The organism is Corynebacterium sp. HMSC036E10, from assembly GCF_001836265.1.
Classification (GTDB): Bacteria; Actinomycetota; Actinomycetes; order Mycobacteriales; family Mycobacteriaceae; genus Corynebacterium; species Corynebacterium coyleae.
This window is the reverse complement of the sequence record NZ_KV827978.1, coordinates 1-47,595: the sequence shown is the minus strand read 5'-3', so window position 1 is coordinate 47,595 and position 47,595 is coordinate 1. Positions and strand designations below refer to the sequence as shown.

Below are 47,595 nucleotides of genomic sequence, written 5' to 3'. Positions count from 1 at the left end.
GCGGATGAACCCGACAGCGTTTTCCACATTGCCTGGGCTGTGTCAAATTTTGTGGACGGGTAAACCCGTTGTGTTTGGTTGTGGGGGTTAGGCTGCGGCGGCGTGTGTGTCGGCGCAGCGGGTTTTGAATTGGCGCATTGCTTCGGCGGGGATCAGCCCGGTGGTGGAGTGGATGCGGCGGCGGTTGTAGTACGCCTCGATCCAGTGTCCGACTTCGTAGCGGGCGTCGAACTTCGACGCGAACTGCTTCTTTTCGTACAGCAGATGCAGCTTCAACGTGGAAAACATCGACTCCGCAACCGCGTTGTCCCAGCACACACCGACCGCGCCGGTGCTTAAACGCACATCGAGTTTCTTGGCTGTTTGCGCGAACTGCTTCGAGGTGTATTGCGAGCCGCGGTCGGAGTGAAACACCGCGTTGCCCGCGACGAAACCGGCCGCGTGCGCCATGGTCAGCGCGTCGACGACAAGTTGCGCACTCATCCGGTCTGCGATCTGCCACCCGACAACCATCCGTGTGCTCAGATCGATCACGACGGCCAGATACATCCATCCCTGCGCGGTGCGCAGGTAGGTGATGTCGCCGCACAGATAGGTTGTCGGCATCGCGGGGTAGAAACGGCGCCGAAGCAGATCAGCTCGTGCGCTCGCCTGCGGGTCTTGGATCGTGGTGCGTTTAAACGCGCGACGGTACTTGGTGTGCAGCGTGTTGTCAGCCATGATCTTTCGCACCGTATACAGCGTGGTTGCAACGTTTTGGGCCTGAAGCTGCCGGTAGATAGTGCGCGCCCCGGCAAAACCGTTGTGCTCGTTGAAGATCTCGATAACCAGATCGGTAATCGCCGCGCGTTTCGCCCGCGGTGTGCCACCGGCCGGCGGAGTATCTCTACGCTTGCACCAGGCGTAATAGCCGGAGCTAGATACTTCCAACACACGACACATCATTGACACTGGGTAGCGGGGGCAGGGGTTGCCTTCTTCGTGGAAGTGGGCAATTACCGCGAAGAGGTCCTCGTGGTGTGCTCCGTGGCGAAGAAGGCGGCCGCTTTTTTTAAAAACTCGTTTTCACGCTCGAGCTCTTTGATCCGCTTTGCCATCTCTGCCGGGTCCTGCGACGCGGCATCAGCAGCGCGCATGTGGCTGCCGGAACCAGTGCCCAAGGTGCCTTCGGCTTTGGCCACCCAGCGTCCCAACGACGAGGACGACACCCCGTACTCCTGGGCCACGGCACCACGAGTCTTGCCGAACATCAACACCTCATCAATGCACTGCTGACGAAACTGATCCGAATACTTACGCGGCATGATTCAGTCCTTCCAGATCGGTGGGTTTCACCGTCCACCGGAATCATGACACCCCAGACCGCGGCACCATCGAAGTACGGTGCCGCCAACATCAACTATGAAAGAAACCCCCTCGCAGTACCGGGTACGCGGAACACCGGTACCAACTACGCGGACTCGCGGTACCAACTACCCCAAATCGACACCAGCAACGTTCTACCGCTTCCAGGCCCGTGGTTTCGGGCCCACCCCTGCCGAGCTGGATGAGGCTTACACCGCGCACCGGCTCTTTGAGCTGTGGCAGGCCAATCGGCGGGTCTACGGGCGACGAAAACTATGGAAAGCCGCCCACCGGGCAGGCTGGAACATCGGCCGTGACCAGGTGCAACGCCTCATGAATATCCTTGGAATCGCGGGTGTACTCCGGCGCAAGACCACACGCACCACCGTTGCTGATCCCTCCGCCGAGCGTTTCCCGGATCGTATTCAACGGGCCTGGTCGCAGGCTCCGCGATCCACCACTGATCGGCGGATAGAGGCCGGACGGGCTGAGCAGAGGCACGTTTGGTTTATTGGTGATGTGATTCCAGTAGGTATCTAGGCATTTTGTGTAGCGAGAGTTATTTTGAGTCCCAGGGCTTTCATGATTTTCGTGATAGCCGCAAAGGACGGGTTACCGTCTTTTGATAGTGACTTGTAGAGGGATTCACGGTTGAGTTGAGTCTCTTTAGCGAGCTGGCTCATGCCGTGTGCCCTTGCAATGTCACGCAAAACCACCTGAACGGTTTTCGTATCGCCGTCTTCGAGTGCGATAGCCAGGTAATCGTTCACTGCTTCTTGGCTATCGAGATATTTGCTTGCATCGAACGCTGAAAATGTTACTTCCTTCACGACTGTTCCTCCCTTACCTGTTGTGCGAGCTTTTGAGCGGTTCGAATATCTTTATCCTGGCTGGATTTATCTCCTCCGGCCAGCAGGAAAACCGTTATTGCGCCTAGTCGGGTGTAGTACACCCGATAGCCGGGCCCGAAATGAAATCTCATCTCGCTAACCTTCTCGCCAACGGGTTTGATGTCTCCAATCATTCTTCCGTGTGCTTCGCATCGGGCTATTGCATACAAAATGCGTCGCTGAGCATGTTTGTCTTTTAGCTCACCTAACCAGGCGTCAAACAAGCTGCTGGAAATGATCTCCACACGCCCAAGTGTAGCCTAAAAGCTACATGGCTCAAGTGGGGAATACGCCTCTCATGGCTGACTCCTCTTTCGGTTTGAAGATTGGTGATGACGCCAGGAAAGCGTCTAAAGACGCTAAAGACGCATGCAGACTTGAGGGTGCGGTTGATGAGTTGAGGTCGAGGTGGATGACACGTCCGCTATGGCCCGGATCTTCGGTGAGGTGTTCAAGGTCAACCTGGCGGCTGAGGGGCCACCGCACCGCTTTTCGATCATCCGCGATGAAGCCACGCTCTCGAGCCTCAACTGGCAATGAACCGAACGGCGTTATTCTCGCAGCCCCTCCACGATCCGTACCGTCTCCACCGCAACCCGGGTCACCTTGCCAATCAGATCCACGATGTAGCGCGGGTTGCCAACCTCATCGGCCCAATCGTTCGGGTCGTTGACAATCCCAGACGCCTTGTCCTTCTTCACCTGGTAGCGATCAATCAGCCACGCCAACGCGGAACGCGACCCCAGCATGTACTCATCAGCCTCAGCCGGGATACCCGCGATGGTGACCCGCTTGTTGTAAATCAACTTGGTCACGTCGTTGACGTTCTTGTCGGTCTCTGGGTCCTTCTTACGTGCCCACTTCATCTTCAACACACGCCAGGTCTCCGGGTCGGACTCGTCGCCCTTGACCGCGATATCCAGCGGGTACGGCTGCACATCCTCGTACCCGACGTGCAGGTCCATCAGTTCCTTGCCGGAACGCGCCAACTTGTCGAACTCTTCACGCGAACCCGGCGTTTCAATGTGCGGCAGCATCTTCTTCAAATCCGCCGCGTACGCCTCCCGATAGTTCGGGTCGTGCAGCTTGCCGTACACGAAGTGGAAAATGTCGTCCCCAGAGACATCCCCGCCCAGCGCGCCCCGGTAGAGCGCCTTGATCTCGTCGGTGATGTTGTCCTTGCGCACATAACCCGCAACGACCTCTCCGACCTGTCCATACATCGAGGACTCGCCTTCGCTTATCGACGCCCCTTCGCCGAACAGCCCACCATCTTCAGCGTCCACGGGCTCCCAGGTGAAACGGGGGAAGAACTGGGAAGATGCGATCGTGTGCAGATCAGGAAGGACATTCATCGCCAGAGCGGAGAGTGACACAGTCTCGCCGGGACTGGTGATGACAAATCCGATGTTGTTGTGCTGAAGCGTAGGAAACATCGTTGGCAATTGCGCCTGACGATGGTTCCACATGGGGTCAAAATAGACATGCTGTTTACTGAACGGCCGATAAAGTGAACTTCTGAGTCCGTCTCGCTCAAATTTCGTTTCTTTGTAGCGTCCGAGCTGGGGCACCAAACTTGAAGACCACTTGATCTTTCTAGCATCGCTATGTTCGGGGAAAGCCTCCAAGAAAGCTTGGGCATCTCCTTCAAAAGAGCTGAATTCGTTCAAAGCTTCGTTGTAACGGTGAATGGTCAACTGCATGTTTTCACAAAGTCCAGTAAACGAATAGTTGTATGCCCAAGCATCGCGGTTCGTGCCGAGTCCTAGGGAATGGGCTTCAAAAAATCTCAGACCGTTTGTCTTCTTTTCGCCGATCACCGGCCAGGTGGCGAACTCGTCGCTGCGCTGATTCAGCCAGTCCCCGTGCTGGTTCGGCACAACTGGTTGCCATTCAACATTCTCAATTGTCGAAGTATCGACAATCGCGAGCTTTTCCTTTGCAGATAGGTAGTCTCCAATATCTCGGTAGTGCAGATCGAACCCAGCTTTATTCGGGTCCTTGATTCCGATCAAGATTGATACGGACGCTCGAGAACCGGAACCAAACACCTTGCCGCCCTCTTTGCGGGATTGCTCGCCAGCGGTGCGCTGGTTGCCCCTCAAATTGAACAAATACACGTCGCTAAAATCTTCGGCTAGCGAAAGCCGTACTCCATCACCAGTGTTGGCGTCCACCCAACCGCCGTTAGAGACAAATGCAACAACTCCCTGGTTGCCAATCCGGTCGGTTGCCCATCGGAACGCGCGCAAGTAAGCATCGTAAAGAGTTCGTTGTGAAGTAGCTGTCGATTTAGCCCCGTAGGTTTCACGGATCCTTGCGTCCAGCGTCGGGTACTTCAGGTTCGCGTTGTTGTCATTAGCGCTTGTCTGACCTACCGAGTACGGCGGATTGCCCACGATCACGTTGATCGGTGCTTCCTTCTGCCGGACGATGCGCTCGTTGTTGTTCTTGAACACCGTCAGATCCAGGATGTCGCCGTCCTCGTGGATCTGGAAGGTATCGGCAAGCGCAATGCCCTCAAACGGCACATACTCCGGCTCGGGCAGGCCCTCGCGCTGCGCGGCCTCGGCCTGCAACGCGTTAAACGTCGTCTCGATATTCACCGCAGCCACGTAATACGCCAGTAGCATGATCTCAGTGGCGTGCAACTCGTTGGCGTACTTTCGGGCCAGGTCCTTCGGGTCGATCAACCCGGACTGCAACAGTCGAACCATAAAGGTGCCGGTGCCCGTAAACGGATCCAGGATGTGCACGCTCTCGTCCGTAAGCCCGCGGCCGAAGTGCTTCTCCGACACGTCATTGGCAGCGCGCAGGATAAAGTCCACGATCTCGACTGGGGTGTACACAATGCCCAGTTTTTCGGCGTCGCGCTTGAATGCCTTTTGGAAGAAACGCTCGTAGAGCTCCTTGATCACCTGCTGCTTACCGGAAGCACTTGTGACTTCAGAGGCGCGCACCCGCACCGAGGCATAGAACTTCTCAAGCGAATCAGTCTCAGCATCCAGGTCACTATCGTCGAGGGCGTCAACCATGCGCTGCATGACCTGGGAGACCGGATTATGGGCGGCGAAATCGTGATCGCTGAACAGCGCGTCAAATACCGGGGCGGTAATCAGGTGCTGGGAGAGCATGCTGATCGCCTCGTTCTCGGAGATCGAGTCGTTGAGATTGCCGCGCAGGCCATCGACGAAGCGATCGAACTCGCGCTGCAACTTCGGGCTCGCGTGTTCCAGCAGCTTGTGAATACGGGTGATTTGGTTTTCAGCGATTACCGCGACATCGTCGGCCCAGTCTTCCCAGTAGGTTCGGGTGCCGACCTTGTCCACGAGTTTGGTGTAGATCGCCTCCTGCCACTTCTCTAGGGAGAACAGTGCGACCTGCTCGGAGGTGAGCTCTGAAGTTTCGTACCCAGGGGTCGAGTCGTTCTTATCCAGCTCTGCTTTTGCTTTTTCGACTTCGACATGAGTGACATCGATCGGAAGCTCATCAGGCTTGTCGCCGTTCAAACCAATCGAGTTCACCTTGGCGTTAAAGCGGTCATCATGAGCACGCAGCGCGTTGAGAATCTGCCAGACCACCTTGAAACGAACGTTGTCGTTCAGTGCTTCGGATGGCGACTTCCCAGGAGGAACCGCGACGGGGAGGATGATGTAGCCGTAGTCCTTGCCTTCGGACTTACGCATCACACGGCCGACAGACTGAACTACGTCGACCATGGAATTGCGTGGGTTGAAGAAGATCACCGAGTCCAAACCAGGCACGTCAACGCCCTCAGAGAGGCATCGCGCGTTGGTAAGGATGCGAGTTTCGTCCGGTTCCATGGATGCCTCGAGCCACGCGATCTTGTTGCCACGTTCCATCGCGTTCATGCTGCCGTCGACATGCTGTACCGCTACGGACAAGTCCACGTTGTGAAGAGAAACATCGTTGGTCGCAGCATGCTCACGAAGCGTTTGTTGGTGGCTTGCGATGAGTCCGGGGTAGGTCTCCGCAATGAGCTTCGAAGTCTTAATGTCCTTCGCAAACGCCACGGTGCGTTGCATCGGTGCGGCGTTTTCTTCGAACCCGCCCTTCTCGCCTTGCAATTTGCCGGAACGTTTTGCGAGTGCGTTCCACGCACCGATCATCGCTGACGCGGTGGTGAGGTTCATGCCTTCCTGCGTGTGTCGAGCCAATGCTTCGGCAGCGACATCCTCGTCCACGGTCATCACCAAGACGCGGTAGTCGGTGAGTAGGCCCTTATCCACCGCTTCACCAAATCCGAGTCGGTGAAACTCTGGACCGTAGATGGCCTCGTCGTCCATGGACGCTAGTTCGGCTGAGTGTTCTTCGGCTTTGGTTTTGACGGAGTCGTCGAAAAGCCGTGGCGTCGCTGTCATGTATAAGCGACGAGCAGCCTTGATGTAGTCGGCATCGTGGATACGAACGAAGTTGGATTCATCCGCGCCAGCGAGTGTGACACCGGTGGTGCGGTGGGCCTCGTCGCAGATAACGAGGTCGAAATCGTCCAGCCCTTTCGCCTGAGCATCATGCACTGCGGGTAAGGACTGGTAGGTGGAAAAGACGACGTGCAGACCACTGGCGCGCTTACCTTGCGAGAAAAGGGAAGCGATGTCGTCACCATCAGTGGAGACAGGAACCTCGAGGTCGTACGAAGCGATGTCCTCGGCCTGGCGGCTGGCTTTGTTATCGGAGCAAACCGCGAAGCTCTTCAGATCTAGACGTGCCTGCGCAGTCCACTCGCGAAGTGTTTGTGCGAGCAGTGCGATGGAAGAACGAGGAAGAGGACGCGAGCCCTCCCCCCCCCCTTATCCTTTGCAACTTGTTCAGCTAAGCGGAGGGCTGTGAACGTCTTTCCGGTTCCGCAGGCCATGATGAGCTTGCCTCGGTCGTGCGTATTGAACCCGGCCATAACGTTTTCGATCGCCTGCTGCTGGTGCGGACGCGGCTCGAATGTTTCGCGTCGGGTGAGACGAACCTGCATCTCAGATCCAGGGAACACGACATCCCAGTTCACCGGTGATTCTGCGATCTGATTGAAGCCGATACGGCTGGTGGGAATCTGCTGGTTTTCCAGAGTGTCCTCCGCATTTTTCGACCACTTATCAGTCGTCGAAATGATGTAGCGGTGAACGAAGTGTTCGACGCTCGACTCAGTCTCAAACGAGCGACCGGAGGCTTCGAAGAACGAATCGATGTGCTGCTTTTGGATGCTCGTGGTCGGCTTGTAGAACTTGGCCTGGATTGCCACCCATTTACCGTCGTCCTTACGGCGTGCGACCAGGTCAATGCCTGTATCGGCTTTGCCACCGTTATAGCGCCACTTATCCCAGCGCTGAACCTCGTCGAACTGCGCAGAGAGTACGGGATCGGTTTTGAAGAAGTTGACCATCAACTTCTCAAACGCGAGCCCGTACTTGCCCTGGGGCTGGTTCTCACGGAGCTGATCGAGGACTTCGCTGAATGACGACATGTGCATCATTTTGCCCCTAAGGTGCAATTCTTACGCTTTAGGGGGTGTTTATTTTCCCAGATCACATCGATCAAGGCCGTTACACTCGAGATCGCCACGGTATCGAGGCGGGGACGCCGGTGCTCGGGTGTGCGGTCTGCAGGTGCATCGTCGCTCCTTGGGGGCAGGGCGCAGCGGGGTTCGTCGATAAGTGATGGCGCTATGGAGCCGCTACAACCGCCAGTCCTCTATTTGTAGCAATGGGACACGGGAGAACTCCCGGGTGTTGGCGGTAACGAGAACGCAGTCGTTTGCCCGTGCCTGAGCTGCTATCCACAAATCGTTGGGACCGATTGGCTGTCCGATCGCCTCTAGCTCCAAACGGATGTCAGCGTAAAGAGCTGCCTCGGACGCTCCGGTTCCGACTACCTGGTACGCCTGCTCGAGTTGCTTGACAGCATCGGTCCGACGAATCGACGTTGACTTACCCGCACCAACCCGCAGCTCTCCAAGGACAATGGAAGACAGCACGATGTCGTCGGCTCGAGTTACGCGCATGCGTTCGAGGACATTGGCGTTACTGCGACGAAGGGCATCGATCCACACATTTGTGTCTAGGAGGAAGCGCATCATTCATCCCACGTTGGGATCGGATCTAGGGGGAGATCAGAGGGTTCTTCGAACTCGTCCGCCCACCCATCCGGTAAATCGGCAGTGATCACATCGAGCACATCGAGAGCCGAGAGCGGCTCAGGAGAGACGTAAAGCTTGCCCCCAATCTTTTTCAGCCAAACCGTTTCAGAATCGAAACGAAAGTCCTTGGGAATTCGGATTGCTTGACTGTTGCCCGACATGAAGACCGTGGTTTCGACGGAGTCTGCTGCAGCCTCAGTCATGAACACCTCCTCGTATATATGACGTAATATATACGGTTTGGGACGTCAGGACGAGCACTCTGGCTAGAACAGCTCCCGCACCGCAGCCCGGTCGACCCTGCCCAGGCCCAACTGCGACAGCGCCGGCAGGATTTTTGATGAGTCATCGATTACACGGGGTCTGTGCAACTCCGTGCGGTATTCATTGCCGTGGTCCTACTCTTGGCGGAGATTCCTTCGAGTAGAGCCTCATTCGCTGAAACTGACCGGATACGTCGATTAGTATGCTTTGCCTGCAGTTACCTCGAGGAAGAACCATCGACGCGCGCAATTTGTCATCTTTGGGTCGCGGTTCCACGATGTACAGCCGGTTCCACGACAACAAGCTTGCCGACCTTCTGCTCGCCGAGGCTGTTACCTGGGAACGATAAGGGGGCAGCGTGGACTCCTTTAATTCCGGAACTTGCCAATCAGTGTCATCGCGCCAGAAATTGCAGCGGTCAGCCCTCCCATGAGGAATCCCATAGCGAACACACCGGCGATGAAGGACTCGGCTTCTGGGTCGAAGGTTTCCAAGCACAGACCGAACAGGAAGAAGCACAGCACGCCGATGCCCGCAGACCACTTGAACACCGTGGATGGGTTCGGGCGCTTCCTCGGTGGGGTGGCGGGTTCCATTGGGGCGACGTTGTACTGCGTCGGAGTGGTGAGAACCGGCGTGTAGCGCGGGGCATGCGCTGCGGCAAGCAGTTCTTCTGGGGACAGTTCGGTAGGGTCTTGCTGCGATTCCGGCGCGTACTGCGGCTCCGGGGAGGTTTGCGGTCTCGGCTCCTGCGCTGGTGCGGTTTGAGGCGTCGGGGGAGTAGCAAGCTGTGGCGCTGGCGCGGACGCAGGTTCTTCAACGCCGTCGGCGGCGAGATCCACAACCATTTCCACGAGTTGGCTGCGGCGCTTCGGGCCGACGCCGGGCAGGTCCAGCAGGTCGTTGGCGCTGACACTCAGCATCTCTGGGTGCTCGAGGCTCCACACGGCGAGGTAGCGGTCGATGCCCGCGCCGGTTGCCTCTGGGACGTGGTGGGGTTTGAGGTTGTCGGCGAGTTCGTGAAGCGGACGGTCCGGGTGCAGCGCAATCCAGGCGGCGGCGATGCGTGCGCTCGACGCGCCGGTGGTGCGGACCTGGTCTGGGGTGAGCCAGGAGAACTGCTCTGGTGCCTCGGCAGCGACGGAGGCAGTGGCAACAGGCGCAGCGGCAACGGCAGCGTCGCCGGAACCCGCAGGCGCAGCGGCTTCGGCGGTGTCGTCCATGGCTTTGAGCAGTTGGGCGAAGCGGGTTTCGCCGATGATGGGCACACCGTTCTCGCGCGCTTTTTGTGCCTTGCCGCTCATGGAATCCGGGTTGGCTGCGACGAGAACGGCGCAGGTCTTGGTCACGCCGCCGACATCCAGTCCGGCAGCGGCGGCACGCTCGGTCCAGGTATCGCGTGGGATGGTCAGGGCGCCGGTGAAGGCGACGCGATCGCCGGGGTGCAGGGTGAAGGTGGAAGGGGTTGGGCCGGTGAGGGGGTCGTCGAGAAGCGAATGCACGAGAGCGGGATCAACGCCGAGCGCTTCTGCAATGCTGAGCAGGGTTGCGCGTTCCTCGTCGGTGATTATGCCGTCTGACCAGGCTTCGACGGCAAGTTGGCGGGTGAACTCCTCGTTGATCGCCTCGACATCATCGGCGCTTAGGCCTGCGGCGATGGCGGTGGACTCGAGTTGGCGCATTTCGGTGCGGGAAATCTCGCGGTCTACAAGCGCGCGAGTCAGTTCGGCACGGTAGGTGGCTTCATCCTTGGTGCCGGCCTCAGGCAATGTGCGCGAAAGCTGGCCCGCCCAGGAGGGGGCGCCGCCGCGGGGAAGCGTGCGGACCTCGGGCGCGGGAGTGGTGAACAGCGCAGACGGATAGTGAGCGATATCCGCGCGGTGGTTCGCGTGCAGGTACGCGAGGAGATCGGCGGTGGCCTGGGCATCCGCAAGCGCAGAGTGCGCCAAACGGTTGTGGATCTGTGCGATGGCAAGCGCCTCGCTGAGTTTGCCCACGCCAAGGTGCTGCTTGGTCAGGCGCATCGTGTCCAACCACTCACACATGCCATCCTCAGTGCCGGCGCGCGCGAACTCGTTGGCCAGGAAGCGGCGCTCAAACGACGCATTATGCGCCACCAACGTGCGGCCGTTCAGCAGCGCACCAAGATACGCGGCAACATCGCCGAACACCGGCGCATCCACGACGTCCGTCGCCGTGATCTTATGAATGTAACTGTTCGGAATGTCACGCTCCGGCTGGATCAACGTCTCCCACGTGCCTTCCACCGTGAGGTCGGGACGCAGCAGCACCACGCCGATCTCCACAATGCGATCGAGGTTGCTCAACCCCGTCGTCTCCAGATCGACCACCGCAAACCCGTGCTGTCGGTCCATTCCTGCTCCTTATATCCGAACTGTGTAAGCGCGATTTTCGACGCCACCATCAACCTAAAGCACGTGCCGACGCGGTCAGGTGGGTTGTCGGTCGGGTGTTCGGATGCAAGGAGCTCGGCGTGGTCTCTCAAACCCAGAACCTAGAGCTGGCTGAGGCAGAGGTACGCGAAGCAATTGCGTTTCAGTCCGGACTTCGTGCCGACGAATTTGAGGTTGAGGTGGCTGCGATGGAACCGTAGGTGGCTTCGCCCCGTCTAACTCAATATGAAGAACTCGATTTACTTACCGTGGCTGCTTACAGGGCTGGCTGTTGCCACGTCAGTGGGATACGCAATTGTGCTTGCCCTGGGGCCACCAAATATGACCGTGCCTGTACTGGACTTTTCTGCAAAGATCATCGGACCGGTTGGCGCGGCACTCATTGCATGGGCAGGCGTTTCCCACACAGTGATGAACACGCGTGTGCAGGACACAGCCAAGGAATGGCATCACGACCTGAGGTGGGCATCAGAGCTGTGTGTTTCGGAGAAGCCACTAGAGGTAGCGATTGGCACGTCGGTGCTTGATGAGCTCAGCGAGCATAGGTTTCTCAATTCGGAGCAAGCTAGCATGGTCAACAGGATTGGAGAGGCTGTTGTAGGTGGCCTTTTCAACCAAATTGATCCCATTGCGGAAAGGAGTGCGCACGATGAGACCTAGGTACGAGGAGTTGAAATCTCTCGACGGTGTGAGCATTTCGCGGCCGCCACATATGGGAGAGATTGCCGCTGCGCGATTTCTGGTCAAACAGATTGAGCAGGGAAGAAGCGACGGCGAGTTGTCGCCGTTTCTGCTTTGGGTTGCAAACTACGGCACCCCTGACGAGCCACCCGGGCCGATCATTCAGCCCCGCGACCAGTCTGCCTAACCGCTAGAACAGCTCCCGCACCGCAGCCCGGTCGACCTTGCCCGGACCCAACTGGGGCAGCGCCGGCACAACCTTGAGTTCCTTCGGTACTTGCCAGCGTGCGATTTCACCGGTGTCCTCGGCGTCCGCAAACGCGTCCATGATGTCCGCCACGCTCGCAGACCCGGTGTACGCAGCGCAGATGCGTTCGCCGAAGCGCGCATCTTGCTTACCGACGACACACGCACCCGTCACCCCATCCACCTTGAGCAGGAACGTCTCCAGCACTTCGGGGTGGAGTTTGAGGCCGCCGGAGTCGATGATGTTGTCGATGCGTCCGTGGACGGTGAGGTGGTCGTCGATAAGCGAGCCCGCGTCGGAGGTGCGGAACCAGCCGTCCTTGAGATCATCGGAGGGCGCCTGCGATCCGACATTGCGGTAGCCGCGCGCGACCATGGGGCCGCCGAGGTGGATGCGGCCGTCGATGATTTTCACGCGGGCGCCGGCGATGGGCACGCCGTCGTAGACGCAGCCGCCGGAGGTTTCCGACGAGCCGTAGGTGGTCACCACGTTGATGCGCAGTTTCTTTGCCGACTCGAGCAGACGCGGGTTGGTCGCCGCCCCGCCGACCAGCACCGCGGAGAAGGTCCGCAACGCGTCGATGCCCTTGAGCGTCGAGGTCGCCTTGGCCAGCTGCATCGGGGTCAACGCCGTGTAGGTGCGCTCGCCGGTGCTGGCCAGGTCGTGGGCGTGGTGGGCGAACTCAGCGACATCGAAACCGTTCGTGAGGTCCACAAACGCCGGTTCCACACCCGCGACCATGCTGCGCACCAGCACCTGCAGGCCCGCGATGTACGCCGCCGGCATGGCCAGCAGCCACTGGCCTTCGCCACCCAACGCCTGGTGGGTCGCGTCCGCGCTCGAGATCAGGTTCGCCGGGGTCAGCATCGCGCCCTTCGGCTTGCCCGTGGACCCGGAGGTGGAGACGACGAGGGCGATGTCGTCGTCGATAGGCGCGCCGGGCTCCAACGTGTTGCGCAGCAGGTTCGTGCGCGCCGGGTCGTTCGTCGGCACCGGCAATAGCGCGCGCTGGCCGGTCAACGCCTCCTCGAGCGCGGGCATGATAGCCAGCGGATTCGCGGGATCGACGGGCAGAAGTTCGAGCAGGTTCGTCACAGCGTACGAGCGTAGCCGGTGGGATTTCGCGCGCCGCGAAGGCCGCGATGTGTAACACCTGTTTGCGAGCCCACCGATAGAACAAGCATGAAGAAGTTCATCGCATCGGCCGTCGCCGCGGCGACCGCCTTCACCGTCACTGTCCCTACGACCCACGCCGCCACGCTCACGCCCACCGAGCAAGGCCAGTGCCGCGTCACCCTCAACGACGCCGAGCGCGGCCCCGCCTGGCAAGCCGAGCGCATCGCGAAAACCCTCACCCACGGCATGTACGCCACCGCCGTCACCGAAGCATTCGAGGCAACTTTCGAGGGGCTCAAGCCGCTTGGCGACGACCACCTCACCCAACCGGCCATCATCGCCGTCCAGGAAATCCGCCTGGCAGGCGAGGAACCCGGCGCCCGCCCCGACTACGACGCCGCCCGCGCCGCCACAAAGGCCAAACTGGCAGAACTGGGCCTGACCTCCACCGACGCCGACTTCTACCTGGACATGAAGCAGGGCTCCCAGATCCCGCTCTCACCAGCAGGCAAAGCGCTGAAGGGCTCGGCGGGCTGGTACATCGGCATCGACGGCTCCGTGCCAGAAGTAAACGACCTTGGCCCGGACTACGAGTTCGGCCGCACCGGCGCGAACACCGCCCGCTTCCTCAAGCACATGCCCGAGTGGCAGCGCAACGCGTTCGCCGCCAACATGTCCAAGACCTACTTCGGTCAAGCCTTCGACTCGCTCGAGTCCCGCTACTACCACCCGCTGAGCAGGGCAAAGAAGTGCGACGACAATCCGCCGCTGCTCTTCAGCATGCAGAACGCGGAACTGCCCGCTGCACCGGAGCTGAAGAACACGCTGCCCGGCAAGCCAGCCGACCCGGATAAGCCGGCGCCGACTCCGGGCACCCCTGCGCCTGACACCCCTACGCCGGAACCACCGAAGACCTTCGACGCGAAGCTTGCAGAGATCATCGGCATCATCGCCGCCGTGCTCACCGCACTGGGCGCCCTGTTCGCCCTGCTGAAGACCGCCGGCTTCAACGTGCCGGACTTGCCCCAGATCCCCGGCCTGAACAAGTAGATCTCCTCCTCGGGGAGGAGGTGCGGGGCGGGGGTCGTCGATAGGCTTACGCCCATGCGCTACAAACCGGGTGACCTTGTGCTCGCGGTCGCTGTCGCCATTTTGGCGGCGGTGTACACCGCGAGTGCGTTTACCCAACCCATAGACGCGGCAGGTTGGGGCCAGGCCGTGCTGTCGTGGGGCTTTGTCGCGGTGTGCGTGGTGCTCACGAGCAAGCCGAAGTTCTCCTCGGTTGCGCTTATCGCGCTGAATGTTGCCTGGTCGACGATGTGGCTGGCCGCGCCGGTAAACCTTGGGTTTTCGCCGTGGGTGCTGGCGGTTCCTGTCGCTACGTTTATCTCTGGACGGTTCACCGAGAAACGCTTCGCGTTGGTTGTGCTTTCCGCCGCGTGCGGGTGGGCGCTGCTGTCACCGTTCATGTGGACGTGGGACGACAACTTTGTGTTGTTCTACCGGCACGGGGTCGATCTCGGGATCACGCTTGCGCTGCACTGGGGTGCGAGTGCGGTGGGGTATCTCCTGGGGGCGAATGTGGCGGCTGAGGATGAGGTGCGTCGTCGAGAAGCGAACGCGAAAGAGCAGCGCCTCGCAGCGGCGCGCGAGGAGGAACGCCGCGCCATTGCCCGCGATATTCACGACCTTCTCGGCCACTCGCTGACCCTGATCAAAGCGCAGGCCAATGCTGGTTTGGCGGTGGGGCAGGAGCGGGAGGCGCTGCAGCAGATCAACGAGGCCGCAGGGCAGTCGTTGTCGGAGATTCGCCTGCTTGTGCGGGGTCTGCGTGAGAGCGACCATGCGTTTTCGCCGGCGGCGGGGATCCCTGACCTGCCGTCGTTGGTGCAGCGCTACCGCGACGCCGGCGTGGAAGTATCGCTGGAAGCACCAGCAGTGGATGTCTCCCCGGTGACCTCGCTTGCTACCTATCGCATCGTGGCTGAGGCACTGGCAAACGCGGCGCGCCACCAAGTCGATCCCACTGTGACGGTTCGGGTCGCACCGGGCGAGACCGTGGTGGTAGAAGTCGTTTCTACCGGCCAGATTCGACCCCAACCAGGCACCGGCGTCGGGCTGGAGGGGCTGCGTGAACGCGCGGCGAGTGCCGGTGGCACGCTGAAGACATGGCAGTCAGGGGAGACGTTTACCGTGCGGGCGGAGTTGGCAGCATGATCCGCCTGCTTCTTGCCGACGACCAACCGCTCCTCCTCAGCGCCCTCCGCACCATCTTGGACGCCCAGGACGACATCACCGTCGTCGCCACCGCCGCCGACGGCGCCGAAGCCGTGGAGAAAACCCGCGCCCACCGCATCGACGTGGCGGTGCTGGACATCCGCATGCCGGTGCTCGACGGCATCACCGCCGCCCGCACGATCATGGAGATGGGCCCACGCGTGATCATGCTGACCACCTTCGACGACGACACCTTGATCCATGCAGCTATCGACGCCGGCGTGCACGGCTTTCTCCTCAAAGACGCCGAACCCGACGTCTTGGCCAACGCCGTACGCGCCGTCGCCCGCGGCGAATCGGTCCTGGCCCCCGGAGTCACCGGTCGCGTGATGGAGTGGGTCCGCGACGGGGGAGCCACCTCAGAATCAGCAGCTGCGCTGGAGGGGCTGACGCAACGCGAACGCGACGTGCTCGCGGAGATTGGCCGCGGCGCGACGAACGCGGAAATCGCCGCCACGCTGTTTATTGCAGAGACCACGGTGAAAACGCACGTCTCTAACCTGCTTGCCAAACTTGGCGCGCGCGACAGGGTGGCGCTCGCCTTGATCGCCCAGCGCGCCGGGATCTCCTCCTAGAGGAGGAGGCAGTGTGGTCCCGCCGGCCGATGTGGTCGCCTTGTTCGGCGACGACCATGAATGCCATGACTGATACCCAACTTGCTTGCCGCGGCGTGGTCGTGTCCTTCGGGGACCACCATGTACTTCGCGACGTGTCGTTGACCACCACCCCGGGCCGAGTCCACGCACTGCTCGGCCCCAACGGCGCGGGTAAATCGACGCTGATGTCGGTGCTGCTCGGCCTGATCGAACCCGATGCCGGCGAGGTGACACTGATGGGGCAGCCGTTTGACCGTTCGGCACTGCGCCATGTCGGCGCCTCCATCAACGACCCCGCCTTTTACAGCCACCTCAGCGCCCGCAACAACCTCCGCGTCCACACCACGCTGCTGGGCCTTCCCGACAGCGAAGCCGACCGGGTTCTCGAACTGGTTGGCCTCCAAACCGCGGGCAAGAAGAAAGCCGGCAGTTTCTCCACCGGCATGAAAGGCCGCCTTGCGCTCGCCCAAGCGCTGCTCGGCGAGCCAGAGGTGCTTATTCTCGACGAACCACAAAACGGCCTCGACCCTGAAGGCATTGCCCACCTGCGCGACTACCTCCGCGAATACGCGCGAGCTGGACGCACCGTCCTGGTCAGTTCCCACCAACTCGGCGAAGTACTCCACATGGCCGACGACGCCACCGTGATCGCAGGCGGCGGCGTCCGCTTCGCAGGCGAGCTCGCGGAACTCGGCCCCAACCTAGAAGAGTCGTTCTTCCGGCTCACCTCCGGTGGTGACCGATGAACCTCCTACACGCCGAATGGATCCGTGCGCGCGGCTCCATGCTGTGGTGGCTCGCCGGAGCAGGCCTGCTGGTCGGCGTGCTGCTGACGTTGTTCGCCCTGGCCGGAAACGTCGAAACCGCGACGAACCTGCTCTACCCGCAAGGCCTGTTAGTCACCGGCATGGCTGCTCCCGCCGCCGCACTGTTCGCCGGTTTGGCCGAAACCCGCGAGCGTGACGCCCGCGGCGGCGGCACATTGTGGCGGCCGGTTTCACCCAAGCGCACCCGCGCCGCCCGCATAGTCGTGGTGTGGCTGGCGCTGGCCGCGTTCGTCGCCTTCGACTTTGTCGTGCCGTTTGCCGCCGGCCTCGTATTCAACCTGGACAACACGGCCTCGATCGCACTCGTCGGCCTATTTGTGTGGCTGGGCATGCTCGGACCCGCAGGCCTCGCCGCCGCTGCCACGCGACGCATCGGGATCCTGCCAACCATCATCCTCGGCTTCGCATTCACCATCGGCCTCGGCTACTTCGCCGAGCGCGACTGGTGGTGGATAAACCCCGGCGCCTGGCCAACCCGGTTGGCGCTGCCGACCATGGGCCTGCACTTCAACCTGCTACCCCTCGACGCCACCGACCCCATGGCGGGGGAATCTCCCATTCCCGCCCTCACCCTCACACTGCTACTCGCAGCAATTGGCTTTGTAGTGGCCGCCCTCGTACCACCGCGCACCCGACCCATACTGCGCCGCCGCCGAGTCCACCACGTCACCGCACCGCTGGCCACTTCTCCGGCGACGCCGCGCCCCGAAACCACCGGATACGTGGCTGCGGTGAAGGGGGTTGCGATGGCGGCGAGGGTGTCGTCGATAGGCGTCTTGCTCCTGCTCACCGCCCTGGTGCTGCTGTTCTCGCTGGCATACCCGGTGGACGTGCGCGAGGCGCTGTTCGCCTACGCCATCCTGCCGGTTGGGGCCGGCGTGCTGCCCACCCTCGTGTGGCCGAAACTGCGTCCCGCCTGGGCGCTCATGCAGGTCGAACACCCACACGTCCGCGCCGCATTGGCCACTTGGTGCGTTGGAGTCGTCGCCCTCGTGTGCGCGTTCGGAGCGGCCGTGGTTGGCGACGCACGCTTCGGACTCCTCGCGTTCCTCGCAGGCAGCGTATTGGCCCTCACCGCACTTGCCATCACCGTCCGCTTCGGCGTGGCGTGGACGCTGGCCACGACGATCCTGGTCACGATCGTCTCCGCCACGATCGGCGGCGACGTCCTCGCACAGTCCGCACTATGGATCCTCGCCGTCCCCGCATGGCCAATCACCGCCACCGGTGCACGCGTGTGGATTGCGGCTGCGGTGGGGTTAGCGCTGCTGGCAGTCGTTGTCGCGGCGCTGATGCGGGTGCTGCGCGGCATGCGCCCAGTGCGACGCTAACCCGCCGGGGTCAGGCGTCCATCTGCCGTGTAGCGACCATCGGGGGAGTTGTAGAAGGCGTGGGCGTGGTTGTCGTCGATAAGCAAATGCCACGTGCCGCCGTTATCGCAGGTGCCCTCGGTGATCGTCTCGCGGAAGCCATCCTCGGTTTTCGCGAGGTGGCCCGCGCAGCCAAGGTCCGGGTACGTCACCGCGGTACCGTCCGCGGTCGGCGCGAACCGGACGCGGAACTGCTCACCCTGCAGGTGCTCCACCTTGGACACCTGCCCCATCGTGCCCTCCAACGGACCACGCAGTGTTGCGCTGCCGATCTTGTCCAGCGCCGCCGCGTCCGTCGTCGGGTGCCAGGTGATCCGTGTGACATCGCTGAGCGGATTGCCGACGACCGTCTCCTCCGGGCCCCACACCTTTTCCAGACGCTGACCCCGCAGTTCGAAGTGTGTCACGTGCATCTTGGGGCCGTCCGTTTCGTACTGGTCCAAGCCCGGCTGCGTGCCGTTGGTGAACACTGTCGGGTAGGGCTCGTCCGAGTCGACGAGGTAGTCCTTCGTCCAGGTGACCTCGCCGTTCTGGGCCCGCAGCACGCGCACCGGCGATGGGTTGCCGTTGGCCGCGCCTGCGTCTGGGCCTGCGTCTGGGGCTGCGCTGACGCCTGCGCGGAGCAGCAGTTCGGGTTCGAGATCGCCGTTGATGTCCAAAACGTCGTAGGTGAACGTGCCGTCGAGATCCGCGAGGTCCGCGAAGAAGCGCGCCGGGTCCGCGATCGCTTCCGCGTACAGGTCACGGATCGAAGCGGTCGGTGTCGCTGACGCCGTGGTCGCGTCGGTTGACGTTTCGTTGGTCGGTGCGCTAGTCGGTGCGCTGACCGTCTCGTGAGAAACGACCGTCGTTGTTTCCGGTGCAGGCGTTTGGATTGGTTCGGTCTCCGTGCCGCAGGCAGCCAGCAGGAGAGTGGTGGCGAGGATCGGTACGTGACGTTTCATGGCACCACGCTACCGAAAGCCCAAAAGACGATATCGGGATTTGGCATTCTCGCCGGAGCACGACTTGGGGAAACGGCGTCGGCAAGGTGCTAAAACCCGATATCGTCTTTTGGGCTATCCGACAGATCAGGACAGGATCTGCCAGGCGCTTTGGAAAATCGACATCTGTTGGGAACTGGCGGGCCAACGCATCCGACTAAAAATGCGTCCCTGTATCAACCGAAAGGTGTATGTGTGTCCAGTACTGTTCAACGGCGCAGCGGCCTGCCCGCGCTGACCAGAAGAATCCATTTTTACGCGGGCCTGTTCATTGCCCCGTTCATCTTTGTCGCCGCGCTAAGTGGCGCTCTCTACGCGGTCGCTCCGTCGCTCGAAAACGTCGTCTACAAAGACGTGCTGACCGTTCCCGCCTCCGACACCAACGCCCCGCTGGCCAGCCAAATCAGGGCCGCGCAGGACACACACCCGGACATGGATGTGGCGCAGGTGTGGCCGTCGTCGACACCCGATGAAGCAACGCGCGTTTTGCTTATCGACGAATCCCTCACCGAAACAAACCAACTCCGCAGCATCTTCGTCAACCCCCACACCGGTGACGTCATTGGCGACGAGCCAACCTACTCCGGCCTCGGCGAACTCCCGCTGCGCTACTGGATCTCGTCGCTACACAAGAGCCTCCACCTCGGCGAGGTCGGCGAGCTTTACGCAGAGGTGGCAGCCAGCTGGCTGTGGGTCGTCGCCCTGGGCGGCCTGTACCTGTGGTGGCGGATGGCCCGGAAGCGAGCCCTGGTTGGGTTGGAGAATGCGACGGGGCGTCGTCGTAAAGTGCTGAACTTGCACGGCGTAGCCGGAACCTGGCTGCTCGTGGCCATGCTGGGACTGTCCGCCACAGGCATCACCTGGTCCGTATTCGCCGGCGAAAACGTCGACCGCACAATCACCTGGTTGGGCGGCAAAGCAGAACCGATCGAAACCTCCCTGGTCGCCGACGCGGAAGCCGCCCCAGCCGACGAGCACGCCGACCACCACCCCGCCAGCGCACACGGAGCCGAAGGCCTGACCAAGGACGAGGTGGCCGACCAAGCCGCCACCGTCCTCGAAACCGCCCGCGCCGAAGGCCTCACCGGATCAGTGCGCCTCTTCGTCCCCAAGAACACCGACGAGGCGTGGCAGGCCAGCGAGCGCTGGGTGCCGTGGCGCACCACCTCCGACGCCGTGAGCGTGAACGGCCAAAACGGTGACCTTGTAGACAAGCTCCCATTCTCTGAACTGCCACTGTTCTCAAAACTGACCAGCTGGGGCATCTACCTGCACATGGGCATCATGTTCGGCCTGCCTCTGCAGATCCTGCTCGCTATCTGCGCGCTCGCGATCTGCGCCATGGTCGTGATGGGCTACATCCTCTGGTGGCGACGCCGCCCAACAAAGAACGCCATCGCCGGCGTCCCAGGTCAGGCTGATCTCACCGGCCGCGACTGGGCCATCCTCGCCGTCGTAGCGATCCCGGTCGGCCTGTTTCTGCCGCTACTCGGCCTTACCTTCGCCGCGATGCTTGTTGCCGATCGGTTGCTGGCCCGCCGCCGCACGGCATTTACGACGCCCGAAAAAGAACCTGTTCCCCTGGCTGCTGACGAGCGGGTCGGAGTCTCCGGAGACGAGGCTGAGCTTGGCTTAGTTGAGGTTGGCTGAGGCAAGCGTGGCGGCGCGTTCCTGACAGATCACGGCGGAATCTGTCAGTCGCCGGCATCGCGCCTGGTCAGAAATCGCCCCTGACAGATTCTGCAGAATCTGTCAGTGGAAGAGGGGGCCGGCGAAAATAGTTCCCGTGGTTGGGCCGGGATGTGGAACTTTCTTGCCTCCCAAGACAGCCGACCTGGGAGAACGCCGCAGCGGTGGAGCCAAAAACCCGAAATAGTTCCCGAGCGGGGAACTATTTTGGGTGGGTGCCGCAGGGCCGCCGGGCCGCCAGCCCGGCAAAGTACCGCCGTACCCCCAAGAAACCTAGTAGTAGAAGGGGAAGTCGTCCCAGCGTGGCGGGCGTTTCTCCAAAAACGAGTCGCGGCCTTCGACGGCTTCGTCGGTCATGTAGGCCAGGCGGGTGGCTTCGCCGGCGAAGACTTGTTGGCCCATGAGGCCGTCGTCGACAAGGTTGAAGGCGAATTTGAGCATGCGCTGCGCGGTGGGGGACTTGCCGTTGATTTCGCGGGCGACCTGGATCGCCTCTTCTTCCAATGAAGCATGCGAGGCAACGATGTTGACCGCGCCCATGCGCTGCATCTCCTCGGCTGAGTAGGTGCGGCCGAGGAAGAAGATTTCGCGGGCGAACTTCTGGCCGACCATCTTGGCTAGGTAGGCGGAGCCGTAGCCGGCGTCGAAGGAGCCCACGTCCGCGTCGGTCTGCTTGAACCGGGCTTCCTCGCGTGAGGCGATGGTGAGGTCGCATACGACGTGGAGTGAGTGTCCGCCGCCGGCTGCCCAACCGTTGACCACGGCGATGACCACCTTTGGCATGGTGCGGATTAACCGCTGGACCTCCAAAATATGAAGACGTCCGCCCTCGGCCTTCACGCGCGCCTCATCGACGGTTTCGGCGGTTTCGCCGCCGGCGTACTGGTAGCCGGAGCGGCCGCGGATGCGTTGGTCGCCGCCGGAGCAGAACGCCCAGCCGCCATCCTTCTGCGAAGGCCCGTTGCCGGTCAGCAGCACCACGCCCACAGAAGGGTCGCGCCGGGCGTGATCCAACGCCTGGTAGAGCTCATCCACGGTGTGGGGGCGAAACGCGTTGCGCACCTCGGGGCGGTCGAATGCGATGCGCACGGTGCCGTCGGCACGCGTGTCGCCGACGTGGCGGTGGTAAGTGATGTCGGTGAAGTTGAAGCCTTCGACCTCGCGCCACTGGCTGGGGTCGAAGGGCTGGGCGGTGGAGTACTGCATGGGGGTAATCGTACTCACGCGTCCGCTTTATACCTCTTTATAACTAGCCCAACCTATAAAGAGGTATAAAGAGGCTATGGTTCAGCGCAGTCCGTACACACCTGGCGTGGTGGCCTCCACCATTTATGGCAGAGACCAAGTTCTTAGGGAGGCGAAGCGCGAGCTTTTCTTTATGGCTCATGATCCTGGGCTGATGGGGCAGGTGAAGGTCTACGTGGGACCCCGCGGCATAGGAAAGACCAGCTTGCTTCGAGCAGTTGAAGCAGAAGCTAAGGCTGAAGGCTTTGAAACCGCCTGGATTACAGCGGGGGACCGGCCACTTTTCAATGCCCTTTTGGACAAAATCGGCGAGATTGCTCGCAGCTGGAAGGATGAGGCTGGAGAAAAGCTGCTCGGGCTGTTGTCGTCGCTGCGGGTTGAAGCGTTTGGTGTTTCGGTTGGAGGATCTCAACCAGTTGAAGGCCCGAGGCCAGATGCGTCGGGATATGGAGACCAAATGCAGCGCGCGCTTGTTGATGCAGCGGAAACGATCCGGGGCAGGGCTAGTGGAATGGTTGTTTGTATTGACGAGATTCAGTCGGCTGATGCAGATGGCCTGCGCTCGCTTGCGTACGCGTGGCAGCAGATGCAGGCAGAAAATGCTGAGCTCCCTCTCGCCATCTTTGCAGCTGGGCTCAGTCATAGTCAGGATGTGATTACCGATGCTGTGAGTTTTGCAGAGCGCTTTAGTTATGTGCATCTTGAATCTCTGGACCGAGAACACGCTGAGGAAGCATTAGTACAACCGGCGAAGAAGAAGGGCGTGAATTGGTCTCCGGCCACGCTCCAGGAAGCTGTCCGTTTAGCAGGCGGCTACCCGTATTTCATTCAGGTTGTAGGCGATCTGGTGTGGCAAGCGGCCGATTTTCCGGACCCTGGCACTTTTATTGACCTAGCAAACCTCAAACATGTAGCGGATCGATTCCAAGAAACTCAGTTGACCATGTTCCGCTCCCGGTGGCACAAAGCTACCGACGTGGAGAGGGAATTCATTAGCGCAATGGCTGAGGATCTAGAGCCACAGGTGAAGCGAGGCGATATCGCCGAGAGAATGGGCCGACCTACAACCGGAATCAGCATGGTCCGTAGATCTTTGCTTGACAAGGGATTAATCGAGGAAAGTGGTTTCGGCTACTTGAGGTTCACTGTTCCGGGGTTCGCCGAATTCGTGAGAAAAGAGCGGGGCGGGCAGGAGCGTGAGGCTCGTGGTTGACGTTTTATACCTCTTTATAACTACCCCAACCTATAAAGAGGTATAAAGCACCCATGACCCCATCCGTTGACGAGATCCTCGAGCGCGCCCACGTTGTCGCGCTGCCCATGGCTGTGAAGTTCCGCGGCATCACCACGCGTGAGGCCTTGCTTATCGACGGCCCCGCCGGCTGGGGCGAGTTCTCCCCATTCGTCGAATACGCCCCCGGGGAGTCCGCCGCTTGGCTGCGCGCCGGACTGGAGGCGGCGTTCACCGGCCTGCCGGAGGCGCACGGCACTGTGGAGGTCAACGGTACGATTCCCGCGGTCGAGGACGTCGAGCCTGTGCTCGCGCGCTACCCGGGGGTTAACACGTTCAAGATCAAGGTCGCTGAGCCTTCGCAGTCGCTTGACGACGACATCCGCCGCGTCGCCGCGGTCCGTCGCCTCCGCCCCGACGCGCGTTTGCGTGTCGACGCCAACCGTGGCTGGACCGTCGACCAAGCCGTCGAAGCGGCGGAGAAGCTCGGCGAGTTGGAGTACATCGAGCAGCCGTGCGCCACGGTGGAGGAACTTGCGGAGGTGCGCCGCCGCACCAGCACCCCGATTGCTGCGGACGAGTCGATCAGGCGTGCCGCCGACCCGTACCGCGTGGCTGAACTGAACGCGGCGGACGTGGCGGTGTGCAAGGTCGCCCCGCTTGGGGGAGTGGCCAACCTGGTCACCATCGCGCGCGACCTGCACCTCGATGTCACTGTCGCTAGCGCTTTGGATACTGCCGTCGGCATGGATGCGGGGTTGATCGCGGCGAAGCTCACCGGTTCGCGTGCGGCGGGGCTGGCAACCCAGCGCCTGTTCGTGGAGGACGTTGCGGAGCCCCGCGTCATGGAAAACGGCGAACTTGCTATCACCCGCACTACCCCCGATCCGGAACGCCTCCACGGGCTTCGCGCCCCAGGTGAGCGCAGGGATTGGTGGTTCGCCAGGGTCCGTGCGTGCATGGCTGTGCTGGAGCAGGATCCCTCTTTCCGGGTGTAATTGTCCGATTTCTTATCGCATTCGCGTGTGGGATCCGGGGGCAGTCGGCTAATCTTTCGCCCATGTCGACTCCCGTGATGCACGAATCTGCCTCGCTTTCAGAAGGCGACCTGGCAAAAGCGCCCGAACCTGGCGAGTGGCGCCGCCAACTTATCGGCCTGATCACCGGTGTGGTGCTGGCTGTTTTGGTGTATTTCTTGTTCCCTGCCAACGCTGCTGAGACGGTGTTGCAGTCCTCCGGTGCGAAGGAGGGGGTGGAGTACTCCGCGGACACGATGCGCATCGTCGCTGCCACCACTGTGTTGATGGGTGCGTGGTGGATGACGGAGGCCATCCCGCTGGCCGCCACCGCCTTGGTGCCGATTGCGGTGTTCCCGATCGCAGGTGTGGCTCCGTTTAAGGAAGTGTCCTCGCCGTACGCTTCGGCGACGATCTTCCTGTTTATGGGTGGCTTCCTGATGGCGCTGGGTCTGCAGCGTTGGAACCTGCACCGCCGTCTGGCTCTGGTGGTGGTCAAGATTGTCGGTACTTCGCCGAAGCGCATCATTTTGGGCTTTATGCTGGCCACTGGCTTTATGTCCATGTGGGTGTCTAACACTGCTACCGCTGTGGTCATGCTGCCGATTGGTACGTCGGTGCTCATGCTGACCGCGGACACGGTTGGTGGCATGAAGAACCAGCGGAAGTTCGCTACCGCGCTCATGCTTGCTATCGCGTACTCGGCTTCCATTGGCTCCCTGGCCACGCTGATTGGTACTCCGCCGAACGCGCTGCTGAAGGGCTACATGGAGGAGGCCCACGGCATCGTTATCGGTTTCGGTCAGTGGATGCTGGTCGGCCTGCCGGTCGCGGTTGTGTTCACCTTCATTGCTTGGTGGTTGCTGATCACGGTGTTCAAGCCGGAGGTTGACACCATTCCGGGCGGCAAGGAGCTGATCGACGATGAGATTAAGAAACTCGGTGCCTGGACCTTCCCGCAGGTTGCTGTTGGTGTGATCTTCCTCGTCGCCGCGCTTGCCTGGATTTTCATCCCGCTGGGCCGCAATCACTTCGGTTGGGATTTCCCGTACGACGACGCGATCGTCGGCATCATCGCCGGCATGCTCATGTTCATCATCCCGGGCACCTCTGACGGCAAGCGTCTGTTGGACTGGAAGACGGCGAACGAGATGCCGTGGGACGTGCTGATGCTCTTCGGCGGCGGTTTGTCTCTGTCGGCGATGTTCACCGCAACCGGCCTGTCCCTGTGGATCGGTGAGAAGGCGAAGGGCCTGTCCAGCTTGCCGATGTTCCTGCTCATCTTCGCCATCGCCGCGCTGGTGCTGCTGCTGACGGAGCTGACCTCCAACACCGCAACGGCTGCGACCTTCCTGCCGATCATGGGTGGTGTGGCCGTTGGTATCGGCCTGACCGAGGCGACCGAGATGAACGTTCTGCTGCTGGCTATCCCTGTTGCGCTGTCTGCAACGTGTGCGTTCATGCTGCCGGTGGCAACTCCGCCGAACGCGATCGCTTACTCGTCCGGTTACGTCACCATGGGCGAGATGATCAAGGGTGGTGTGTGGCTCAACGCGATTGCGTTGGTGCTCATCTCCCTGGCTACGTACTTCATCGCAGTACCTGTGTTTGGGCTGGTGCTCTAGGAGCATTCTGCTTATCGACGACGCGCCCCGGCAGTTCTCCTGCCGGGGCGCTAGTCTATTTGCCATGGATAACGAGACGAGACAGTACGGCCGTCCAGGCGACGAGCCGCAGCGCCCGCGCCCGAGGCAGTACTTCCCGGACCATTCCGAACAACAGGCCCAGTACGACGATCAGTACTACCAGCCGCAATACCAGCAGTACGAGCCCCCGTACGAGCCCCAGTATCAGGAGCCGTACCAGCCGGAGCCGCAGAAGGGCTCGAGTGCCGCGTCGATTGCGCTGGGTGTGTTCGCAGCGTTGGCGTTCATTGCAGCTGTGGTGCTGTTTTTCCTGTGGCAAGGGGCGGCAGCGGATGCCAAAAAGCAGCCGTTGACGGAGACGGTCACCCAGACGACCACCGCGACGGAGACCACGACTACGACGACGACGAAGTTCCCGTCGATCTTCCGCGACCGCGAGGAAGCAACCTCGATGTTGCCGCCGGAGCCGCTGCCGGATGATGTTGAGATCCCGCGCGATGTTCGGGACAGTGCCCGCGATATTCTCGACCAGATCCGCGACGGCGCGGACCAGTTTCTCCAGGAGCAGTAGGTAGATGGCAACGGCTATGGAATTGGCTACGGCGGTGGCGGGGGTCGTCGCAAAGCATTGCACTGATGTGGTGATGAGCCCGGGTTCGCGCAACTCGCCGCTGGCGTACGCGCTGCTCGCGCGTCGCGACATCACGGTGCATATGCGTATCGACGAACGCTCCGCCGCCTTCACCGCCCTCGGCCTCGCACGCGTGCAGCGCCGACACGTTGGCGTGGTGATGACCTCGGGCACGGCGGTGGCGAACGCGTACCCGGCGATGATCGAGGCGCATATGTCGCACACGCCGCTTGCCGTGATCAGCGCCGACCGCCCGGAGCGCCTCGTGGGCACCGGTGCCAGCCAGACCATTTGGCAGCAGGGCATCTTCGGCCGCTACGCCGAGACCCAACAGGTGGCGGACGAGGCGGCGGCGGAAGCGATCTCGTTCGACGCCGGCCAAGTACACATCAACGTTGCGCTGGACACCCCGCTCGTGCCGGACGCGCTGCTAGAGCCGGTTGGCGAGCCGCGCCGGGTCGGCCCGGGCGTCCTCGCACGCGGTGCGCTCGCAGGCTCGGGCGCCGGGTTCGTCGACCATGGAGTCGTGGACATCGACCTGACCCGCGACACGCTGGTCATCGCCGGCGACGAGGCCTGGGAAGTACCCGGCCTGGAACACGTGCCCACCATCGCTGAGCCGACGGCGCCGACCCCGTTCCACCAGGTCCACCCGTTGGCTGCGCGGTTCTTCGCGCAGTCGGAGGTGGCCATCTCCCACGACGGGGGTGACTTCGCCGCGTCCACCAAGCCGGAACAGGTCGTTGTGGTGGGGCACCCGACGCTGCACCGCGACGTCATGGCGCTGCTGGCGGATCCGGACATCACGGTCATCGGCCTGTCGCGCACCGAGACGTTTACCGGCCAGCCGGACCTGCGCGGCTCGCGCGTCAACGCCACGGGCCAGCCGACGGATACCTGGATCAAGATCTGCGAGGCCGCCGGCGAGGTCGGCGCCGACACCGTGCGCCAAGCCCTTGCGGAGGAGCAGTTCGGCTTCACCGGCCTGCACGTCGCCGCCGCCGTGTGCGACACCCTCGCGGTGGGCGACACGATGGTGCTCGGCGCGTCGAACCCGGTGCGCGATGCCTCCTTTGTCGGCATGCCGTTCGACGGCGTGGACACCTACGCCGCCCGCGGTGCCGCGGGTATCGATGGCACCGTCTCCCAAGCTGTCGGCATCGCCCTTGCCACCCAGGCACTGCGTGCGGACGAGATCCGCGCACCGCGCACCGTCGCGTTGCTGGGCGATCTGACGTTCCTGCACGACATCAACGGTCTGCTCATCGGCTCCGACGAGCCGCGCCCCGGCAACCTGACCATCGTGGTGGCCAACGACGACGGCGGAGGCATCTTTGAAACCCTCGAGCCAGCAGCGGAGCCGGTGCGAGACGTCTTTGAGCGGGCGTTTGGTACGCCGCATGGGGTGGTCGTCGAGAAGCAAGCGCTCGCGTACGGGGCGAACTACCGCCGCGCCGAATCGCTTGCGGAACTGCACCAAGTGCTGCTTGAACTCGAGGCCCAGCCCGACGGCATCACAATTGTGGAGGCCGTGACCACCCGCGAAACCCGCCGCGCGCTCGCGCAGCGACTGGCCAAGTAATGCGCTGGCGCAGACGCGCACACCAAGCCGTCATGGCGCTCTACGGATGCGCCGTGCTCGGCTGCGTTGCCATGGTCGCAGGGCCCGCGCTTCACGACGCCCAAATCCACGCCAACCCCGGCCGCGGCGTCGCCACCGTCACCGACCAAACCCGGCTGCGCACCTACGTGGAGTACGAAACCGAAGACGGCCGGCTCGTCTCACCGCGCGACGGGGTGCTCTATCCCACCGGGCTCGGCCCCGGCCAGCAGGTGTGGGTGACCTACGCCAAGAACAACACCGAGCTGGTCAAGGTGGAAGGCCGCGGGTGGGCGCTCTCGCTCATCCCCGCCCTGTCGGTGCTGGCCGTGGCGACGATTATCGCCGCCCTGGCCTGGCTCGCCGTAGGAAAAATTCACGTCCGGTTCAGCCGGAATTCGACCGAAGTTTCACGTCAACTGGGAGAGTAAACAGCATGCGAGTGGGAATCGTCGCCGAGTCCTTTCTGCCCAACGTCAACGGAGTGACCAACTCCGTCCTTCGCGTCCTTGAGCACCTCAAGCGGGAGGGCCACGACGCGATCGTGATCGCGCCTGGCGCCCGCGAGTTCCAGGACGAAGTTCCTGACTACCTTGGCTTTGAGATCGTGCGGGTGCCCACCGTCATGGTGCCGTTGATCGATTCGCTGCCCATCGGCGTTCCCACCACCACCGTCACGGCAGCACTGTCGCAATTCAAGCCGGACATCATCCACCTGGCCAGCCCGTTCGTGCTCGGCGGAGCGGGGGCGTTCGCGGCCCGCCAACTCGGTGTGCCCGCGGTCGCGCTCTACCAGACGGACGTGGCTGGCTTTGCCACGAAGTACCAACTGTCCACCCTGGCCACCATGGCGTGGGACTGGACCCGCACCGTGCACAACATGTGCGAAATGACGCTCGCGCCGTCGTCGGAAACGATCAAGGCGCTGGAGGAGCACAACATCAAAAATATCCGCCATTGGGGCCGTGGCGTGGATGCGGAACTGTTCCACCCGTCGAAGCGCTCCGACATCCTGCGCCGTTCGTGGGATCCGACCGGTACGAAGAAGATCGTCGGGTTCGTCGGCCGCCTCGCCGCGGAGAAGTCCGTTGACCGCCTCGCCCCGCTGGTTACGGAGCCGTCCATCCAGTTGGTCATCGTCGGCGGCGGCCCGGAGCGCGAGGCGCTTGAAGAGGTTTTGCCCAACGCCGTGTTCACCGGCCCGCTTTCTGGCGAGGAGCTCGCCCGCGCGTATGCCTCGCTCGACCTGTTCGTGCATACCGGCGAGTTTGAAACCTTCTGCCAGGCCATCCAGGAAGCTCAAGCCTCGGGCGTGCCCACGATCGGCCCCCGCGCTGGCGGCCCCGTTGACCTCATCGAGCACGGCGTCAACGGTTTGCTGCTCGACGTGGCCACCTTCACCGAGGAACTCCCTGACGCAGCGCGTTGGCTTCTCGACGACACCCGCCACCCCGAACTCACCACCACCGCCCGGGAGTCCGTGGCAGATAAGACCTGGGAGGCGCTTGGGCAGCAACTCCTTAGCTACTACACCGAGGTGCTTGGCTCCTACGAACGCAAGGTGATTCACCTGTTCGGCCGCGATGTTGCACTGCCGCGCTGGGTGCCGGTGAAGCGCAAAGTAGACTGACGGGCATGTCTGTCGGCGACCTGTCTACCAGCACTCAGAACTACCTCAAAGGCATTTGGGCCCTTTCGGAGTGGTCGGATGCGCCGGTGACGTCGTCGTCAGTGGCAAAGCACCTTGGGCTGCGGAAATCCACGGTGTCGGACGGGGTGCGCAAACTTGGCGAGCAGGGACTTGTCACACACAAGCCTTACGGCACGATCGAACTGACCGAACTCGGCCACACGTATGCGGTGGCGATGATCCGCCGCCACCGCCTCATTGAAACGTTTCTGGTGGAAGCCCTCGGCTACACCTGGGACCAAGTGCACGACGAGGCGGAAACTCTCGAGCACTCCGTGAGCGACTTCATGGTCGAGCGCATCGACGCATTTCTTAACTACCCCACCCGCGACCCCCACGGTGACCCCATCCCCTCAGCCAGCGGGCGTGTCGACACCCCCGAAGCCGTCCCGCTGACCGGCGTGCAACCGGGCCAGACGGCCACGATTGAACGCATTGCCGACGACGACCCGAAACTGCTGCAATTCCTGGACAGTCACGGGCTTGTCGTCGGCGCAACCCTCGAGGTTGGGGAGGGTGCCCCTTACTCCGGCGCGGTCGCGGTGCGGCTGGCCGGCGCGGCGGAGGCGGTGCCGCTTGGCGAGGAAGCCACGGACTCCGTCTTCGTGCGCGTGGATGCGTAGCGACGACCCCGCAGCACCCCGTGCGGGCCGAACAGGTACACCACACCAAACACCACACCCTGTGCGAGCACGATCATGCCGCCGGAGGCCGTGTCGAGGTAGTAGGAGCAGTACAGGCCCACAATCGCACATGCCGCCGACATGGTCGGGGCGATGATCAGCATCGTGCCGAACTTGTTGGTGAGCAGGTAGGCGGTCGCCCCCGGGATGATCAGCATCGCCACCACCAGGATCACGCCAACGGCCTGGAGTGCCACCACTGATGTCAGCGCCAGCAGTGCCAGCAGGGCCGCACCGAGCAGGCGCGGATTCAACCCAATCGCGTGTGCATGGGTGGGATCGAACGCGTAGAGGGTGAAGTCGCGCCGCTTGAGCACCAGCACGCTCAACACGATCGCGCCCAGGATGGCCACCTGAAGCAGGTCCCCACGGGACACACCAAGCAGGTTGCCGAAGATGATGTGGTTCAGATCCGTGTGCGAAGGGGTTACCGAAATGAGCACGAGCCCCAGCGCGAACATGGTGGTGAACACGATGCCAATGGCCGCATCCTCCTTCACCCGGGACGTATCGCGCACCAGCCCGATCAGTGCCACCGCAAGGAACCCGAACACCACCGCGCCAACGGCGAACGGCACGCCCAGAATGTAGGCCAGCACCACGCCCGGCAGGACAGCGTGGCTTACCGCATCGCCCATCAGCGACCAGCCAACCAGCACCAGCCAGCACGACAACAGCGCGCACACAACCGACGCCACTAGCGACGTTGCAAGCGCACGCATCATGAACTCGTACCCAAACGGCTCCGTAAGCAGCGCAATCATGCCGACACCCCCATTCCGAAGCCCTGCACCAAATTGTCCGGCTCTAACACCACTTCAGTCGGGGCGTGCATCAACACCCGACGGTTCAACAGCACCGTCTCCGGCGCGAGTTGCGGCAGGGCGACCAGATCGTGCGTCACCACAAAAATAGTGGTGCCTTCAGCGGCGAGGTCGCGCAACAGCTCAGTGATGGTGGCCTCGGAATGTTTGTCCACGCCGGCGAAGGGTTCGTCGAGAAGCATGATGCTCGCGCCCTGGGCGATACCGCGCGCGATGAACGCACGCTTCTTCTGACCGCCCGAAAGTTGGCCGATCTGGCGGTCTGCGAACGACTCAAGGTGGGTGCGCTCTAACGCGCGATCCACAGCCGCAATGTCCTCCGCACGCGCGTGGCGGGTAAAGCCCATGTGGCCGTAGCGGCCCATCATGACCACGTCGCGCACGGTGACCGGGAACTGCCAGTCCACATCCTCGCTCTGCGGGACGTAGCCCAGCACCTGCGTCTTGCGGGCGCGCATGGGGTCGATGCCGTTGATACGAACCGTGCCGCGATCCGGCTTGACCAACCCCATGATCGCCTTGAGTAGCGTGGATTTGCCCGCGCCGTTCATCCCGATCAGCCCACAGATACGGCCTGGTTGGACGCTCAAGGTTGCGCCGTCGAGCGCTACGACGTCGCCGTAGCGCACCGCAACATCGTCAACCGCGATTGCGGGGATCACTGCTTGCCCCCGTTCAAACCGTCGATGATCACCTTCGTGTCGTGGCGAATCAGATCCAGGTAGGTCGGCACCGGACCGTTTTCCTCAGAAAGCGAATCGACGTAGAGGGTGCCGCCGTACTCCGCGCCGGTGGCCTTCACGACCTGCATCATCGGGGCGTTAGAGACTGTGGATTCGCAGAACACCGCTGGGACGTTGTTTTCCTTCACAAACTCGATCGCGCCGGCGATCTGCTGCGGGGTGGCTTCCTGCTCAGCATTGACTGGCCAGATGTAGCGCTCGGTTAGCTTCGCGTCGCGGGCCAGGTAGGAGAACGCGCCCTCACAGGTCACCAAGGCACGCTGCTTGTCGGGGACGGCGGCGAGCTTGGTCTCCAGCTCGTCTTGCACAGCCTGCAGTTCGTTTTTGTATTTCTCGCCGTTGGCCTTGAAGTCTGCGGCGTGTTCCGGGTCGAGTTCGCTGAACGCGTCAACGATGTTGTCCACGTACTTCTGCACGTTCACCGGGCTCATCCACGCGTGCGGATTGGGCTTGCCGGCGTAGGCGTCCTCGGCGATGTCGATCGGCTCGACACCCTCGCTGACCACGGCGTGCGGCACATCCAGATCGGCGACAAACTGGGCGAACCAATTCTCCAGGTTCATGCCGTTATCCAAAATCAGGTCCGCGTCGGCGGCACGAGAAATGTCGCCGGGGGTGGGCTCGTAGCCGTGGATCTCCGCACCAGGCTTGGTGATGGATTCCACCTTGAGGTGATCGCCCGCAACGTTCGCGGCGATGTCCTGGATCACGGTGAACGTTGTGAGCACGACAGGGGTGTCTTTGCCGCCTGCTGCATCAGTGCTTTCTTCAGAGCAGCTCGCCAGGCCGAGGGAGAGAGCAGCCGTAGCGACGAGCGCAAGCACTTTGGTTTTCATCATGTCGTTCCTTTGCGTTGGGAGCGTGGAGGGGAGCAGGCAATCTGTGTGCCCACGCTGGCGAATAATAAAGTTCGGTATGCCGAACTGGCAAGTGGCGTAAGGGCGTACAGCCTACTTTTGTGGGTGGCGAAGTAGACCGAAGTAGACTGACCAACCATGGCCAAGGCGGATCTGGAGAAAAAGCCCTTCGACGTTGCCGGAATGTTCGACGACGTGGGCAAGAACTACGACAAGACGAACACCGTGTTGTCGTTCGGGCTGGACAAATACTGGCGACGACGCACCCGCGAACGCCTCGAACTCAAACCAGGGGAGAAGGTGCTCGACCTCGCCGCAGGCACCGCCGTGTCCACCGTCGAGCTCGGTAAATCCGGCGCGTGGGTCGTGGCGTGCGACTTCTCCCAGGGCATGCTGGCCGCCGGCAAGGACCGTAAGGTGCCCAAGGTGGTCGGCGACGCGATGTACCTTCCGTTTGCCGACAACACCTTCGACGCGGTGACCATCTCCTACGGGCTGCGCAACGTCCATGATTTCGAGGCCGGCTTGCGCGAAATGGCGCGTGTGACCAAGCCCGGCGGGCGCCTTGTGGTCAACGAGTTCTCCACCCCCGTCATCCCAGGATTCCGCACCGTGTACAAGGAATACCTGCCACGTGCTGTGCCGGCGCTGGCCAAGGTATTTTCCTCCAACGCGGAGGCCTACGAGTACCTTGCGGAATCCATCCGCGCATGGCCCAACCAGGAGGAGCTTGCCGCGGCGATCAACGCCAACGGTTGGGAAGACGCCGGCTGGCAAGATCTCACCGCCGGCATCGTGGCGCTCCACAGCGCCGTCAAGCCGCTCGACTAAGCCGCGCTAAGCGACGTCCCAGAGCGGGGCGTTCTTCGGCACCACGCGACCTGCCGCGCGCCACAGTCGTGCGACCAGGTCGCGGTCGTCTTCCTGCACTAGGTTGCCCATCAGGCGCGCCGCTGCAGGCATGAGGTAGCGCCCGCCCAAACCGCGCAGCGCCACCGGGCCAGCCAGCGGTAGGAACTGCGGGTAGGTCAGGAGACGGGCGAGGGTGCGCGCCAGCGTGAACGCGTCGCCGTAGTGGCTGCGCAGCAACGCCGGCCACGCAAGCGTGAGGTCGCCACCCGCGTTGATCAACTCGACCGCCAGCACTGCGGTTTCCAGCCCGTAGTCGATGCCCTCGCCGTTGAGCGGGTTCACGCACGCGGCGGCGTCGCCGATAAGCACCCAGTTCGGGCCCGCAACGTTGGACACCGCTCCGCCCATCGGCAGCAGCGCAGAGGTCACCGCCTGCTCCGGGCCGAGGTTCCACGCCTCGCGCTGCTGTGCGGCATAGTCGGCGAGCAACTTCTTCGTGTTCACCTTCGCCGGGCGCGCATCGGTGGATAAGGCTCCGCAGCCGAGGTTCACGGTGCCGTCGCCAAGCGGGAAGATCCAGCCGTAACCAGGCTGAATCACGCCATCCGCGTCGCGCAGCTCCACGTGCGAATGCATCCACGGCTCGTCCGAAAACGGCGATTCGCAATACGAGCGTGCCGCAATCCCGAATACCTCCCCTTTGTGCCACTCGCGTCCCAGTTTCTTGCCAAAGGGGGAGCGCACGCCGTCGGCAACCACGACCCACTTCGCGCGTACCGAGCCCTGATCCGTCTTCACAGCACTGATCGCGCCGCCGGAAAACTCCACACCCGTCGCGGCGCAGTTCTGGCGGATGGTGGCGCCGGCGGTGCGGGCTTCGTCGACAAGCATTGCGTCAAACACCGTCCGAGGAGCCGCAGAGCCTTCACCGCGCGGCCAAGGCGCCTCGACGTCGCCGCCGTAGCCGTGCAACTTCAACCCCTTGTTGCGATACGCGGGTACCTCCAGATTGAGTGCCTCGAGCGTCTCCACCGCACGCGGGGTCAACCCATCGCCGCAAGTTTTGTCGCGGCCGGGACCCTGGACGTCGAGAAGCAAAGTCTGCAAACCCGAACGCTGCGCCGCAATCGCCGCCGCCGAACCAGCCGGTCCAGCACCCACAACCACAAGGTCGAAATACTCAGTCACGCAACTGATTGTGCCAGCGCCACCCACTGCTACAGAACCAAGGGCAAGTGGGCTACGGTAGGTGCGTTATCCATGTGCCCCTCCAACCTGCAAGGACGTTATCGATGACGTACGGCACCACCCCGTCACCCCGCCACGGATTCAAGATTGACCTTGGCGACGACGCACTCAACACCCGGCTCAACACCGGGCTAGAAGCGGTGGAGGACCTCCTCATGGCCGAACTTTCACGCGGCGAAAAGTTCCTCACCGACAAAGTCACCCACCTCGCCGCAGCCGGCGGCAAACGCTTCCGCCCCATGATGGCGCTGCTGTGCGCCGAGTTTGGCCCCAACCCGCGCGCCCAAAACGTAATCAACGGCGCCACCGTCACCGAAATGGTGCACCTGGCCACGCTGTATCACGACGACGTCATGGACGAAGCTGAACGCCGCCGCGGCGTTGAGTCCGCCAACGCGCGCTGGAGCAACACCGTCGCCATCCTTGCAGGCGACATCCTGTTTGCCCACGCCTCACGCCTGATGGGCCGAATGGACCTGGCCACCGTCGAGCACTTCGCCGACACCTTCGAGGAACTGGTCACCGGCCAGATGCGCGAAACCGTCGGCGCACAAGGCACCAACCCGGTTGAGCACTACCTGAAGGTCATCGACGAGAAAACCGGCGTGCTCATCGCGTCCGCCGCCTACCTGGGCGCGCGGCACTCCGGCGCGTCCGACGAGGTGGTCCAGCGTTGCGCGCGCATCGGCGACGCCGTGGGCATGGTGTTCCAGATCGTCGACGACATCATTGACATTTTCTCCGACCCCGAACAATCCGGAAAGACCCCAGGCACCGACCTGCGCGAAGGCGTATTCACCCTGCCAGTGCTCTACGCGCTCGAAGAGGACTCCGAGGCCGGCGAAGCCCTTCGAGGGCTCCTCACGGGCCCGCTTACCGACGACGCCGACGTCACCCGCGCCCTCGACCTCCTGGGCCAGACACGCGGCCGTGAACGCGCCCTCGAGACCGCTCGCAGATACCTGGACACCGTCGAGCGCGAACTCGACGAGTTGCCCGACATTCCCGCCCGCGAAGCGCTGCGCACCATGACACGTCTCACCGTCGAACGCGTAGGATAACCAGGCGATTTGCCTACATTGCGGTGGCGTGATGTAAGGTAATCCCCGCACTTCAAACGTGCACGCCAGGTTGCCCGAGCGGCCAAAGGGAGCGGACTGTAAATCCGCCGGCATTCGCCTTCAGAAGTTCGAATCTTCTACCTGGCACAGGCACACCCCGCCGATCCCCATCACGGATCGGCGGGGTTTTTCGCTGTGCGGTGCTGTGGTTCTGCGGCTGCAGGGCGGTAGGGAGTGATGGCCTATGGCGTAGGTTATGGAGCGGTTTATGTCGTCGATAAGCATGTGCAAAAACATGGGCTGTACTGGCGATTTGTGTTTATAAACGATATCGGGTTAATCTTCTCAAGGCTTCAACGGAGCGGGTCGCAAGATCCACAACAAAGAGGCTGTGCCCCCTTAGCTCAGTCGGCAGAGCGTTTCCATGGTAAGGAAAAGGTCGACAGTTCGATTCTGTCAGGGGGCTCTGTTGTTTGCTGGGGTCCTTGCACTTCGTGCGAGCGTCAGTGAACACATGGCGGTGTAGCTCAGTGGTAGAGCAAGCGACTCATAATCGCTGTGTCGAGAGTTCAATTCTCTCCATCGCTACTCACCTCAAACGGACGCCACAAGCGCCCGTGGTAGGGTTAGGCGCACCGAATAAGGTGCCCTAGGGGCGTGGCGCAATTGGTAGCGCAACGGTCTCCAAAACCGTAGGTTGCAGGTTCGAGTCCTGTCGCCCCTGCCAAAACAACCTGGAGGAGTTTTCGTGACTAACCCCAACGGTCAGAATGCCGCACAGCCAACCGGCAAGCGCCAACTGCGAGGGGTCTCGCCCGTGTCCTCCGACGGGTACGAAGCAAAGCGTACCCCCGTCAATGCCGACGAGGCCGAGGAAAAGACCACCAGCATCGCAACCTTCCCGGGCGAAGTCGTCTCCGAGATGAGCAAGGTCATCTGGCCGACCGGCAAGCAGATGCTGAACTACACGCTGATCACATTCGCGTTCCTCATTGTGCTCACCATCCTTGTCTGGGGTACCGACACCCTGGCTTCCATGGGGATTCGTTGGATTCTCATCCGATAAGTACAATTTCACGCGTAACGTTTCCCGCCTCCTCGAACACCGAGGGAAGGCGGGATACTTTTTGCCCCGGTAACCTTGGGGCACACCCGCGAACATACGAGGAGAACAACCATGACTGAGGTAAACGAGGACGTCAACGGCGCGATCGAAAACAACGAGCAGGAAATGATCGACGAAGGCGCGCCCGTCGACCCCTCCACCGACCCGGTCATCCACGGCGACTCCGACCCGGCCGGCACCAACGAGCAGGATGACAACGCCGAGGCGACCGAGGGCGCGGAAGCGCCGGAGGCAGAGGGCGCTGAGGCCGCGGAGGGCGTTGAGGCCCAGGACGCTGAGGCTACGTCCGACTTCGACGCTGAATACCGCAAGCGCCTGCGCGAGTACACCCGCGAACTGAAGAAGCAGCCGGGCGAGTGGTACATCATCCAGTCCTACTCCGGCTACGAAAACAAGGTGAAGACCAACCTGGAGATGCGTAGCCAGACCCTCGAGGTCGAAGACTCCATCTACGAGGTCGTCGTGCCTGTCGAGCAGGCGCTGGAGAAGAACAAGGACGGCAAGAACAAGCTGGTCAAGCGCAAGCTCCTTCCGGGCTACGTCCTCGTGCGCATGGACATGAACGACGCCGCATGGTCCGTGGTGCGTGAAACCCCGGGCGTGACCTCGTTCGTCGGTAATGAGGGCAATGCCACCCCGGTGAAGCACCGCGACGTCGCCAAGTTCCTGCTGCCGAAGTCCGCCGCGGCCGGCGCGAAGCCGCAGGTCGACGCCGAGGGCGACACCGTTGTGCCGTCGGCGGAGGAGGCGCCGAACAAGGTCACCCACGACTACAAGGTCGGCGAGGCCGTCACCATCCTCTCCGGTGCACTGGCGTCCGTGTCCGCCACCATCAACGCCATCGACCCGGAGACCGGCAAGATCGAGGCGCTCGTGTCCATCTTCGGCCGCGAGACCCCAGTCGAGCTCACCGCCGATCAGATCGAACGCATCATGTAAGCGCATTTTGCTTATCGACGACGCCCTGGCGTAACCTATCTCGTCGCGTGTGTTTTGCGCACACGCGACGTTTTCGTTTTCTCATCCCCGGTGGCTGGGAAAAACCCGGCATCCGGAAGCCTTACCGCTGTTCATCGCGGTGGCGAGGCTGTAACTAGGAGGTAATTGCGATGGCTAAGAAGAAGGTCACTGGCCTGATCAAGCTTCAGATCGAAGCTGGTATGGCAAACCCGGCCCCGCCGGTCGGTCCGGCACTTGGTGCACACGGTGTCAACATCGTTGAGTTCACCAAGGCATACAACGCTGCGACCGAATCCATGCGCGGCAACATTGTCCCGGTGGAGATCACGGTCTACGAAGACCGCTCCTTCGACTTCATCCTGAAGTCCCCGCCGGCTGCATCCCTGCTGCTGAAGGCTGCAGGCCTGCAGAAGGGCTCCGGCGTTCCGCACACTGACAAGGTTGGCAAGGTCACCTGGGAGCAGTGCAAGGAAATCGCCGAGACCAAGAAGAACGACCTCAACGCCCGCGACATCGAGGCTGGCGCCGCGATCATCGCTGGTACCGCACGTTCGATGGGTATTGACGTCGAGAAGTAAAGCGCACCTCGTCGCTTTACGTGGAAGGGCCTTCAGCCAGGCCCGCCAACCACAACTCCTGAAAGGAATCAAACATGGCTAAGAAGTCCAAGCGCTACATTGAGCAGCTCGCCAAGGTGGACCGCGACGCGTTCTACCACCCGCTGGATGCGGTGACCCTGGCAAAGGAGACCGCTTCCGACAAGTACGACGCAACCATCGACGTTGCGATGCGTCTGTCCGTCGACCCGCGCAAGGCCGACCAGCTGGTCCGCGGCACCGTCAACCTGCCGCACGGCACCGGTAAGACCGTCCGCGTCGCAGTCTTCGCTGAGGGCGAGAACGCCACCAAGGCGAAGGAAGCAGGCGCTGACATCGTCGGCACCGACGAGCTCATCGAGCAGATCAACGCTGGCCAGCTCGACTTCGACGTGGCTATCGCTACGCCGGACCAGATGGCTAAGGTCGGCCGCGTCGCCCGCGTGCTCGGCCCGCGTGGTCTGATGCCGAACCCGAAGACCGGTACGGTCACCCCGGACGTCGCTAAGGCGATCCAGGACTCCAAGGGCGGCAAGATTGCCTTCCGCGTGGACAAGGCATCGAACCTGCACGCAATCATCGGTAAGGCTTCCTTCACCCCGGAGCAGCTCGCTGAGAACTACGGCGCACTTCTCGACGAGGTCGTTCGCCTCAAGCCGTCTTCCGCCAAGGGTGTCTACCTGAAGAAGATCACCGTGTCCGCAACCCAGGGCCCGGGCGTTCCGGTTGATACCTCTGTGGAGAAGGACTACGCCAAGAAGGCATAGTCTTCCCGCAACGATTTCGCGCCTCGGTGGTTCACCGGGGCGCTTTTTCGTGTCTGGGGGTAGTGCTTTGTCGCAACGCTTAATGGAAGTAGTATTCGTTAAGTGTTGAAAACGGTTACCAATAGTCTTGTGGTTGTTTGCCTCGCCGCCTTGCTCACCCTGTTGACGTGTGGCGTGGCACTGGCGGATCCCGCCCGTTTTGATCGGGGCCACATCGATGTCTTCAACGTCACCGCCGACGGTGGCAGCCTGACTTTGGACCTGCAGGAGGACGTCACCGGCTCCCACGTGCGCCGCGCACCCGAGGATGTCGATTTGGTTGTCGGCGAGGCGGCCTACACCGACGAAACCGCCAACGTCCCAGAGATCGGCGAGCCCGGCTACCTGCTGCCACAGACCCAACGCGCCGACCTGCTGTGGCCCGGGTGGGACACCCAGGGCGTGCGCGAAGGTGGCTTCGGTCGCGTCGACATCGAGTTCCGCGAGGTCTCCGGGCCAGGATCCGTCTACCTGTTCCAGACAGGAAGCTTCGGCTCCTTCCAACCCGTGCTTGATAGCGACCAGCCGCAGCTCTCCTCAGGATCCCGCATTGTTCAGGACGACCCGTCCCACGTCCACGCGAACTGGCTGTTCACCCAGCCGGGGGTGTACACCATGAAGGTTGTGGCAACCGCGGACGGCGCAGAGTCCAACGAGGCGGTGTACACGTGGCACGTCGGCGACGCGAGCGCCGAGACCGGTACAGACCGCGCCAGCGCCGAAACCAAGGCCGACACGAGCACCGGCACGTCCCACAACGACGCAACCAACAGCGCAGACTCGGTTTCGAAGTCTGTTGCTTCCAAGCCGGCAGCCCAGAAATCTGCGCCCGCAGCCCCAGCAGCACCTGCGGCCAAGCCGGCGCCCGCCACCACCTCAGCAGCGGCGAAGAAATGCACACCCGCGTTGCGCCCGATGATCAAGGACGACCGCAACGTGCCCGCCACCTGGAAGCGTCCGGAAGACCTTGTGTTCGGGCTTGGCAACGCGGCGGAGGCGGACCTGCCCCAGGCGGTCGGCCCAGTGCCTGCCGGCAAAGCGTGGATGATTGGTGCGACACAGCAGGACAACGTGCCGTGGCTGGGTGCGAACACGCAGCACGAGTCGCTCATTGAACACACCACCGGCGAGGTCACCTGGGAAGTAACAAACTTCAACGGCCCCGGCCCAATGACCGTGTTCACCCAGGGCGGCCTGGGGCAAGTGGTGGGCGAGGAGTGGTTCACCGCAGAGAATGGTCGCGGCTCCGGCAGCCACACGATCCCGGCGAACTCGCACGTGCACCCCAATTGGGTGTTCGGTGCACCCGGCACGTACAAGGTGACCATCCGTCAGACCGCCACCACAAAAGGCGGGGAGAAGGTCTCCGGCGAGGCCACGCTGACGTTCAATGTCGGCGAGACCGGCAACGCCGATAGCGGCCACTTCGATTTTGGCTCCATGTTTGACCCAGAAGGCAGCTGCAGCGCCGGAGCTGCAACGGCACAAGGCAGCGACGCCGCACGCTCAGGTGACCTCGCAGAGACCGGCACCACAGTGATGACCGTGCCGTTCGCCATCCTGGGCCTCGGCGTCGCGGTGTTCGGCGCGGCGATGTGCACGTTGGACACTGCCTTGCGACGCCGCCTGATCGCCCTCGCAGGAGCCTCGAAGTGAAGCGCGCCAAAGCTATAGCGGCCCTCGGGTTGGTTGCGGGTCTGGTGGGCTGCGCGCAGGCGGACGGTGCGGTGGATGATGGCCGGCTGCGTGTGGTGGCGTCGACAAGCATTCTCGCGGATGTCGTGCAGAATGTCGCCGGCGATGCCGCTGACGTCACCCCGTTGATGCGTCGCGGCGCCGACCCGCACTCGTATGAGCCGACCCTGCACGCCACGCGCGACATCGCCTATGCGGACGCCGTGTTCACCAACGGGCTGTTGCTGGAGCCGCAAGCATTGAGCCGCACGATCGAGTCGACGGCGCGACCCGACGCGCGTGTGGTGGCGCTCGCCGAGCAGACGCAGCGCTACGGCTACGCCCCGATCCCGCTGGTCGAGGACGCGAGCTTGGACACCGTGTGGCTGGGCCTGCGGTTCGAGGGCGACCTGCCCGCCACCGCGGTCACCGAGCTTTCGCTTGTCGACGCCACCGGCCCCGGCAAAGCTTTCGCCTTCATCCTCGGCACGTTTGGCACACCTGAGTTGCTCTTCGACTCCGACGGCGGCTCGACCATGCTGCCGGCGGGTGCGCACACGCACGTGAGTTGGGCCTTTTCAGCGCCGGGTGTGTACGAGTTGCGGCTGCGCGCGTCGGTGCGCGACGCGGTCGATGCGCCGGAGCGCAGCTCCGCCGAGCAAACCGTGACGGTGGTTGTCGGCCAGGACCCGGCACAGGTCGCGCCTGGGAAGGTGGCGATCGAGCATGGTCACGTGGACATCGCCACGCTTGTCGACGACACCACCACCCACCTGACCCTTCGCACCGACGACCACAGCCACCCCGGCCACACCGACATCAACCCCGCCGACGCCGTCGTTGTCGTGCCCACAACTACCCTGCAGCCGATCCCGCCACAGCGCGAGTTCCGCTTCCTCGGCAACCCGGACGACGAGACCTACCTGCTGCCGCAGGCGGTACTCGGCCGTCACGTGCACGGCGAGCTAGACCCGCACATCTGGCACGACCCGGCCGCGATGAAAGCGGTGGTTGACGTGGTGCGCGACGAACTGTCCGCCATCGACCCGTCACGCGCCAGCCAGTTCGCGGACAACGCAAAGCGCTACCAGTCGCTTCTCGACGACACCGACCGCACCGTCCGCGCCATGTACGACTCCATCCCCGAAACCAACCGCAACCTGGTCACCACCCACCACGGCTACGCCTACCTCGGCCGCGCCTACGGGCTGCGCATCGCAGGCTTTGTCACCCCGAACCCGAGCGTGGAGCCAAGCCCCCGCGACCTGCTGGCACTCTCGCGCACCTTGGACAACCTCGACGTGCCGGCCGTGTTCGTCGAGTACGGCAGCGAACAAGAAACGCCTGTGCTCACCCAAACGGCCGCCCAGCACGGGGTGAACGTGTGCCCGATCTGGGGCGACTCTCTCGACCCGCCCGGTCAGGGGCCGGCGCAAACGTATGTGGACTTTGTGCTGGCCAATGGGTCGTCGATTAGTAACTGCTTGAAAGGACAACAATGAAAAAGATTCCAGCCCTCATCACCGCCGCCATGATCGCGGCCGCACCCGCAGCAACCGCCCAGGTACAGGACAACAACCCCGCCCTGCAACAAGTCGTTGACGCCAACGAAACGATCGCGCCGGAAGGCGAACGCACCGTCATCGACGCAGGCCACGTTGACCTCGGCCCCATGTTCGTGGACGGCAACCTGCAATTCCTCGCCCGCGACGACACCCACGAACCCGCCATGTGGCGCCACCTCAACGACGTCGTCTTCGCCGTCGGCGACGCCGCCAAGCAAACCCTGCCCGACACCAACGACTTCGACTTCACCGGCGCCAAACCAGGCTCCGACGTATGGGTCGTGCCCCAAACCGAAGTCGCAGGCGTGCCATGGCTGGGCTGGAACTCCCAAGCCCCCTCGCTGCTCGAGCGCTCCACGTCCGGCATGAGCCTCGAATTCGCCGGCCACGACGGCCCTGGCGACTTCTCCCTCTTCGTCCAACCCGGCGGCTTCCACGAACCGCAGCAACTGTGGAACTCCCGCACCGAAGGCGACCAGTCCATGTGGGTCGAACCCAACACCCACACCCACGCCAACTGGGTGTTCACCGAGCCGGGCGTGCACCTGATCAAGGTGCGCGCGAAGGTGGAGGACACTGACGGCCAGGTGCACACCGACGAGCAGATGCTGCGCCTTGCGGTCGGCGTTGACCCGCAGGAGGCGTTCGACGCAGAGTTTGCGGGCGCCGGGGAGGGGGCGTCGTCGTCAAGCAATGTGCTCCTGTTCGCAGGCTTGGGTGTGCTCGTCCTGGCGTTGGTGGCGTTCGCGGTGGTGTGGGGGCGTCGTAAGTGATCACAATCCGCGACCTTGCCGTGTCCTACCCGGGACGTGAAGTGTTTCAGGGCGTGGACGTCACGCTCAACGGCGGCGAATTCACCGGCCTGCTCGGGCCGAACGGCGCAGGCAAAACGACGCTGATGCGTGCGATGCTCGGGCTCGTACCCGCCGACGCAGGCACCGTCGAGACGACCGACTCGCGTCCGATCCGCGACGTCGTCGGCTACGTGCCTCAACGCCACAACGTCGCGTGGGATTTCCCAATCGACGTCTACACCGCCACCCTCAACGCCACGCTTGGGAAGCGCCCCTGGTACCGCCGCGCTGGCGAACGCGACCGCATGTGGGCGCAGCGTGCGCTTGAGATGGTGAACCTTGCAGACCTCGCCGACCGCCCCATCAGCGACCTGTCCGGCGGCCAGCGCCAACGCGTGCTCATCGCGCGTGCTTTGGTGCGCCGTCCGCGCATGCTGCTTCTCGACGAACCCTTCACCGGCCTCGACATCCCCACCACGGAACATTTGCTCGGGCTGTTTCGTGAGCTCGTCGATAAGGGCCTGGGCGTTGTGATGTCCACCCACAACATCGTCGAGGCCGTCGAATCCTGCGACCGTCTCATCCTGTTCAAAGGCGGCATCGTGGCGGATAGCCCGACGCGCCTGCTTAACGACGACACCCCCTGGATGCACACCTTCTCCGTCGGCCCCGACTCACCGTGGCTACGAGGCGTGCGCGCACACCTGGAGGCCGCCCATGCCTGAGATTTCCTTCCTGCAATTCCTCGCCGACATGGCGAACCCACAACTGGCCTTTCTGCCACGTGCGCTGGGCGCCGCCGTGATCGCTGCGGTGCTCTGCGCGGTGGTCGGGTGCTTCGTGGTGCTGCGCGGCATGGCGTTCATCGGCGACGCCGTTGCGCACGCGGTGTTTCCCGGCATCGCCGTCGCCTTCGCCTTGCAGACCTCGGTGCTGCTCGGCGGCGCGGTGGCGGGGGCGTTGGTGGCGGTGCTGATCGCGGTGATGTCGCAACGCCGCACCATTAAAGAAGACTCCGTGATCGGCATCGTGTTTACCGCCGCGTTTGCCATCGGCCTGGTGATCATCTCGCGGGTCGAGGGCTACACCGCCTCCGTGAGCTCGTTCCTGTTCGGCTCGCTCACCGGCGTTGGCGTGCGCGAACTGGTGGTCAACGCGGTCGCTGGCGCCATCATCGTCGCCATTGTGGTTGTCCTGCGCCCGTGGCTGACCGCCGTCGCTTTGGACCGCGAAACTGCCCGCGCCATGAACCTGCCCGTCGCCGCGTTGGACCTCGCGCTGTATCTCAGCGTGACGTTCGCCGTTGTGCTCGCCGTACAGACCGTGGGCAACATCCTGGTCGTCGCACTGCTGATCACCCCGGCTGCCGCCGCGCGCCTGTTCACCGACCGGCTCGACACGATGATGCTCATCGCCGCCGCATTCGGCGTGGTTGGCAGCGTCCTGGGCGTGTGGCTGGCGTGGGCCTACGATTCCCCAACCGGGGCGACGATCGTCCTTTCCGTCACCGCCCTGTTCGCACTGAGCTGGCTGTTCGCGCCGCGCCGCGGAGTGTTCGCGAAGGTGGTGCGGGCATGAAATTGAACCGGCTGGTGACGCTGGTCGTCGCTACGCTTGCGTTTGCTGTGGCACCACTGGCGCAGGCGAGCAGCGAGCACAAACCCGGCGACCCCGGCCACAGCGTGACCCTCGACGCGGACGTCGACCACCCGTGCGCCGGCCGCAAACTGCTCTACCACTCCCACAACGACGCCCTCTACGGCACGCGCTCCGGCGGCAAGCTAGCGGTGATGGCGGTCGACGGCCAACAGGTCACCTCCCAGGACTCCGTGTGCTTCCGCCTCGCCCCAGACGCGGACGCCGACGGCAACGACCTGTCCAAACTCACCATCCCCGACGACGGCACCCTCGACTTCCTCGGCCCCCGCGGCAGCGAAGTCTGGGCAGCGCCGCAAAGCGTGGACTGGACCGACAACTGGCGCCCCATCTGGTCGGGCCTCGGCGCGTTCGACCCCGCCCACGAACTCGACCCCACGTCGATCCCCACCAACTTCAAAGACGACGTCATGCACTTCGACCTCGTCGACATGGATGCGCCCGGCGACATCAACGTCATGTTCACCAGCCGCGTCTACGAACCGGAGCGACTGTTCGACTCCTCCAACCCAGACATGCGCACCATCACCTACGAAGTCGGCGGCCACGGCCACTTCACCTGGACGTTTTCCAAACCAGGCATCTACGCGCTGACGTGGCAAGGCCGAGCCGAGCGTACCGACGGCACCACCGAACGCTCCGAACCCATCACCCAATACTGGCTTGTCGGCGACGACGCCACCGTCGGCCTGCCCGAAGGCACCACCACGGGGCTGCGCACCCCAAAGTCGGCATCCACACCCACTGACGCGCAACCGACCACGTCGGCGACCACCACGGCGACCACCACGGCACCGACCTCACCAAAGGCCTCCACGTCGGCGCAGCCAACCACCGCGCCAACTCTTGCGCCGACACCGACCTCGCCAAAGGCCTCCACGTCGTCTAGCACGTCGGCGCAGCCAACCAGCACGCAGCCCAAGCCGGCACCAGGCACCTCCACGCCCAACGCCGCAGCGAAGGAGCGCGCGCTAATCAAGGCGGGTCATATGGATATGGCCTTGGTGGGGGAGGGGTCGTCGTTAAGCACAGTGCTCATCGATGATTCCGACCCCCTCCACCCGGCGCACCGACCCTCCGGCAGCTTCATCTTCGCCGTGCCCGACAGTGCGCGCACCGACCTGCCCGATAGCGTGCGCGACAGCTTCCCTGGCAGCCCAGCGCAGATGTGGATACTGCCGCAAGCACAGGACAAGAACCTGCCATGGCTGGGCTTTTCCACCACGGGAGTGCCCGCGAGCGCGATTGAGGAAGGCAGCCGGATCACGGTAAGCATGCGCGACGTCACCGGCCCGGGCCGCCTGATGACATGGCACGAGGATCTGCGAGGCCTGCGCATCGAACTAGACTCGGGCGACCCGTCCAAAACGCTCCAATACCCGGTTAACGCTCACGACCACCAAGGCTTTGGGTTCACCGAGCCGGGCATCTACACGGCGACGTTCGTGTATTCCGGCACCACGCGTGACGGTGAGGCGTTTGAGAAGGAACTCGTCGCAACGTTTGCAGTTGGCGACGACGCCATCACCAACGCCCCAACCAATCCCGATGACACCGATAGCGCAGGCAGCACGGGCAACGCGGGCAAAAGCCTGAACGTCCCACAGGCGTTGGCGGCGGGTCTGCGGCAGGTGGAGAAGGAGATCAAGAAGTTTGGCGACGCCATCGCGCCAGCCGCAAAACCGTCCACGAAGCCGTCTGCGCAGGCAACCACACAGCGGGCGACACGGCCGACGACACGGCCGAGCAACCAGGCAACTTCGCGCCCCTCGCGCACCGCTGCACCTGCGGCCCCGGCAACCACTGCCCAGTCGGCCCAGTCGGCCCAGTCGGCTCGATCGGTGAGTACTGCGCGTGCTGCACAGGCTGCACCTCGCAGTCAGGCGGCGGCTCAATCCTCGGCGAAGCAGTCTCCGACGAGGCGTGCGCAGGCAAGCCGTGCAGCGTCATCGCAACTATCGACGAGCACTAGCGCCCCCGCCACAACCTCCGCCCCTTCGCCGGAGCCCTCACCTGAGTCTGCGTCCGATGCTTCGGGCAGCGGGATTCATGCAGCGCAGCCCGTCGAAGGCACGAGCAACTCCGCGACGGCGGGCGGCTTCTGGGCTGGCCTCGCGATTGGTGTTGGCATCATGGCGCTCATCGGCGGCGCAGTACTGTTTGTTGCCGCGCTGAAATTGCTCCGTCGCGCTGAGCGGCACGACGAGCACTAGCCGAAGAGTTGGTCCATTGCCCCGCGGTTGGT

The 47,595-nt window shown here is 62.8% G+C and carries 42 protein-coding genes, 4 tRNA genes and 3 pseudogenes; 34 read left to right on the top strand and 15 right to left on the bottom strand.

What is annotated here, in order from left to right; all coding sequences use genetic code 11:
* Window positions 1-87: 87 nt before the first annotated feature.
* Together HMPREF2736_RS06840 and HMPREF2736_RS06835 are read right to left on the bottom strand one after the other, a co-directional pair.
* Window positions 88-1,002: pseudogene (locus HMPREF2736_RS06840) on the bottom strand (IS3 family transposase); the annotation flags it as partial.
* The gene (locus HMPREF2736_RS06835; RefSeq protein ID WP_244268753.1) at window positions 996-1,250 is read right to left on the bottom strand and encodes a transposase; all 255 of its coding nucleotides are present in this window, start codon (window positions 1,248-1,250) and stop codon (window positions 996-998) included. The pseudogene HMPREF2736_RS06840 and the gene HMPREF2736_RS06835, both read right to left, overlap by 7 nt.
* A gap of 151 nt (window positions 1,251-1,401) precedes the next feature.
* On the opposite strand from HMPREF2736_RS06835, the pseudogene HMPREF2736_RS12670 reads away from it, so the two are divergent.
* Window positions 1,402-1,776: pseudogene (locus tag HMPREF2736_RS12670) on the top strand (IS3 family transposase); the annotation flags it as partial.
* Window positions 1,777-1,880: 104 nt separating this feature from the next.
* Here HMPREF2736_RS12670 and HMPREF2736_RS06830 read toward each other — a convergent pair.
* Entirely contained in the window at window positions 1,881-2,174 is a 294-nt protein-coding gene (locus tag HMPREF2736_RS06830; RefSeq protein WP_070362126.1) for an addiction module antidote protein, read from the bottom strand.
* Window positions 2,171-2,479: a type II toxin-antitoxin system RelE/ParE family toxin gene (locus HMPREF2736_RS06825; RefSeq protein WP_070482101.1), complete on the bottom strand. Its 309-nt coding sequence runs from the start codon at window positions 2,477-2,479 to the stop codon at window positions 2,171-2,173. Before HMPREF2736_RS06825 ends, HMPREF2736_RS06830 begins: the two co-directional genes overlap by 4 nt.
* Before the next feature lie 163 nt (window positions 2,480-2,642).
* Between HMPREF2736_RS06825 and HMPREF2736_RS12780 the strand changes: the two genes are divergently transcribed.
* Window positions 2,643-2,774 carry a hypothetical protein gene (locus HMPREF2736_RS12780; RefSeq protein ID WP_256366010.1) on the top strand — a complete coding sequence of 44 codons (132 nt, stop codon included), beginning with the start codon at window positions 2,643-2,645 and terminating at the stop codon, window positions 2,772-2,774.
* Between the two features lie 11 nt (window positions 2,775-2,785).
* Here the strand turns inward: HMPREF2736_RS12780 and HMPREF2736_RS06820 are convergent.
* The 4 genes and pseudogenes from HMPREF2736_RS06820 to HMPREF2736_RS06805 all read right to left on the bottom strand — a co-directional run bounded on the left by HMPREF2736_RS06820 (window position 2,786) and on the right by HMPREF2736_RS06805 (window position 11,021).
* A pseudogene (locus tag HMPREF2736_RS06820) lies at window positions 2,786-7,710 on the bottom strand (DEAD/DEAH box helicase).
* A gap of 210 nt (window positions 7,711-7,920) precedes the next feature.
* A complete protein-coding gene (locus HMPREF2736_RS06815) occupies window positions 7,921-8,319 on the bottom strand; it encodes a type II toxin-antitoxin system VapC family toxin (RefSeq protein ID WP_070771905.1) in 399 nt (132 codons plus the stop codon).
* Window positions 8,319-8,585 (bottom strand): antitoxin, encoded by a 267-nt coding sequence (locus tag HMPREF2736_RS06810; protein ID WP_070771906.1) that lies wholly within the window; start codon window positions 8,583-8,585, stop codon window positions 8,319-8,321. The genes HMPREF2736_RS06815 and HMPREF2736_RS06810 overlap by 1 nt, the downstream gene beginning before the upstream one ends.
* 429 nt (window positions 8,586-9,014) lie before the next feature.
* A complete protein-coding gene (locus tag HMPREF2736_RS06805; RefSeq protein ID WP_070829225.1) occupies window positions 9,015-11,021 on the bottom strand; it encodes an exonuclease domain-containing protein in 2,007 nt (668 codons plus the stop codon).
* Window positions 11,022-11,285: 264 nt separating this feature from the next.
* On the opposite strand from HMPREF2736_RS06805, the gene HMPREF2736_RS06800 reads away from it, so the two are divergent.
* Together HMPREF2736_RS06800 and HMPREF2736_RS06795 are read left to right on the top strand one after the other, a co-directional pair.
* On the top strand, window positions 11,286-11,720 hold the full coding sequence (locus tag HMPREF2736_RS06800) for a hypothetical protein (protein ID WP_070829224.1): 435 nt from the start codon (window positions 11,286-11,288) through the stop codon (window positions 11,718-11,720).
* The gene (locus tag HMPREF2736_RS06795) at window positions 11,710-11,928 is read left to right on the top strand and encodes a hypothetical protein (protein WP_070421742.1); all 219 of its coding nucleotides are present in this window, start codon (window positions 11,710-11,712) and stop codon (window positions 11,926-11,928) included. The genes HMPREF2736_RS06800 and HMPREF2736_RS06795 overlap by 11 nt, the downstream gene beginning before the upstream one ends.
* 3 nt (window positions 11,929-11,931) lie before the next feature.
* On the opposite strand, the gene menE is transcribed toward HMPREF2736_RS06795, so the two are convergent.
* Window positions 11,932-13,083, bottom strand: coding sequence for an o-succinylbenzoate--CoA ligase (menE, locus tag HMPREF2736_RS06790; RefSeq protein ID WP_083323010.1), 1,152 nt, complete (start codon window positions 13,081-13,083; stop codon window positions 11,932-11,934).
* A gap of 87 nt (window positions 13,084-13,170) precedes the next feature.
* Here menE and HMPREF2736_RS12540 point away from each other — a divergent pair, with 87 nt between their 5' ends.
* The 5 genes from HMPREF2736_RS12540 (at window position 13,171) to HMPREF2736_RS06765 (ending at window position 18,135) form a co-directional block, all read left to right on the top strand.
* A complete protein-coding gene (locus HMPREF2736_RS12540) occupies window positions 13,171-14,154 on the top strand; it encodes a hypothetical protein (RefSeq protein ID WP_070829223.1) in 984 nt (327 codons plus the stop codon).
* A 54-nt stretch (window positions 14,155-14,208) separates the two neighbouring features.
* Window positions 14,209-15,321, top strand: coding sequence for a sensor histidine kinase (locus tag HMPREF2736_RS06780; RefSeq protein WP_070829222.1), 1,113 nt, complete (start codon window positions 14,209-14,211; stop codon window positions 15,319-15,321).
* On the top strand, window positions 15,318-15,956 hold the full coding sequence (locus HMPREF2736_RS06775) for a response regulator (protein WP_070482109.1): 639 nt from the start codon (window positions 15,318-15,320) through the stop codon (window positions 15,954-15,956). Before HMPREF2736_RS06780 ends, HMPREF2736_RS06775 begins: the two co-directional genes overlap by 4 nt.
* 65 nt (window positions 15,957-16,021) lie before the next feature.
* Complete coding sequence (locus HMPREF2736_RS06770; protein ID WP_070452480.1) at window positions 16,022-16,723, top strand: ATP-binding cassette domain-containing protein; 702 nt, start codon at window positions 16,022-16,024, stop codon at window positions 16,721-16,723.
* A complete protein-coding gene (locus HMPREF2736_RS06765) occupies window positions 16,720-18,135 on the top strand; it encodes an ABC-2 family transporter permease (protein WP_070829221.1) in 1,416 nt (471 codons plus the stop codon). The genes HMPREF2736_RS06770 and HMPREF2736_RS06765 overlap by 4 nt, the downstream gene beginning before the upstream one ends.
* Here the strand turns inward: HMPREF2736_RS06765 and HMPREF2736_RS06760 are convergent.
* Complete coding sequence (locus HMPREF2736_RS06760) at window positions 18,132-19,118, bottom strand: hypothetical protein (RefSeq protein WP_070829220.1); 987 nt, start codon at window positions 19,116-19,118, stop codon at window positions 18,132-18,134. The two genes, HMPREF2736_RS06765 and HMPREF2736_RS06760, sit on opposite strands and share 4 nt — an antisense overlap.
* 234 nt (window positions 19,119-19,352) lie before the next feature.
* Here HMPREF2736_RS06760 and HMPREF2736_RS06755 point away from each other — a divergent pair, with 234 nt between their 5' ends.
* Entirely contained in the window at window positions 19,353-20,807 is a 1,455-nt protein-coding gene (locus tag HMPREF2736_RS06755) for a PepSY-associated TM helix domain-containing protein (RefSeq protein WP_070421748.1), read from the top strand.
* Window positions 20,808-21,119: 312 nt separating this feature from the next.
* On the opposite strand, the gene HMPREF2736_RS06750 is transcribed toward HMPREF2736_RS06755, so the two are convergent.
* Entirely contained in the window at window positions 21,120-22,052 is a 933-nt protein-coding gene (locus HMPREF2736_RS06750; RefSeq protein WP_070829219.1) for a 1,4-dihydroxy-2-naphthoyl-CoA synthase, read from the bottom strand.
* A 76-nt stretch (window positions 22,053-22,128) separates the two neighbouring features.
* Here HMPREF2736_RS06750 and HMPREF2736_RS06745 point away from each other — a divergent pair, with 76 nt between their 5' ends.
* From HMPREF2736_RS06745 to HMPREF2736_RS11950, 8 genes are all read left to right on the top strand, one after another.
* Window positions 22,129-23,304: an AAA family ATPase gene (locus HMPREF2736_RS06745; RefSeq protein WP_070829218.1), complete on the top strand. Its 1,176-nt coding sequence runs from the start codon at window positions 22,129-22,131 to the stop codon at window positions 23,302-23,304.
* Between the two features lie 53 nt (window positions 23,305-23,357).
* Window positions 23,358-24,320, top strand: coding sequence for an o-succinylbenzoate synthase (locus HMPREF2736_RS06740; RefSeq protein WP_070829217.1), 963 nt, complete (start codon window positions 23,358-23,360; stop codon window positions 24,318-24,320).
* 62 nt (window positions 24,321-24,382) lie between these two features.
* On the top strand, window positions 24,383-25,963 hold the full coding sequence (locus tag HMPREF2736_RS06735; RefSeq protein ID WP_070820746.1) for an SLC13 family permease: 1,581 nt from the start codon (window positions 24,383-24,385) through the stop codon (window positions 25,961-25,963).
* Window positions 25,964-26,027: 64 nt separating this feature from the next.
* Window positions 26,028-26,555: a hypothetical protein gene (locus tag HMPREF2736_RS06730; protein WP_070820745.1), complete on the top strand. Its 528-nt coding sequence runs from the start codon at window positions 26,028-26,030 to the stop codon at window positions 26,553-26,555.
* 4 nt (window positions 26,556-26,559) lie between these two features.
* Window positions 26,560-28,197 carry a 2-succinyl-5-enolpyruvyl-6-hydroxy-3-cyclohexene-1-carboxylic-acid synthase gene (gene menD, locus HMPREF2736_RS06725; protein WP_070829216.1) on the top strand — a complete coding sequence of 546 codons (1,638 nt, stop codon included), beginning with the start codon at window positions 26,560-26,562 and terminating at the stop codon, window positions 28,195-28,197.
* Window positions 28,198-28,229: 32 nt separating this feature from the next.
* Entirely contained in the window at window positions 28,230-28,646 is a 417-nt protein-coding gene (locus HMPREF2736_RS06720; RefSeq protein ID WP_246815457.1) for a DUF3592 domain-containing protein, read from the top strand.
* Window positions 28,647-28,651: 5 nt separating this feature from the next.
* On the top strand, window positions 28,652-29,845 hold the full coding sequence (locus HMPREF2736_RS06715) for a glycosyltransferase family 4 protein (RefSeq protein WP_070829215.1): 1,194 nt from the start codon (window positions 28,652-28,654) through the stop codon (window positions 29,843-29,845).
* 5 nt (window positions 29,846-29,850) lie between these two features.
* A complete protein-coding gene (locus tag HMPREF2736_RS11950) occupies window positions 29,851-30,528 on the top strand; it encodes a metal-dependent transcriptional regulator (protein ID WP_083323009.1) in 678 nt (225 codons plus the stop codon).
* Here the strand turns inward: HMPREF2736_RS11950 and HMPREF2736_RS06705 are convergent.
* From HMPREF2736_RS06705 to HMPREF2736_RS06695, 3 genes are read right to left on the bottom strand one after another with little or no spacing between them, the layout of a single operon-like run.
* Window positions 30,429-31,352 (bottom strand): metal ABC transporter permease, encoded by a 924-nt coding sequence (locus HMPREF2736_RS06705; protein WP_070815621.1) that lies wholly within the window; start codon window positions 31,350-31,352, stop codon window positions 30,429-30,431. The two genes, HMPREF2736_RS11950 and HMPREF2736_RS06705, sit on opposite strands and share 100 nt — an antisense overlap.
* A complete protein-coding gene (locus HMPREF2736_RS06700) occupies window positions 31,349-32,074 on the bottom strand; it encodes a metal ABC transporter ATP-binding protein (RefSeq protein WP_034997179.1) in 726 nt (241 codons plus the stop codon). The genes HMPREF2736_RS06705 and HMPREF2736_RS06700 overlap by 4 nt, the downstream gene beginning before the upstream one ends.
* The gene (locus HMPREF2736_RS06695) at window positions 32,071-32,991 is read right to left on the bottom strand and encodes a metal ABC transporter substrate-binding protein (protein WP_371325693.1); all 921 of its coding nucleotides are present in this window, start codon (window positions 32,989-32,991) and stop codon (window positions 32,071-32,073) included. Before HMPREF2736_RS06695 ends, HMPREF2736_RS06700 begins: the two co-directional genes overlap by 4 nt.
* Before the next feature lie 159 nt (window positions 32,992-33,150).
* Between HMPREF2736_RS06695 and HMPREF2736_RS06690 the strand changes: the two genes are divergently transcribed.
* Window positions 33,151-33,843 (top strand): demethylmenaquinone methyltransferase, encoded by a 693-nt coding sequence (locus HMPREF2736_RS06690; protein WP_070452438.1) that lies wholly within the window; start codon window positions 33,151-33,153, stop codon window positions 33,841-33,843.
* Window positions 33,844-33,849: 6 nt separating this feature from the next.
* Here the strand turns inward: HMPREF2736_RS06690 and HMPREF2736_RS06685 are convergent, their stop codons facing one another.
* The gene (locus tag HMPREF2736_RS06685) at window positions 33,850-35,052 is read right to left on the bottom strand and encodes a geranylgeranyl reductase family protein (RefSeq protein ID WP_070482129.1); all 1,203 of its coding nucleotides are present in this window, start codon (window positions 35,050-35,052) and stop codon (window positions 33,850-33,852) included.
* Window positions 35,053-35,156: 104 nt separating this feature from the next.
* On the opposite strand from HMPREF2736_RS06685, the gene HMPREF2736_RS06680 reads away from it, so the two are divergent.
* From HMPREF2736_RS06680 to HMPREF2736_RS06610, 15 genes are all read left to right on the top strand, one after another.
* Entirely contained in the window at window positions 35,157-36,173 is a 1,017-nt protein-coding gene (locus tag HMPREF2736_RS06680) for a polyprenyl synthetase family protein (RefSeq protein ID WP_070482131.1), read from the top strand.
* A gap of 64 nt (window positions 36,174-36,237) precedes the next feature.
* Window positions 36,238-36,320: transfer RNA gene (locus HMPREF2736_RS06675), tRNA-Tyr, on the top strand.
* A 246-nt stretch (window positions 36,321-36,566) separates the two neighbouring features.
* A tRNA-Thr gene (locus HMPREF2736_RS06670) sits at window positions 36,567-36,639 on the top strand.
* A gap of 50 nt (window positions 36,640-36,689) precedes the next feature.
* A tRNA-Met gene (locus HMPREF2736_RS06665) sits at window positions 36,690-36,761 on the top strand.
* A 63-nt stretch (window positions 36,762-36,824) separates the two neighbouring features.
* Window positions 36,825-36,900, top strand: a tRNA-Trp gene (locus HMPREF2736_RS06660).
* A 21-nt stretch (window positions 36,901-36,921) separates the two neighbouring features.
* The gene (secE, locus tag HMPREF2736_RS06655; RefSeq protein WP_070421763.1) at window positions 36,922-37,239 is read left to right on the top strand and encodes a preprotein translocase subunit SecE; all 318 of its coding nucleotides are present in this window, start codon (window positions 36,922-36,924) and stop codon (window positions 37,237-37,239) included.
* A 111-nt stretch (window positions 37,240-37,350) separates the two neighbouring features.
* On the top strand, window positions 37,351-38,238 hold the full coding sequence (gene nusG / locus HMPREF2736_RS06650) for a transcription termination/antitermination protein NusG (RefSeq protein WP_070421764.1): 888 nt from the start codon (window positions 37,351-37,353) through the stop codon (window positions 38,236-38,238).
* A 170-nt stretch (window positions 38,239-38,408) separates the two neighbouring features.
* On the top strand, window positions 38,409-38,837 hold the full coding sequence (gene rplK, locus HMPREF2736_RS06645; RefSeq protein WP_070421765.1) for a 50S ribosomal protein L11: 429 nt from the start codon (window positions 38,409-38,411) through the stop codon (window positions 38,835-38,837).
* A 74-nt stretch (window positions 38,838-38,911) separates the two neighbouring features.
* Window positions 38,912-39,622 carry a 50S ribosomal protein L1 gene (gene rplA, locus HMPREF2736_RS06640; protein WP_070452428.1) on the top strand — a complete coding sequence of 237 codons (711 nt, stop codon included), beginning with the start codon at window positions 38,912-38,914 and terminating at the stop codon, window positions 39,620-39,622.
* Between the two features lie 102 nt (window positions 39,623-39,724).
* Window positions 39,725-41,317 carry a TIGR03773 family transporter-associated surface protein gene (locus tag HMPREF2736_RS06635; protein WP_070829213.1) on the top strand — a complete coding sequence of 531 codons (1,593 nt, stop codon included), beginning with the start codon at window positions 39,725-39,727 and terminating at the stop codon, window positions 41,315-41,317.
* A complete protein-coding gene (locus HMPREF2736_RS06630) occupies window positions 41,314-42,837 on the top strand; it encodes an anchored repeat ABC transporter, substrate-binding protein (protein WP_070452422.1) in 1,524 nt (507 codons plus the stop codon). The genes HMPREF2736_RS06635 and HMPREF2736_RS06630 overlap by 4 nt, the downstream gene beginning before the upstream one ends.
* Window positions 42,834-43,673, top strand: coding sequence for a choice-of-anchor M domain-containing protein (locus HMPREF2736_RS06625; RefSeq protein ID WP_070829212.1), 840 nt, complete (start codon window positions 42,834-42,836; stop codon window positions 43,671-43,673). The genes HMPREF2736_RS06630 and HMPREF2736_RS06625 overlap by 4 nt, the downstream gene beginning before the upstream one ends.
* The gene (locus HMPREF2736_RS06620; RefSeq protein WP_070482140.1) at window positions 43,670-44,419 is read left to right on the top strand and encodes an anchored repeat-type ABC transporter ATP-binding subunit; all 750 of its coding nucleotides are present in this window, start codon (window positions 43,670-43,672) and stop codon (window positions 44,417-44,419) included. The genes HMPREF2736_RS06625 and HMPREF2736_RS06620 overlap by 4 nt, the downstream gene beginning before the upstream one ends.
* Window positions 44,412-45,272 carry an anchored repeat-type ABC transporter permease subunit gene (locus HMPREF2736_RS06615; RefSeq protein ID WP_070452416.1) on the top strand — a complete coding sequence of 287 codons (861 nt, stop codon included), beginning with the start codon at window positions 44,412-44,414 and terminating at the stop codon, window positions 45,270-45,272. Before HMPREF2736_RS06620 ends, HMPREF2736_RS06615 begins: the two co-directional genes overlap by 8 nt.
* The gene (locus tag HMPREF2736_RS06610; RefSeq protein WP_070829211.1) at window positions 45,269-47,563 is read left to right on the top strand and encodes a choice-of-anchor M domain-containing protein; all 2,295 of its coding nucleotides are present in this window, start codon (window positions 45,269-45,271) and stop codon (window positions 47,561-47,563) included. The genes HMPREF2736_RS06615 and HMPREF2736_RS06610 overlap by 4 nt, the downstream gene beginning before the upstream one ends.
* The last annotated feature ends 32 nt before the right edge of the window (window positions 47,564-47,595 follow it).

What these genes read in the sequence shown, in the direction of transcription:
- HMPREF2736_RS11950 (WP_083323009.1), top strand. Translation starts at nt 29,851, where the DNA reads ATGTCTGTCGGCGACCTGTCTACCAGCACTCAGAACTACCTCAAAGGC.
- HMPREF2736_RS06805 (WP_070829225.1), bottom strand. Translation starts at nt 11,021, where the DNA reads ATGGACCGACAGCACGGGTTTGCGGTGGTCGATCTGGAGACGACGGGG.
- nusG (WP_070421764.1), top strand. Translation starts at nt 37,351, where the DNA reads ATGACTGAGGTAAACGAGGACGTCAACGGCGCGATCGAAAACAACGAG.
- HMPREF2736_RS06625 (WP_070829212.1), top strand. Translation starts at nt 42,834, where the DNA reads ATGAAAAAGATTCCAGCCCTCATCACCGCCGCCATGATCGCGGCCGCA.
- HMPREF2736_RS06715 (WP_070829215.1), top strand. Translation starts at nt 28,652, where the DNA reads ATGCGAGTGGGAATCGTCGCCGAGTCCTTTCTGCCCAACGTCAACGGA.
- HMPREF2736_RS06730 (WP_070820745.1), top strand. Translation starts at nt 26,028, where the DNA reads ATGGATAACGAGACGAGACAGTACGGCCGTCCAGGCGACGAGCCGCAG.
- menD (WP_070829216.1), top strand. Translation starts at nt 26,560, where the DNA reads ATGGCAACGGCTATGGAATTGGCTACGGCGGTGGCGGGGGTCGTCGCA.
- HMPREF2736_RS06735 (WP_070820746.1), top strand. Translation starts at nt 24,383, where the DNA reads ATGTCGACTCCCGTGATGCACGAATCTGCCTCGCTTTCAGAAGGCGAC.
- HMPREF2736_RS06720 (WP_246815457.1), top strand. Translation starts at nt 28,230, where the DNA reads ATGGCGCTCTACGGATGCGCCGTGCTCGGCTGCGTTGCCATGGTCGCA.
- HMPREF2736_RS06810 (WP_070771906.1), bottom strand. Translation starts at nt 8,585, where the DNA reads ATGACTGAGGCTGCAGCAGACTCCGTCGAAACCACGGTCTTCATGTCG.
- HMPREF2736_RS06780 (WP_070829222.1), top strand. Translation starts at nt 14,209, where the DNA reads ATGCGCTACAAACCGGGTGACCTTGTGCTCGCGGTCGCTGTCGCCATT.
- rplA (WP_070452428.1), top strand. Translation starts at nt 38,912, where the DNA reads ATGGCTAAGAAGTCCAAGCGCTACATTGAGCAGCTCGCCAAGGTGGAC.
- HMPREF2736_RS06835 (WP_244268753.1), bottom strand. Translation starts at nt 1,250, where the DNA reads ATGTTCGGCAAGACTCGTGGTGCCGTGGCCCAGGAGTACGGGGTGTCG.
- HMPREF2736_RS06795 (WP_070421742.1), top strand. Translation starts at nt 11,710, where the DNA reads ATGAGACCTAGGTACGAGGAGTTGAAATCTCTCGACGGTGTGAGCATT.
- HMPREF2736_RS06815 (WP_070771905.1), bottom strand. Translation starts at nt 8,319, where the DNA reads ATGCGCTTCCTCCTAGACACAAATGTGTGGATCGATGCCCTTCGTCGC.
- rplK (WP_070421765.1), top strand. Translation starts at nt 38,409, where the DNA reads ATGGCTAAGAAGAAGGTCACTGGCCTGATCAAGCTTCAGATCGAAGCT.
- HMPREF2736_RS06770 (WP_070452480.1), top strand. Translation starts at nt 16,022, where the DNA reads ATGACTGATACCCAACTTGCTTGCCGCGGCGTGGTCGTGTCCTTCGGG.
- HMPREF2736_RS06610 (WP_070829211.1), top strand. Translation starts at nt 45,269, where the DNA reads ATGAAATTGAACCGGCTGGTGACGCTGGTCGTCGCTACGCTTGCGTTT.
- HMPREF2736_RS06615 (WP_070452416.1), top strand. Translation starts at nt 44,412, where the DNA reads ATGCCTGAGATTTCCTTCCTGCAATTCCTCGCCGACATGGCGAACCCA.
- HMPREF2736_RS12540 (WP_070829223.1), top strand. Translation starts at nt 13,171, where the DNA reads ATGAAGAAGTTCATCGCATCGGCCGTCGCCGCGGCGACCGCCTTCACC.
- HMPREF2736_RS06690 (WP_070452438.1), top strand. Translation starts at nt 33,151, where the DNA reads ATGGCCAAGGCGGATCTGGAGAAAAAGCCCTTCGACGTTGCCGGAATG.
- HMPREF2736_RS06800 (WP_070829224.1), top strand. Translation starts at nt 11,286, where the DNA reads ATGAAGAACTCGATTTACTTACCGTGGCTGCTTACAGGGCTGGCTGTT.
- HMPREF2736_RS06765 (WP_070829221.1), top strand. Translation starts at nt 16,720, where the DNA reads ATGAACCTCCTACACGCCGAATGGATCCGTGCGCGCGGCTCCATGCTG.
- HMPREF2736_RS06745 (WP_070829218.1), top strand. Translation starts at nt 22,129, where the DNA reads ATGGTTCAGCGCAGTCCGTACACACCTGGCGTGGTGGCCTCCACCATT.
- HMPREF2736_RS06695 (WP_371325693.1), bottom strand. Translation starts at nt 32,991, where the DNA reads ATGAAAACCAAAGTGCTTGCGCTCGTCGCTACGGCTGCTCTCTCCCTC.
- HMPREF2736_RS06680 (WP_070482131.1), top strand. Translation starts at nt 35,157, where the DNA reads ATGACGTACGGCACCACCCCGTCACCCCGCCACGGATTCAAGATTGAC.
- HMPREF2736_RS06740 (WP_070829217.1), top strand. Translation starts at nt 23,358, where the DNA reads ATGACCCCATCCGTTGACGAGATCCTCGAGCGCGCCCACGTTGTCGCG.
- HMPREF2736_RS06750 (WP_070829219.1), bottom strand. Translation starts at nt 22,052, where the DNA reads ATGCAGTACTCCACCGCCCAGCCCTTCGACCCCAGCCAGTGGCGCGAG.
- HMPREF2736_RS06760 (WP_070829220.1), bottom strand. Translation starts at nt 19,118, where the DNA reads ATGAAACGTCACGTACCGATCCTCGCCACCACTCTCCTGCTGGCTGCC.
- HMPREF2736_RS06705 (WP_070815621.1), bottom strand. Translation starts at nt 31,352, where the DNA reads ATGATTGCGCTGCTTACGGAGCCGTTTGGGTACGAGTTCATGATGCGT.
- HMPREF2736_RS06775 (WP_070482109.1), top strand. Translation starts at nt 15,318, where the DNA reads ATGATCCGCCTGCTTCTTGCCGACGACCAACCGCTCCTCCTCAGCGCC.